The organism is Rubinisphaera margarita, assembly GCF_022267515.1.
Classification (GTDB): domain Bacteria; phylum Planctomycetota; class Planctomycetia; order Planctomycetales; family Planctomycetaceae; genus Rubinisphaera; species Rubinisphaera margarita.
Genome location: NZ_JAKFGB010000021.1, coordinates 230687 through 288357, shown reverse-complemented (window position 1 = coordinate 288357; position 57671 = coordinate 230687). Strand labels below are relative to the sequence as shown.

Annotated in this window: 41 protein-coding genes (2 of these 41 running past the window's edge); 13 read left to right on the top strand and 28 right to left on the bottom strand. The window is 57.9% G+C overall.

Translation table 11 applies throughout. The features are described from left to right. From L1A08_RS20885 to L1A08_RS20875, 3 genes are all read left to right on the top strand, one after another. Positions 1–371, top strand: partial view of a DUF1501 domain-containing protein gene (locus L1A08_RS20885; RefSeq protein WP_238758493.1) — the final stretch only. The gene continues 979 nt to the left of window position 1, outside the view; 371 of the gene's 1350 nt are visible here — the last part of the coding sequence; its start codon lies beyond the left edge, outside the window; it ends in the stop codon at positions 369–371. 307 nt (positions 372–678) lie between these two features. Next, positions 679–1722, top strand: a complete 1044-nt coding sequence (locus tag L1A08_RS20880; protein WP_261362996.1) for a DUF1559 domain-containing protein — start codon at positions 679–681, stop codon at positions 1720–1722. A gap of 97 nt (positions 1723–1819) precedes the next feature. Further along, entirely contained in the window at positions 1820–2563 is a 744-nt protein-coding gene (locus tag L1A08_RS20875; protein ID WP_238758491.1) for a hypothetical protein, read from the top strand. A gap of 89 nt (positions 2564–2652) precedes the next feature. On the opposite strand, the gene L1A08_RS20870 is transcribed toward L1A08_RS20875, so the two are convergent. Beyond that, positions 2653–4371, bottom strand: a complete 1719-nt coding sequence (locus L1A08_RS20870; protein ID WP_238758490.1) for a hypothetical protein — start codon at positions 4369–4371, stop codon at positions 2653–2655. A 152-nt stretch (positions 4372–4523) separates the two neighbouring features. Next, a complete protein-coding gene (locus L1A08_RS20865; protein WP_238758489.1) occupies positions 4524–6815 on the bottom strand; it encodes a serine/threonine-protein kinase in 2292 nt (763 codons plus the stop codon). A 114-nt stretch (positions 6816–6929) separates the two neighbouring features. Here L1A08_RS20865 and L1A08_RS20860 point away from each other — a divergent pair, with 114 nt between their 5' ends. Then, positions 6930–7544, top strand: a complete 615-nt coding sequence (locus tag L1A08_RS20860; protein ID WP_238758488.1) for an RNA polymerase sigma factor — start codon at positions 6930–6932, stop codon at positions 7542–7544. 480 nt (positions 7545–8024) lie between these two features. On the opposite strand, the gene L1A08_RS20855 is transcribed toward L1A08_RS20860, so the two are convergent. From L1A08_RS20855 to L1A08_RS20845, 3 genes are read right to left on the bottom strand one after another with little or no spacing between them, the layout of a single operon-like run. Next, complete coding sequence (locus tag L1A08_RS20855) at positions 8025–11291, bottom strand: efflux RND transporter permease subunit (RefSeq protein WP_238758487.1); 3267 nt, start codon at positions 11289–11291, stop codon at positions 8025–8027. Beyond that, on the bottom strand, positions 11291–12694 hold the full coding sequence (locus L1A08_RS20850) for an efflux RND transporter periplasmic adaptor subunit (RefSeq protein WP_238758486.1): 1404 nt from the start codon (positions 12692–12694) through the stop codon (positions 11291–11293). The genes L1A08_RS20855 and L1A08_RS20850 overlap by 1 nt, the downstream gene beginning before the upstream one ends. Next, positions 12691–13359 carry a TetR/AcrR family transcriptional regulator gene (locus L1A08_RS20845; RefSeq protein WP_238758485.1) on the bottom strand — a complete coding sequence of 223 codons (669 nt, stop codon included), beginning with the start codon at positions 13357–13359 and terminating at the stop codon, positions 12691–12693. Before L1A08_RS20845 ends, L1A08_RS20850 begins: the two co-directional genes overlap by 4 nt. Positions 13360–13627: 268 nt before the next feature. Here L1A08_RS20845 and L1A08_RS20840 point away from each other — a divergent pair, with 268 nt between their 5' ends. Continuing rightward, entirely contained in the window at positions 13628–17095 is a 3468-nt protein-coding gene (locus tag L1A08_RS20840; RefSeq protein ID WP_238758484.1) for a DUF7133 domain-containing protein, read from the top strand. Between the two features lie 264 nt (positions 17096–17359). Continuing rightward, positions 17360–19903: a calcium-binding protein gene (locus L1A08_RS20835; RefSeq protein WP_238758482.1), complete on the top strand. Its 2544-nt coding sequence runs from the start codon at positions 17360–17362 to the stop codon at positions 19901–19903. Here L1A08_RS20835 and L1A08_RS20830 read toward each other — a convergent pair whose 3' ends face one another. Further along, the gene (locus L1A08_RS20830) at positions 19904–20752 is read right to left on the bottom strand and encodes a hypothetical protein (RefSeq protein ID WP_238758480.1); all 849 of its coding nucleotides are present in this window, start codon (positions 20750–20752) and stop codon (positions 19904–19906) included. It abuts the gene before it with no gap. Positions 20753–21026: 274 nt separating this feature from the next. On the opposite strand from L1A08_RS20830, the gene L1A08_RS20825 reads away from it, so the two are divergent. Then, positions 21027–21866: a hypothetical protein gene (locus L1A08_RS20825; protein ID WP_238758479.1), complete on the top strand. Its 840-nt coding sequence runs from the start codon at positions 21027–21029 to the stop codon at positions 21864–21866. Here L1A08_RS20825 and L1A08_RS20820 read toward each other — a convergent pair. Then, on the bottom strand, positions 21833–25438 hold the full coding sequence (locus L1A08_RS20820) for an FG-GAP-like repeat-containing protein (RefSeq protein WP_238758477.1): 3606 nt from the start codon (positions 25436–25438) through the stop codon (positions 21833–21835). The two genes, L1A08_RS20825 and L1A08_RS20820, sit on opposite strands and share 34 nt — an antisense overlap. Positions 25439–25638: 200 nt before the next feature. Between L1A08_RS20820 and L1A08_RS20815 the strand changes: the two genes are divergently transcribed. Both L1A08_RS20815 and L1A08_RS20810 read left to right on the top strand, forming a co-directional pair. Continuing rightward, positions 25639–28458, top strand: coding sequence for a tetratricopeptide repeat protein (locus L1A08_RS20815; protein WP_238758476.1), 2820 nt, complete (start codon positions 25639–25641; stop codon positions 28456–28458). A 10-nt stretch (positions 28459–28468) separates the two neighbouring features. Further along, entirely contained in the window at positions 28469–30280 is a 1812-nt protein-coding gene (locus L1A08_RS20810) for a CRTAC1 family protein (protein WP_238758475.1), read from the top strand. Between the two features lie 188 nt (positions 30281–30468). Here L1A08_RS20810 and L1A08_RS20805 read toward each other — a convergent pair whose 3' ends face one another. The 3 genes from L1A08_RS20805 to L1A08_RS20795 form a co-directional block, all read right to left on the bottom strand. Further along, the gene (locus L1A08_RS20805; RefSeq protein WP_238758473.1) at positions 30469–31500 is read right to left on the bottom strand and encodes a DUF1559 domain-containing protein; all 1032 of its coding nucleotides are present in this window, start codon (positions 31498–31500) and stop codon (positions 30469–30471) included. Positions 31501–31816: 316 nt separating this feature from the next. Continuing rightward, positions 31817–32206: a hypothetical protein gene (locus L1A08_RS20800; RefSeq protein ID WP_238758471.1), complete on the bottom strand. Its 390-nt coding sequence runs from the start codon at positions 32204–32206 to the stop codon at positions 31817–31819. A 95-nt stretch (positions 32207–32301) separates the two neighbouring features. After that, a complete protein-coding gene (locus tag L1A08_RS20795; RefSeq protein ID WP_238758470.1) occupies positions 32302–33306 on the bottom strand; it encodes a DUF1559 domain-containing protein in 1005 nt (334 codons plus the stop codon). Positions 33307–33597: 291 nt separating this feature from the next. Here L1A08_RS20795 and L1A08_RS20790 point away from each other — a divergent pair, with 291 nt between their 5' ends. Together L1A08_RS20790 and L1A08_RS20785 are read left to right on the top strand one after the other, a co-directional pair. After that, positions 33598–34899 carry a tetratricopeptide repeat protein gene (locus L1A08_RS20790; protein ID WP_238758469.1) on the top strand — a complete coding sequence of 434 codons (1302 nt, stop codon included), beginning with the start codon at positions 33598–33600 and terminating at the stop codon, positions 34897–34899. Positions 34900–34925: 26 nt separating this feature from the next. After that, entirely contained in the window at positions 34926–36689 is a 1764-nt protein-coding gene (locus tag L1A08_RS20785; RefSeq protein WP_238758468.1) for an FG-GAP repeat domain-containing protein, read from the top strand. On the opposite strand, the gene L1A08_RS20780 is transcribed toward L1A08_RS20785, so the two are convergent. From L1A08_RS20780 to L1A08_RS20735, 10 genes are all read right to left on the bottom strand, one after another. Then, on the bottom strand, positions 36668–37288 hold the full coding sequence (locus L1A08_RS20780) for a cation diffusion facilitator family transporter (protein ID WP_238758467.1): 621 nt from the start codon (positions 37286–37288) through the stop codon (positions 36668–36670). The two genes, L1A08_RS20785 and L1A08_RS20780, sit on opposite strands and share 22 nt — an antisense overlap. A gap of 84 nt (positions 37289–37372) precedes the next feature. After that, the gene (locus L1A08_RS20775; RefSeq protein WP_238758466.1) at positions 37373–38515 is read right to left on the bottom strand and encodes an ABC transporter permease; all 1143 of its coding nucleotides are present in this window, start codon (positions 38513–38515) and stop codon (positions 37373–37375) included. Next, the gene (locus L1A08_RS20770; protein WP_238758465.1) at positions 38515–39243 is read right to left on the bottom strand and encodes an ABC transporter ATP-binding protein; all 729 of its coding nucleotides are present in this window, start codon (positions 39241–39243) and stop codon (positions 38515–38517) included. The genes L1A08_RS20775 and L1A08_RS20770 overlap by 1 nt, the downstream gene beginning before the upstream one ends. 35 nt (positions 39244–39278) lie before the next feature. Next, a complete protein-coding gene (locus tag L1A08_RS20765) occupies positions 39279–40841 on the bottom strand; it encodes an efflux RND transporter periplasmic adaptor subunit (protein ID WP_238758464.1) in 1563 nt (520 codons plus the stop codon). Between the two features lie 71 nt (positions 40842–40912). After that, positions 40913–41431 carry a hypothetical protein gene (locus tag L1A08_RS20760; RefSeq protein ID WP_238758463.1) on the bottom strand — a complete coding sequence of 173 codons (519 nt, stop codon included), beginning with the start codon at positions 41429–41431 and terminating at the stop codon, positions 40913–40915. Positions 41432–41493: 62 nt separating this feature from the next. Further along, positions 41494–42663: an ABC transporter permease gene (locus L1A08_RS20755; RefSeq protein WP_238758462.1), complete on the bottom strand. Its 1170-nt coding sequence runs from the start codon at positions 42661–42663 to the stop codon at positions 41494–41496. A gap of 9 nt (positions 42664–42672) precedes the next feature. After that, positions 42673–43035: a hypothetical protein gene (locus L1A08_RS20750; protein WP_238758461.1), complete on the bottom strand. Its 363-nt coding sequence runs from the start codon at positions 43033–43035 to the stop codon at positions 42673–42675. A 193-nt stretch (positions 43036–43228) separates the two neighbouring features. Next, on the bottom strand, positions 43229–43618 hold the full coding sequence (locus tag L1A08_RS20745; RefSeq protein WP_238758460.1) for a hypothetical protein: 390 nt from the start codon (positions 43616–43618) through the stop codon (positions 43229–43231). A 69-nt stretch (positions 43619–43687) separates the two neighbouring features. Then, positions 43688–44230 carry a cysteine hydrolase family protein gene (locus L1A08_RS20740; RefSeq protein ID WP_238758459.1) on the bottom strand — a complete coding sequence of 181 codons (543 nt, stop codon included), beginning with the start codon at positions 44228–44230 and terminating at the stop codon, positions 43688–43690. A gap of 55 nt (positions 44231–44285) precedes the next feature. After that, a complete protein-coding gene (locus L1A08_RS20735) occupies positions 44286–45080 on the bottom strand; it encodes an endonuclease/exonuclease/phosphatase family protein (RefSeq protein WP_238758458.1) in 795 nt (264 codons plus the stop codon). A gap of 198 nt (positions 45081–45278) precedes the next feature. On the opposite strand from L1A08_RS20735, the gene L1A08_RS20730 reads away from it, so the two are divergent. After that, the gene (locus L1A08_RS20730) at positions 45279–45863 is read left to right on the top strand and encodes a DUF488 domain-containing protein (protein ID WP_238758457.1); all 585 of its coding nucleotides are present in this window, start codon (positions 45279–45281) and stop codon (positions 45861–45863) included. A gap of 186 nt (positions 45864–46049) precedes the next feature. Next, positions 46050–48644: a GH3 family domain-containing protein gene (locus L1A08_RS20725; protein WP_238758456.1), complete on the top strand. Its 2595-nt coding sequence runs from the start codon at positions 46050–46052 to the stop codon at positions 48642–48644. Here L1A08_RS20725 and L1A08_RS20720 read toward each other — a convergent pair. From L1A08_RS20720 to L1A08_RS20685, 8 genes are all read right to left on the bottom strand, one after another. Further along, positions 48629–50899 (bottom strand): CocE/NonD family hydrolase, encoded by a 2271-nt coding sequence (locus L1A08_RS20720; RefSeq protein WP_238758455.1) that lies wholly within the window; start codon positions 50897–50899, stop codon positions 48629–48631. The genes L1A08_RS20725 and L1A08_RS20720 overlap by 16 nt on opposite strands. Then, the gene (locus L1A08_RS22890; RefSeq protein WP_238758454.1) at positions 50896–52032 is read right to left on the bottom strand and encodes an enolase C-terminal domain-like protein; all 1137 of its coding nucleotides are present in this window, start codon (positions 52030–52032) and stop codon (positions 50896–50898) included. The genes L1A08_RS20720 and L1A08_RS22890 overlap by 4 nt, the downstream gene beginning before the upstream one ends. Positions 52033–52128: 96 nt before the next feature. After that, on the bottom strand, positions 52129–52824 hold the full coding sequence (locus L1A08_RS20710) for an ABC transporter ATP-binding protein (RefSeq protein WP_238758453.1): 696 nt from the start codon (positions 52822–52824) through the stop codon (positions 52129–52131). Between the two features lie 15 nt (positions 52825–52839). Then, positions 52840–54090: an ABC transporter permease gene (locus tag L1A08_RS20705; protein ID WP_238758452.1), complete on the bottom strand. Its 1251-nt coding sequence runs from the start codon at positions 54088–54090 to the stop codon at positions 52840–52842. Positions 54091–54127: 37 nt separating this feature from the next. Beyond that, positions 54128–54889 carry a hypothetical protein gene (locus L1A08_RS20700; protein ID WP_238758451.1) on the bottom strand — a complete coding sequence of 254 codons (762 nt, stop codon included), beginning with the start codon at positions 54887–54889 and terminating at the stop codon, positions 54128–54130. Positions 54890–55067: 178 nt separating this feature from the next. Continuing rightward, entirely contained in the window at positions 55068–56486 is a 1419-nt protein-coding gene (locus L1A08_RS20695; RefSeq protein WP_238758450.1) for a hypothetical protein, read from the bottom strand. Between the two features lie 56 nt (positions 56487–56542). After that, on the bottom strand, positions 56543–56938 hold the full coding sequence (locus tag L1A08_RS20690) for a hypothetical protein (RefSeq protein WP_238758449.1): 396 nt from the start codon (positions 56936–56938) through the stop codon (positions 56543–56545). Beyond that, positions 56928–57671 carry the 3' portion of a DUF1559 domain-containing protein gene (locus tag L1A08_RS20685; protein WP_238758448.1) on the bottom strand. It continues 231 nt past the right edge of the window, so only the last 744 of its 975 coding nucleotides appear in the window; the start codon falls outside the window, past its right edge; it ends in the stop codon at positions 56928–56930. Before L1A08_RS20685 ends, L1A08_RS20690 begins: the two co-directional genes overlap by 11 nt.

Below are 57671 nucleotides of genomic sequence, written 5' to 3'. Positions count from 1 at the left end.
CCCCGATCGCGGCTCTGCTCGACGATCTGAAGCTTCGAGGCATGCTCGACGATACGCTGGTCGTCTGGGGCGGAGAGTTCGGTCGCCCTGGCATCAAGCCGGAAGACAAGAGCGACGCCACAGGCCATAACTCGCGTGGTTTCACGTTCTGGCTTGCCGGTGCGGGCGTCAAAGGAGGCTACGTTCACGGCAAGACCGACGATACCGGTTCCCGAGCCGTCGAAGGAAAAGTCCACTTCCGCGATCTTCACGCCACCATCCTCCATGCACTTGGACTTCCGCCGAACGAGCTCAAATACTGGCACGCCGGCCGCGATCATCGCCTGACCGGCCCCGAAGGAGGTCAGGTGGTGTCAGATCTCTTCGCATAGGACTGCTCTTCGCGAACATTTCCAGGACCGTTCAGCGCGAACGCTCCCGTTCCGGGCCGACTTCCCTGCCCGGACTCGCCAGGAATCAACTCAACTGGTCAGACAAGTAAGCATTTCAAGATGCGATAGCACCGATATCAGAACCCACCCAAGTGGACACCTGAACCGAACTATCAGTAGCTGACCGCCGTTCCGGTGTTTTTTCCCCAGAAGTGGTAATTTGCACATTGCAAATTGCGTGTACAATTGGCATAGTCACCCCGATCAGTATTTTCCCTAATCCAAAAATATAAACCGCGGGCAGACGATGAGCAGAGCTATCACCAGAAACGATCGAACAGCCTTTACTCTCATCGAACTCCTGGTGGTAATTGCGATTATCGCATTACTCGTTGCCCTGTTACTGCCGGCGGTTCAGCAGGCTCGTGAATCCGCTCGACGGGCGAGCTGCAAGAATAACATCAGGCAGATCGGCCTGGCGCTGCACAATTATCACGATACTTATGGCTGCTTTCCGATTGGCGCTCGGCGTCCGCATAGCGGAGCAAGTGCGGGCCCCAGCTGGTACGTTGGACTGCTTCCAGCCTTGGAACAATCCGCTTTATATGACGCAATCGATGTCGGACTGGCGAACTACAGTTCGGCCCCGGCTGTCGCAAACGCCTCTCGCAACGCGAGTCTGCCGTTCCTCTACTGCCCGTCCAGTCCGTTGCCGCAGAAGGACTCGAACATCATCTTTGTTCCTGTTCCGATGGCCCATTTTGTGGGAGTCTCTGGCGCTGTTGCCTCGGCCCATGCAGCTTACTACGACGCCAACTACGACAATCAGGAGGTCGACAGTTGTTGTCTGCCGGTCATGAACGGGTATGTGGCGGCGAATGGAATGTTAGTCCCGAACTCAGTCACCAGAATGCGTGACGCCGAAGATGGAACTTCAAACACGCTGATCGTGGTGGAGTGTGGGGACTACGGCCTCAGCGGGACCAATAAGGTCCGCATTGATGGCAGCTATCGCGGGGGATGGTTTATAGGTACCGCCAATCAGGGGACGCCTCCTAACATGAGCGCCCCTTCCGGTGGTCCGCCACCTCCTCCGGGGATTACGCCGAACTTGGGAGTTTATAATCTGACGACGATCCGCTATCCCGTCGGCACACGCCGTGCGACGCTTCCGGGCATCAACTCGTTCGGCTCCGGAAATCCCAATCTCTCGCCATTCTCGGCACACGCAGGAGGAGCCAACGTTCTTTTGACAGATGGTTCCGTTAAATTCCTGGGCGAGAACATGGATCTTCACACGCTCAAACTTCTCGCCGACCGCAAAGACGGCGTTCCCATTGGGGAATATTAGCCGCACACTTCATGTTGGTCACATTCGATCTGCAAGACCGTTTTGCGCCCCGAATGCGATCCCATGCGTGAGAACCTCTTTTGAAGGAGAGCTGCTGATGAAAACGTTGCTTCCGACACTATTCACTGTCTGCGGATTCTTTGCCGCCTGCTCCCCTGCCCTGGCCCAGAATGGTCTCGTCTGCAATTACTGGCCCACGCAGGAATGTACTACACTGGGAGGCGCATCCGGCTGGGAATGGTGGGCGATCCATCATCCGAACGCACCGGATGACTGCGATACCAATTCCTCCACCATTCTCCACTGTAATTTAAATAGCTACGGCGACTGCACGAACAGTCCGACCGCATGCGGCCCGCTGGCGGACAGCGGCGAAGAATCCGGCGACAAGAAAGCTGCCCCCCCCAGGAAAAAGACAACAAACGCGACCGATCCGGGGTCAGTTTTCAATCACGAATTGACACTCCCGGCCGAAGCTGACAATCCAAAACTATTCAGCACACTGGGGCTTCCACCCGGCTTCGATCAAGCGCGCATGGTCGGATCGCCAACGACCTACCAAGTTCAAATTGGCAATGACACAAAGTATGTCACCCTCGGCATTTTCGAACACCCGCACGCACGCAATCAGAAAACGGGGATCGGCTGCGAAGTGAAGCGGCCTGAGGAAGCCCCCCGGGACATTCCCTCCCACACTCGTTGTATCGTCAATAAGCGCTCTTTCGAGGGAGGGAAGATCGTCAATGAAAAGTCCAACTATCTCAAGGTCGACATCGACGAACAGGTCTACATGGTCCGCGTCGCGAATTCCGCGGAGTGGGAAGCTCAGGACTGTAAATGACCGGCCGTTGATTGATGGAGTTTCGTGAGAGCAAGGAAGGCGGCAAAGCTGACGATCAGCGATGCCGCCTTTTTTCGACTCGTGAATTGCTATTCTTCAACCAGCAGTCCCAGTTCTTTGAGCACGCCGGCCCACTTCGTTTCGCGGAGGAAGGCCAGATTCGTGCGGTCATTCGTTGAATACGACTCGGTCATCGTCATCGGCACGTTGGGCAGAACAATCGCCAGTCCCCGTGCATTGCACTGTTGAGTCCCCCACCAGGGAGCATAGATATCGTCGCATTGGATGAGGCGGCGGTACAGGAACAGCGCTCGATAAAGGTTACCGATTTGACGATCTGCCTCCTGTTTCTGTTCTCCGCTGCGCATCGACTCATCGTTGAGAAGATGCTCAAGCAGGAACGCGAAGTCGACGGTCCTTCTTTCGCAGTTTCCTCTCAGGTTACAGTTGTCCGAGAGAGTCGTCAGCAGATCTCGCAGACCGTGATTCCCCTGTCTGAGCTCCTTTAAAACCCACGAACAGATCTTCCGAAAGAGCTCGACGATCTCCGGCAATACTCCATTGCTCGCGACGAACACCAGGGGGATATGATGAGCCGGCAGCGAACGCATGTGTAAGGAGCTGTCCTGCTTGCTGCTTGTCTGTGGGGCGACCCTCCACAAGCCAGCCTCGCTGGCGGGATGATGATACGGAGCATCCAGAGCATCGCCCCGCCAGACTCGTTCAATTCTGATCAACGATTTTCCAAGCATGTAGGGAATCGCTTCGGTTCGCGGTCGGTCTCCCCAGACGGATAGATCAATCGAGGAAACAAGTTGTGCCAGATCAACGGCTCCGCTGAGCTGAGTGGGAGATCCGATAACTGCTCCGGCGACCGGTCGCAGTTCATAGGCAGCCTCGATTGTTCCCAGTGCGCAGGCCTGCAGGACGATGAGATCGAACCCCGCCGGATTGCCGTCCTGAATTTCGCGCCGCATCGCCGGGATACCCAGCCGCGCCCGTTGACCGGATGTTGCCCCATACACCTTCTGTGACGAAGAAAACGACGAGAACGTGGCCTTGTCCAGGCTGAAGACGATGTCCTCCTGATCGAAATGCACCCCATCTATTCCTCCGGCTGAGGTCTCCTCCAGCGCGGATAACTGCCCGGCCACGTCTTTTGAAACGATCTGCTTCTGACTGTTCCGTGCGGCCGATGCGACGAGATCAACCAGATTCCCCTGCTCCAGTTCGACGAAGCCATCAACCTCGTCCACATACAGTTCGGCGTCCGGAACGGCCGCATCAGCGGCCAGCTGTCGAAGACTTTGCTTCTCCATCCAAATGCGACTGCCGCTGGAACCATGTGCCGAAATGATCAGAAGCCTCGCATCGCAGTCCGTGAGATTACTGCCGGATGTTTCGACAAATCTGTGACCGTCCTTGCCGGCGGCGTCTGCCACGAATGCCCCGAAAACCTCCTCAGGCGTTTCGCGTTCCGAACAAGCGATATAAGGCAACTGACCCGAAGGAGACCAGGTGGCTACGTCGATCGGCTCTCCGTTGCAGGACCAGGTTCTTGTCGCACCGTTCGGAGGCGGAATCGTGCAGACCAGCCGCTTACGGCGTTGTGAGATCGGGTCCTTCGTACTGAAGCTCTGGAAGAAGAAGGAAATCCCGATCTGCGGAAACGAATTGTGCTGTCGGTCGATCGTAAAGTCGACAACGACCCTTCTCAGCGACTCTTCAAGCTCACGGGCATGCGCGATCGCCGGACCGTCGTTCTTGATCAGTAAGACAGCAACGCCGAGACGAAACTCTTCTGCCACTCTGCAAATCCTCGGTCAATTCTGAACACAACGAAATCGCTCACCGTCTGCCAGCCTCGTTCATTCCCTGGGAGGTAGCGACCGCCGGACCTATGGCGTCTCCGAAAGAGCTCCGCTGAGGCGGAGACTCTGGCTTCATTCGGTAAGCTGCCCTACTCCGGCTGCCGCCCCGAACTTCTTAGCACATCGGCAAATACCGCGGGGAAGACCGTTTTGGCGACTCGGAAATGCGCGTGATGAAGGACCTCAGCATGAAACTGTCGGTCGGGGAAGTCACCTGTCGTGGGACAGTCCCGAACCACTCGGAGATTATCCGCTCCCAGCTGGTCTCTGGGGGTACTCCTGGGAGCGTACCAGGGCCTGCCGCTGACCCATTCCGGGCTTTCGTCCCCGAACTGCTCCAGTTTCATAGCGGCCTGTACCTGGATTTGGTCAAACTCGTACGGCGATTCTTCGGGATTCTCCGCATATTCACGTAGTGCCTTCAGATACTCCCATTCCCATTCATTCAGCAGCCGTCCTCCAGACTCCTCAGCCCAGTGCATCGCCTCCTGATGCGTGACGGGCAACTCGCGTTCCGGTCGAGGATCTTTGCGAACGCTATGAGGCAATAAGTCGCGGATCAACTGATAGTCTCGGATCTGGTACTCCTTCTTGAGCACGTAGAACGGCAAGATCAGTTTCTTCGCCGACGTCGGTTTCCCCGTATCTCGGCTACGGAGACAGAATTGGGAATCTCCGGGAATAAAAACCAGCTCGTTTGCAGTCGTCACATCCATGACATCGATTGGTGCGATCGCGACCGACTGATTGCCCGTCAGCCGCCAGAACTGTGAGTCGAACGGGCTTGTCGCCGTCGTCAATTCAAGGTCCGGGATCTGACGGAACACCTCGGCAATCTGAGACGTCTTGTTGTCACGTGCAAGAAACTGATAAGGCCCCGGCTTGAGCCTGATCTTCGTAGGCGTTTCTCGAACCGAAATCGCCTGATCGGCCCGCCAGGCTCCGGAGTCTCTGTCCAGAGGAATGGCCACGATGTGTGCATCTACGGCCGTGTTATCCCTCACATTAACAGGACGTTCCGCCTTGATCTCGACCTCCCACTTCCCCACATCGTGAGGCCGTGGTTCCTCGATGGCCGCGAAGACCGCATAAGAGATGGGGAGCATCGCAATCGCACCGGCGACCGTACTCACGGCCACGGCGGGACGACGTTTGAGTGTTCGCCATTTCCGCTCGACCCAGTTGACAGGCCGGGCCTTGACTGGCTGTCCCTCGGCCACAGCTTCAAGATCTTCAGCGAATTCCTTCGCGGTCTGATAGCGCTGTTCGGGTCTCTTCTCCAGAGCCTTCAGACAGACTGTGTTCAAATCGCGGCTCAAGGCGGGATTGACGCTGCGGGGAGGCACGGGATCGGTGTACTGTTGAGCGAGCAACACCTGCTTGGGATCGCCTTTGAATGGAAGCCGCCCGGTAATGGCTTCGTAAAGCAGGATTCCCAACGAATAGACATCGCTCGTCGGAAACACTTTAGAGCCGCGAGCCTGCTCGGGAGACATATAGTTTGCACTACCGACAACATCTTTCCGGATACGCAAGGTATGGCCCGCATCGGCCCAGTGGGCGACGCCGAAATCGGTCAGTTTGGCCATGCCGCTCTTATCGAGCATGATATTGGCCGGCTTGACATCCCTGTGGACGATCCCGTGGGTATGAGCTTCGTGCAAAGCCCGCGCGATCTGACCGCAGATCCGCGCTGCTTCGACCTGATTCATCCGACTCGGCTGCTGCTTCTCGTCCGTCCTGCCCGGATGCAGAATCTGGCGTAAATTCTCGCCATCGATAAACTCAGACACGGAATAAGCACAGTCGTCGGTTTCCTGAAACGCATACGTCCGTACGATATGCGGATGATCCAACTGGCCCGCAATCTTGGCTTCGTGGCGAGCCAGATCGATGTTTTCGTAGTTCGTCTTGTCGCTGTAGAGAATCTTCACCGCCACCATGCGACGCAACTCGGAATCCCAGGCTCGCCAGACTTCGCCAAATCCCCCCTTGCCGACCCGGGAGATGAGTTGATAGCCGCCTAGAGTTCTGCCCGGAGCGTGCAGAACAATGGTCTCCTCGGTCGCCTTCTGGACCTCTTCGCGGATCTTGCGATAGACCGGTTCCAAGTCGGCGATTCTCTCCCCATACTCGGGGAATCGCTTCGCATATTCCTCCAGCTCGGGCGTCTCGCCGGAAAGGAAGCGATAACGCAGTTCGATCAGGATCAATCGGCCCAGCAGAGTACTGCGATGAGGACCGGCCGTCTCCTGAAGATAGTCCTCGATCCGCGGACGTTCGTCCGCCGAACCCAATTTTAGTTCGAAATCGCTACAAAGTGTTTCGGACGGCAGGTCGCTCTGGTAAGATTGTGTGGGGAGTTGAGTTGGATCGTTCACTGCGGCTACTTTCCGTGGCGAAGGCGAATCAGAGGCCTCGGTCTCCGAGAATTCATCCGATCCCCGAATACCCTTCCAGCATAATAACCGTTCTCATCTGTCACAATATTCAGTATGGTCGATTACAAATCGCAGCCCGAGGGTGACAACGACGAAACATTCACAACATCTCTCTCCATGCTGGGAGATCTTGCTGAAGGAAGCGAGTCGGCCTGGAGCCGCTTTGAACGCCGATATCGTGCCTGGCTGATGACCCACTGCCAGCGTTCCGGCCTTTCGGAAGCGGATGCCGACGATGTCACCCAGGAGGTGATGTTCAAGATCTTCCAGGCGATCGGAGACTTCGATCGGCAACGGAACGGCTCATTCCGCAAATGGATGCTGATTGTCACGCGGTCGCGAATCGCGGATTTGTTCCGGAAGAGCAAACGGAACCGTGAAGAGCCGTGCTCCGAATCGTTCGTAGAGAACGCCGCCGCTGCGGCAAATCTTGAAGATCAGATCGACGAGCCGTCCGTGGAAGCACTCGAAGAGTTCGAGCGAAAAATGGCGCTGCTCCGCTCTCAGTTCTCCGATCGTGACATCGAGATTTTGATCGAGTATCTCGGCAAAGACCGCCTCGCCGACGACATCGCCGCCGAGCATGGCGTCAGCGCGAACGCCGTTTATCTGGTCAAATCGAGAGTGGTCAAACGGATCTATGGAATTCTTAATCCGGATGAGGAATAAGAGCCGACCCGGGAACCTCTGAGGGCATTTTCTGTTGAAGTAAAAGGCGGCGCCTTCCCTTGTGGTGTTATCCGCCATCACACATGCAGAATCCGCCTTGGAACGGTGCAGGATCTTTGCCCGGTTTTCTGACATCAGAAGAGTATTGGCAAATGATCCTCCCACTGCTGCCGAATTAGCCAAGATCCGCCAAAGCAGGACCCCCTCAAATTCCACTTCTTCGTGTGACCGTGGAACGTCGATGATAAGCCGACGTTGGTACCCGTGCGGCACAGCTACGCCGAGCCGATTCGAGAGCAGTACCGGTTCTATCACTATGGCGATGCGATGCTGAATGTTTAGGAGCGTCGACGACAAGCATGTCCACGCGAGGGTGGGCATAGAACCCAACATTGGGCCACCCCGGGTCATGATTGCGATTAACCTGGTAGCGCCGTTGCCCCACAGTAGCGGCATGAACGCTCGAGAGCCTCGTTCAGCTTATGAAGCCGTGACCACTTCGGGACGCGTTACCTGGGCGATGGCGTAGTAGAACGTCGGCACGAGCAACAGGATCAGCAGCGTCGAGACGATCAAGCCGAAACAGATGCTGACGGCCATCGGGATCAGAATCTGTGCCTGAAACGAGGTTTCCAGAATCAGTGGAAACAAACCGGCAACCGTCGTGACTGATGTGAGCAGGATTGGCCGTAAACGGCGGCGGCCCGCGTCGACCAGCGCTTCGCGAAGCGGCATCCCGTCATTCACGCGATGATTGATGAAGTCAATCAGCACGATCGAGTCATTAACCACAATTCCGGTGAGCGTGACCAGACCAAACAGGCTGAACAGCGTAATCGGCAGCCCCATGACGGCGTGCCCGACGACCGCTCCCACGACGCCGAACGGAATGATTCCCATGATCACGATCGGCTGCACGTAGGACGTGAACTGGAACGTCAGCAGGACGAACATGGCCAGCAGCGCCACGGCCAGTCCCAGCAGCAGGCTTTGGACCGATTCGGTTGTCTGCTGCTGTTGTCCTTCCCAGAGAACATCGACGTCCGGGTACTGCTCGAGAAGTCCGGGCATGAAATTCTGCCGGAGCACACCAACAATCTGACTGGCATTCGCTCGGGTCTCATCGAGATCGGCCGAGATGGTGATGGACCGCATCTGATCAACGCGGTTGATCTCCGAATAACTCCGGGAAACCTGCACCTCGGCCAGTTCTGTCAGTGGATACTCAACGCCGTCGTCGGTGCGAACGCGGATCTGATCAAACTCGGCCAGAGAATGACGATCCCCTTCCGGGAATCGGACCATCAGCTTGACCTCATGACGACCCCGCTGAAGACGCATCACTTCTTCACCGTAGTAAGATGCCCGCACTGTTTCGGCCAGTTGCTCCAGATTGATGCCAGTCGCCACGGCGGAGTCTTTGACCTGCAGTTGGAACTCCCACTTGCCGGCGGAGGAATCGTCCTGAATATCGAAGACGCCGGGAAACTCGGCCAGTCGAGCCTTGGTTTGCTCGACAGCCATCTGCAGATCATCAAAGTCTTCCCCCTGGGCCAGCAACTTGAACTCGATCGGGGTTCCAGCAGGCCCCATTTCTCCGTCTCCAAAGGAGAGGTTCTCGACGCCGGGGAATTCACCCGCCGCCTTCCGCCAGGCCGCCAGAATCTGTTGAGAGTTCAACTCCCGCTCCGAGACATCTTTCAGTTCAACGGTCACCAGTCCCAGATGGCTGCCTGAGTTCTCCGAGCTCATCGCAGGCCCATTCTGCATCGTGGCGAAGCCGACGGATCGACGAATCAGCTCCACGACGGGCTGCCCCTCCTGCTCCAGCTGTTCATTGACTTCTCGGATGCCCGCTTCGAGTTGAGCGGTTCCCTTGTGCGTCATCGACACCGGAGTTCCGTCCGGATAGGTGATCGTGGCTTCGATGGTGTTGCTGTCGGTCTTCGGAAACACAATAAACGGGACAAAGCCACCAGCGACCAGACCAGCTGTCAGCATCAGCAGCGTCACCGCGACGCAGGCCGTCGAAAGCGTATTGGAAAGGGACAGATTCAGCATCGGCAGATAAAAGCCATTCACGAACTTGTCCATGACGAACTGTGTGCCGCCGTTGAGGTAATTGACCACCCGGTTCAGTTGCCGCACGGGATAGGCAAACACTTCAGCAATGTATCCGGCAACAAGCAGGCAGGTTCCGACCGTCCATCGTGTGCCACGGGGAAGCTTCTCGCGGAAACGTCTCGCTTTGGCCGGGTAACTCTGCGGCAGCGTTTCATCCGCTTCATGAGCCAGGTGACAGGAGAGAATGAACAACGACTCAAAGAGCGAGAAGAGCAGGATCGCGATCATTCCGATCGGCATCACCGCCACGAACTTTCCCATCACTCCAGTCACAAACAACAGCGGTAGAAACGCAATGATGGTCGTGCTGACGGAAGCGGCGACCGAGGGCGCCACTTCGACCGTCCCGTCAATCGCTGCCTGCAGCGGCGACTTCCCCATCAGCCGGTGCGCATGCACGTTTTCGCCGACGACAATCGCATCATCGACGACAATTCCGAGAGCCATCACGAACGTGAAGCTCGACAACATGTTGAGTGTTTCTCCACCGAGGTAGAGTGCCCCGCATGCTCCGAGAATGGAGATCGGAATCCCCAGCGACACCCACCAGGCGAGGCGAAGATTCAGAAAGAGTGAGAGGAAGATCAGTACGAGCAGCAACCCCTGCATTCCGTTTTCGGCAAGAAGATCGAGACGATCGCGAACCTCGACCGATCGATCTCCCCAGTAGATCAGCCGATAGCCGGACGGCATCTGATGCGTCGTGAGATACTCGTGAACCGCATCGGTCATCTTGAGCAGGTCTTCTGTGGACGAGCGCGTGACTGAAATGGCGATGCCCGGCTGCCCGTCGATTACGGTCGAAACGGTCGAGTCCGCGAACTCATCTCGGACGTCGCCCAGATCGTCGATCGTCAGCACAGTTCCGTCCGGGAGTGTTACAAGCGGAATGCGGGCAATCTCTTCGCCGATGGTCCGCTTGTTCTTGCCCTTAACGAGAATCTCCTGAGATTCCGTCCGAATCGTACCAGCGGGAAGCTCGAGGTTCTCCTTCCGCACGATCTCCGCGACGCGCTTCAGCGATAACCCATAGCGGCGGAGTGTCTCTTCGCTGATCTCGATATCGATCTGATAATCTTTCGCCCCGGAAATATCGGCCTGAGAGACTGCCGGGAGTCGAATGAGATCGTTGCGAACCTGTTCGGCGACTTCGCGGAGCTGCAGTTCCGCCTCGACGCTGTCGAGGTCGGGTCCGATTACGCCGACCGTGATCGCCGGCTGACGGGTCACCACCTGCTTGACCTCAGCGTCCTCGGCGAGTTCGGGAAAGCTCGTGATTCGGTCGACTTCAGACCGAACCTCGTTCAGGATTTTCTGCGAATTGGTGCCGGTATTGAGTTCGAGTATCACCGAACCCGAACCTTCCTTGGCGACCGACGTGACCTTCTTGATGCCGTCGATGGACCGCACGGACTCTTCGATCTTCTCGCAGATTCCGGTCTCGACCTCGTCGGGACTGGCCCCCGGATAGGGGACAGAAATCAGGATCGTTTCCAGCTCAAATTCTGGAAAGACTTCGCGACGGAGATTGAACAGACTGAACAGTCCCGCCACGAGAATGGCGACCATTAGCGTATTCATCGCCGGCGTATTGTGAATTGCGCCGCGAATTAAGCCATTCATCAGTTCCGCGATCCTTCCTCGGAAGAACCGTTATCGGCCACAGACGATCCCGAGTCCCTGCTCTGAACCGACAACCCTTCGCGAGCCGCCAGCAGAGGGGAAACAACAACGGAATCGCCGGCGCGGAGATCGGTTTCTCCATCGGGGACAAGCAGTTTCCCCTCTTCGAAGTTGACCCGGGTCAGTTCGATCTCCTGCAGAAGCTGATTGCGAACCACCCAGACCTTGTTGCCCGGATGCACGGCTCGTTCGGGAATCTCAAGAAAGCCGACATTCGGCTGCACATGGAGTGTGACATCGACGAACATTCCGCGAACCAGAGCTCGGGGTCCGCCGACTCGAGCCGACGATACGCGTTGTACATTCTGAGGCTCGGGCACGAGGAGACGAACCGGCACGGTGCGGGTTTGTTCGTTCAGACCAATCCCTTCATACCGTGACAGAAAGCCCTGCCATTGATAGGTCTGCGTTCCCAGGCGATATGAGATCGTGGCCGGAACCTGAGGCAACTGATAATCATTCTGCTGTCCGCCTTCCTGCAGGTGACCCAGACTCGCGTCGTGCCGCAGAATCCAATTGAGCTCCTCCATGCGAAGCGTTGTTCGGACTTCGGCCGCCGAAGTATCGTCGATGGTGACGAGCTTTGTCCCCGCTGCGACGAAGTTTCCCTCTTCGACGTCTTCCGAAACAATGACGCCATCGATCGGTGCGACAATCTGAGCCTTCTCCAGATCAAGCTCCGCTTCCCGGAGTTTTGCCTGGGCGAGATCCCGGGCGTTACTCAGTCGTTCCCGGCTCGCTTCTGAAATCCGCTTCTCGTTCTGCATGGACACCAGCGTGTTCCGAGTCGCCAGTTCGTTGGCACGGAAATCATTAAGTTCGCTCTCATTCAAACCTCCACGAGAGTGGACCTGACGGGCACGTTGAAGTTCATCCTGCTTGAGCTGAACGTCTTCTTCCAACAGCGAAATCGAGGCATCGAAATTGGCGATTTTCACATCGAGCTCGACGAGCGAATTTTCTGCCTGAGCCAGTTCCTCCTGAAGCCGCTCGACCGCCAGTTGATAGCTCCGTTCATCGATCGTGAGCAGCGGCGTCCCGGCGTGGACGTAATGCCCTGCCCGACATTCTGGAGACTTCCGGGTGACGCGACCGGCCACTTCGGCTGACAGCTGAATTTCGCGGAACGGAACCACCATGCCGTTCAGATCGACGTCGAGCCCCTCACTGGCTACCTGCACGGGAACCGTGTCGACGAGCGGCCGCGATGTTTCGACGGGAACAGAAACCGGCTGTTCACGCTGACTCTGCAGAGCCGCGAATCCGACAACCCCGATTCCCAGAATCACGAATGGCAGCGCAAACCGGAGAACTTCCTGAAGTGATTTTCGCAACGATGTCATGCCGAGATCTCTTCCGAGAGAGTCTGAAGATAATTCTGAAAATGATCCGTCTGGCCGAGTGCCGCCAGCGAGAACGCCGTGATGTGCCGCGCCAGTATGGCCGGCCCAAAGTGCTCCGCGATCTCTTCTTCCGAAACGATTGCCTGCATCAGTGCGGAGTTCATCTTGTAGAACATGCACTGGCCGACAACGCTGAAAGCGATTTGAAACCGGCTGTACTGCGGCGTTTCCGCGGGGACCATTTCTCCAATGATGTCCATCAGCAACGTGTTGTGCGGCTCGATGTACGTCTCGACCAGTTCCCGACAGTCCGTCGTCGGCGCGACAAATTCCCGCATCATCAGGCGGGCCTGCCACGGAAGAGATCTGGCCAGCAACATCCGCTGGAGCATCGTTTCAATAAAGTCGGCCAGCTTCTTCTGAGGCGGCGTGTCTTCGACCCATTCGGGAAGGGGAACCTGATCGAACACCACCTCGTGAGCATGCAGGAGCGTCTCAACGTAGAGACGGGCTTTGTCACCAAAGTGATAGTTCACGGCGGCCAGATTCACATCGGCCCGGGTACAGATTTCGCGAACCGTGGCCTTGTCGAAGCCGCGGTCGGCAAAAACGGCTCCGGCGGCGTCGAGCAGTCGAACCCGGGTTGATTCATCGGAAGTCGGCATATGAGCGAGCTTTGCAAACAATACACGCGTTTCAAACAACTGTATGAAACAGATGATAGACTCTGTCCCGGATTGGATCAATAGCGATTTCTGCCTCCCACTCCAATCAGCACTCTCTGGACAAACGGAAGCCCGGAGACGATGGTAGATCGCGCCGTATTGGTCACTCCCCACAGACTTTGCCTGTGGTTCCTTCCGATCATCAGCCGCACTCGCCATGTCCAATCGCCGATGCCCACTGTTTCGCCCCCTGAGCGTCCTGCTTCTGATGCAGACGTCCGCTTTTGCACAGGCCGTCGTGCCCGGACCGGACCTCACGCCGGCGGAACAGCAGGCGAAGTTTCATCTGCCTCCCGGCTTCAAGATCCAGCTCGTTCTCAGCGACCCCGACATTGGCCAGCCGATGAATCTGGCATTCGATGCCCGCGGACGGCTCTGGGTAACGCATTCGATTGAATATCCCTACCCCGCCACCAGTGAAGGCGTGGAGCCCCGGACCCGATTCAAGGGACAGGGAGAGCATCCCCCTCGGGACCGGCTGACGGTGGTCACGGGCATCGATGAAAACGGCAAGGCCACCGGCATTACCCATTTTGCCACCGGGCTAAACATCCCGATTGGCCACACGCCATTAGGAGACGGTAGCGAAGCACTCGTGTACGGCATTCCCTCCATTTTTCGCGTCACCGATACCAATGGCGATGGACAGGCCGAAGAAACGCACACCCTCTACTCCCGCTTCGGCAACATTGACGTTCACGGCAACAGCAACGGCTACCGGCGCTGGATCGATGGCTGGATTTACGGTTGCCATGGTTTCGCCAATCACAGCGAGATCACCGATGGCGAAGGACGAACCACGATCCTCGACTCTGGAAACACCTACCGATTCCGCGAGGATGGTTCCCGATTCGAGCAGTTCACCTGGGGGCAGGTCAATCCGTTCGGACTCACGTTTGACCCCTGGGGCAATCTCTACAGCAGCGACTGTCATTCGATGCCGATCTATATGCTGCTCCGGGGCGCTCGTTATCCGCACTTCGGCAGTAAGCCCGATGCACTTGGCTTCGGACCAACGATGATCGATCACGGGCACGGCTCCACCGGTATTTGTGGTCCGGCGTACTACGCTGCGGATCACTTCCCGGCGGATTTTCGCGACAACATTTTCATCTGCAACCCGGTCACGTCGCGGATTCACCGCGATCGCCTCGTGCAGCGAGGGTCAACCTACCAGTGCGAGACTCAAGACGACTTCGTGACCTGCGACGATTTACTCTTCCGTCCGGTTGACCTCACGGTGGGGCCTGATGGTGCCCTCTACATCGCCGATTTCTACAATGCCGTGATCGGGCATTACGAAGCTCCACTCGATCATCCACGCAGAAATCGTCAACTCGGTCGTGTGTGGCGAGTCGTCTGGAAAGGCGAGGACGGCGCGGTCGAAGCCCCCAGGCTGCCGGACCTCGCAACGCTTCCTGTTGAAGAACTCGCCCAACAGTTAGGTAACGCGAATCTGCAGAGTCGCACGCTGGCGACCAACCTTCTTGTGGATCACTTCCCCGAAACCGCACCTGACGCAGTTCGAAGTCTCATGGAAGCGGCCGAACAATCGGAAGTTCGTGCCCATGGAATGTGGGTCCTCGAACGACTTGCTTCGCTCTCACCCGCTGACATCACGCGACTCGCACGCGACTCATCTCCGCTGGTGCGGACCCACGTCATGAAACTTCTCGCTGAACGATCTGAGCTTTCCGCCCCCTGCCGGCAGCTTCTCCACGAAGCGATGAGCGATCCGAATGCATTCGTCGTACGATCAGCAGCCGATGCACTGGGCCGGCATCCGCAGGCGGAAAACATTCGACCGCTTCTCGAGTGCTGGCAGACGACGCCGGAGTTCGACACGCATCTGATCCACACCTGTCGACTGTCGCTTCGAATCCATCTGCGGAACTCCGCCATCGTCACCAAGGTTCTGGCCGAGTCGTGGTCAGTCGATTTGCAGCCGAAGTTGATTGAAATCGCCGCATCTACGGAAGATGCGAATTCAATTCCCATTCTGCTAACCATGGTCGATCCCACTTCCACGCCTGCCGAGACGCTCAATCGTGCTGCCGAGCAGATTGCCCGCTCGGGATCAGCCGAGCAACTTCAGACATTTATCTCGCTGGCTCCCGACTGGTTCCCGGACGACGCAGATCGACAGCTTCAGCTGCTGTCGTCGATCTGCCTGGGACTCGAACAGAACGGAGTTGCACTTGCGACGCAGTCGGCTCTTAAACACTGGTATACCCGTCTGGCTCCCAGGCGACTCGAAGCAGTCATCGGCCACCCCGGCGACTGGACGGAACTTCCAATCGACGGCCAATCGAAATCATCGTCGCCATTCGGAGTCCGGTCTCGTCGCTCGACGGATGACAGGATGGCCCCGTTCTGGGACAGTATTTCCGGCGGAGAGCAACTCACCGGGGTTCTTCGCAGTCCGCGTTTCGCCCTGCCGGAGACGTTCTCATTCTGGCTGTGCGGTCATAACGGACGCCCCGGCACAAATCCCGATCCCGTCAATCACGTACGACTGGTGCTTGCCGAAACCGGGGAAGAGATCGCCCGCCAGCTGCCATTGAGGAACGACACTGCTCGACTCTACTCCTGGACGCTGCCTGAGCATGTCGGCCAACCCGTTTATTTCGAGATCGTCGACGGATTCGCAGCCCCGGCCTTTGCCTGGCTGGCAGCGGGCCGCTTCGATCCTCCGCTGATTAACGTTCCGCCGCCAGGGTTCCACGAAGAAGCACTCCGTCTGATCGAACTCTCAGGAGCCTTGCGGGTCACTTCAGTAAGCGGGCAGATCCTGGAGATTGCCTCGGCGAAGCAACAGGCCCTTGATGTGAGGTCGGCAGCCTTGAACGCAGCTGTCAGCATTCTTGAACCCGCTGATTCGCTCGCTTTGCTGCAGAAATTAACGAGTGATGCCAGCGAACCTGCAGAACTCCGCTCGATCGCCGCTGCCGAACTGGGAGCGATCGATCTACCAACCGCCCGGCAGTCTCTGGTTGCGGCTCTCACGGTCGCTCCGGCTCGACTGCAGGGCGAATTCGCTGCGTCACTTTGCCAGAACCCGGCCGGCATTCGAGCTTTGCTGGAGGTGATCGCCGCCGGAAAAGCCTCCGCTCAACTCCTGCGGACTCCGGCAATCGCGGACATCATCTCGTCCAGCGGCTCGGCGGTTGAGCGTGAGCGTGTCGCCGAGCTGACAATGAATCTTGTTCCCGCTGATGAGCAGATGGCCGAGGTCATCAACCGCCAGCGTGCTGAGTATCAGACGGCAACCGTATCGCTTCAGCACGGTCAGGAATTGTTCCGGAAGCACTGTGGGAATTGTCATCGCATTGGCCCGAGCGGGCCGATCGTCGGGCCGCAGCTCGACGGAGTCGGCAAGCGGGGACTCGATCGGCTGCTCGAAGATGTCCTCGATCCCAACAGAAACGTCGATGCGGCCTTCCGGACCAGCGTGATCGTGACCACCGAGGGGAAACTCTATACGGGCCTCGAGCGCCGCCGTGAGGGGCGGATCGTCATCATTTCGGATTCGCAGGGGAAGGAGATTCGCATCCCCGAAGACAATATCGACGATTCTCGCAAGACGGCTCTCTCACTGATGCCCGCGAACTTTGCTCAGACGTTGAAGGCCGAGGAGCTCAACGACCTGATCGCCTACCTGCTGTCACTGAAGTAACTTCCCCGCCGAATGATGCGTTTTTGCAACGGTGATGCCAGAACTCAACGTCTGTTCTTTTGAAGCAACCCCGGCGTTTGTTTGAGTCAACCAATCCGGAGAACTGCCTCTCCCTGCGGATTCGCTTCCGTAAAAACCCCTGCTCCGCTCAATCCGTCAGCCATTCTCGGCGACGACGTTCTAGTTTTGCTTCGACAATTCTGACCGATGCTCTCGCCTCGTCGAAAGCATCGGTCTTTGATCTTCCAGTCCAGCGGAGCAAGAATGCGGGCACACAAATCACTCTTTCACACCCTCTTCGCCAGCCCATCCAAACGAAGCCACCAGATCCGACTGGCACCGGGCCTTGCCGAGGTCCTCGAAGCCCGGGATCTGCTCTCTTCGACGGCGACGCTTTCGCACGGAGTTCTGAACATCACCGGGGATAATGACGCTGATCATGTCAACGTATCCCAGAAGAACGGCTCCATCGTTGTCACAGATCACATGACGAACCAGCAGAGCACGTTCCGGGCATCGAGCGTCTCGAAGATTCTGTTCCAGGGAAACGGTGGCGATGACGTTTTCTCCAACGACACGTCCAAACGGTCGGAAGCGCATGGGGGCGATGGAAACGATGAACTCCGCGGCGGATCGGATAACGATCTGTTTTATGGCGGAAGCGGTCACGATCGTCTCTACGGCTACGGCGGGCATGATCGTCTCGAAGGCGGCGATGGCAACGACCTGATCGACGGCGGAATCGCCGGCTTCCATAAGCTGAGCGATTACTTCACGCTACAGGTCCTGAAGGGAGGAAACGGCGATGACGTCATCCATAGCAACGCCATCTTAGATGCCGTCACACCAGGAGCCGGGGCCGATCTCCTGTTCGCCGACTCGTACTCCGTCCTCACAACGAAGCTCAAAAGTTCGGAGATGGAGACACTGGTCGGCGATGATGTGATCGCCCGCGAGTCGACCACGGCACTCTACGTGCGGCATGCGGGAGACACGCTCGATCTGATTGGCAGCTCCGGCATTATGAGCCTGAAAGCCTCCGAAGGTTGGACTCTTACCGGGAAGAAATATCAGGGGCACGGCGTCATCAGCATCGTCTCGCCTCGCGGCGGCGAGTTGCCGATCAGCGTTTCCGGAATGGAAGTCGACACCCTCATTCAGGGACAGGAACGCCTCACATTCACCTTCGCCGGACACAAATTCACATACACCACAAAGGGGAACCCGAACGCTCTCCGTCGGATCGCTACCGCGACAATTACTATGCCCTCCCTCTCTGGGCTGCCGTCAAATCTGATCGATCTGGCCCGCGACATGGGAATCTCTCTGCCTAGCGGATCTGATCCCGTTCAGTTCGCCATCAAGTCGGGAGCTGAGATCCGGAAGACGCACAGCAGCCTGCCTCTCGAAAGTGGCAAGCCATACCTCGTCCTGGAGATCGATCGCGGCAGCCATGTGAGCGTCGGCGGGATCACCGGCGGTGACAATGGTCAGGGTGTGACCATCGTCATGGAGCCGGGCGATGAGACGGTCTTCGTCAAATTCCCTGGAGAGAATGGTGAGACGTTCACCGTCGGAGCCTCACGCCTCGGCCGTATCCTATATACGCCTGCTGCACAGCCAGACAACTTCAGGGGCACACTTTCCGGTCACCTCTTTGCAGCCGTCGATGGGATCACGATCAAGCAGCTCGGCGTCACCGCCAGTGGATCGATCACGCTCGACCTGACTGAGGGAACCGATGTCTCGCCCGACTTCTCAACCGCTCTCTGGAACGCGGTGCTGATCGAGAAAGTTCTCGATCGCGACTTCTCCGATTTGAACATCGGCATCAACGGGCGACTCAACTTCAATGAGGGAATCGACCAGTACGTCAAAATCAACGGCCTCCCGTTGTCTGTGAATCTGCCGCTGGCGTCCGGTTCGATCATCTATAAAGGAGCAGCGGAGACTTTGTACTTCCGTGCCCAGACGGAGAATCCATTCTCCGGCACGGTTCTCAGCCACGTCCCCTTTGTTCGCGGAACCCAGGGAGACATCGATGGCGTGATTCGCCGGTTGACGTCCAGCCCGTCGGTGAACATCACCGGACTCGTCCACAACTCCATCTCGAAAACGCAGTTCGTCCTCACGAACTCGACGCTCGAGATTCGCAGCAACGTCAAAGTGCTGGGAACCGGCGTGACGATGTTCGCCCATGCCGACTTCGCCACGCAGACGGTGTCTGCCACCGGCGACTTCACCATCAAAGCTCCAGCGGGATTGTTTGGCTTCAAGCCCTCGGCGTCGGTCGCCGTGCGGGGAACGTCCAGCCTGTCCGCCGATTCACTGAGCGCAACGGTGAGTGCCCGGGCCATGGGAGTACACCTTGGTACGATTCATACGTCCCTGTCGGACATCGATTCAGCCGTAACCGACCTGCTGAAAAATATCGCAAGCCATAATATTCTCTTCAACACACTCGGCGACATCGCCCATTCCGCCATCAAGGGGATCGGCTATGTCGACTCGATCGGCTCGAAGGCCCTCGACTATGCGTGGGCGAATGCCACAAACATCGCGACGGGACGTTTCGTGGTCCGCTTCGGGAAAGACGGTGTGAACGAGGTCCTCCAAGCTCCGGCTGAAGTGCAGGACGTCGCCGAATGGCTTTCGGGCAAGGCGGGCGAGAATCTCAAGAAGGGTCTCTACTTCGCCTCCAATGCCGGTAAGCTCGGCTGGGCGGCGACCAAAGATGCCGCCGACAAAGCCGTGGGGCTCGCCGAAGATGTCGCCGGCGAGATCACATCGCTCGGCGGACTGCTTTAATCAGTCGTTGCTCGCAGCAAGTTTGGTCCGGACCTGTTCGAGTCCTTCAAGATTTTCCTGCAGCGACTCCCGGGCATCGAGTTCGGAGCGGTGATCGAGGATTCCAATGGGACCGTCGTAGCCGGCTTCGACAACAACACGGATCATTTCAAACTCGTGCTGTCCCTTGCCGATTCCCAGAATTTTGGGATCGGCTCCCGGGTTCATGCCATTGAGGTTCAAACAGAGCAGCCAGGGCTGCAGAACTTCGAATGAGGACTTCCAGTCGTTGATCTGCTCGTGTCCGTGATGGAAGTTGTAAACGATCCCCACATGATCCTGTTCAAGTTCGTGCAATCGCTGACAGACGGCGACGAGATTCTCCGGCTTCCCACCCCAGCCGCCATGGTTGTAGAGACCAAGCTTGCAGTGCAGCTCGGCCGTCCGTTTCGCCAGCGGTAGAAGTCCCTGCGCCGCCTTCTCAACCTTTTCAGGCTGGCTTCCCTCGCCGGGGTCTCGCAACGTCTGCCAGATCTGCGGATGAAGGTCGTACTGCTCAAAGAGGCGAAATGCTTCGTCGTGAACGGACCAGAAGGCGAAAAACTCGATCCCCTGTTTCTGATAGGCCTTAATCTCCTGCTCGAAGGTCGGAACGTGATCAGCTCGCCAGTCGTAAGCACAGCGAGTCAGCCCAAGTTCTTTCAGCATCTTCGCCCGCTCGACTGGTCCCCGCTGAGTTGCATCAAAGGGAACGATACACCACGCGACCAGATTGTCCTTCCGCAGAACATCGACCGGCTCCGCAGCGGGAAGCACTGCAGGAACGAACACGATGATTGCGATGGCCATTCCCCAGACAGAACGTTTCATTCCTGATCTCCGTTGCTCGTGTGTCGTCTTCGGAACTACTTTTTCGGTCCAAGTGGCGGCCTGGGCTGATTCTTTTGAAGCTTCTTCTGCAGATTGGGCAGCTTCGTAGCCGGTCTCCTCGGAGCACGGCGTTCATTCTTTCCCATCATTCGATCCTCCTGAACAGATTCTAACGAGTCCGCGAGCAGAGTTAACCGACAGGCTCGTAAACACTACACTCTTCCCCGGCAGTCGCCATCTCGCTCCTTTGCGCATCTCTGGAAGAAGCCCGGCCATGAAGAGTCTGTTGTTCTCCTGTCTGTTCTGTAGTCTACTGGCGTGCAGCGCCAGCTTGACCGCTGCCCAGGAACTTCTCTACCCAATCGATGTCGCGGTTTCGAAGGACAGCACCGTCTACATCGCCGATCTCAGACTGCCGGGCCTCTGGAAGTATTCGGAGGGCAAACTCTCCGTCGTCTTCCAGGCCGAGAATAAACTGAAAAGCCCCCTGTCTGCCGTCCGCTGCGTAGCCGTCGATGATGAAGGACGCCTCTTCGCCGGCGATTCCGCCACGCGCGAGATTTATCGCATCGACGGGCCAGAGTCACTCTCGCCACTGACGAACGGAAGAATCGGTGTGCCAATCGACCTCGTGATCAGAGGCGACGACCTCTATGCTTCCGATCTTGAATACCGACAGATTGTTCGTGTGCCTGCCCAAGGCGGAGAGCCTGAAACTCTCGCGAAGAATCTCATCGCCCGCGGCCTGGCACCCGCTGATGACGAGACGCTGTTCTTTCTCGGCAACACCGAACAACCGCTCGGACGCCTGAACGCTGCTGGAGAAGTGACACTTCTTGTCGAAGGTCAACCGTTCCAGTTCGCCCACCAGCTGGCGGTGCTCGACAGCGCACTCTACGTGACCGACAACTACGCCGCGACAATCTGGAAATGCGGTACCGAAGCGGGCGGCACCCCCGAAGCGTTCGTCTCCGGCGATCCTCTGGTGCGGCCAGTCGGCATCTGCACCAATGGCGAAAAGCTCTTCGTCGCCGATCCGCGCGCCCAGGATGTCTTCGTCATTTCACCTGACGGAACCATTCAGTCTCTGACTGCCGGTTCGTCGGCCGAGTAATGCAGGATTTCTGACCAGAATCTTCGTTGCGGGAAAACGCGATTCTGCATTACGTCCTTCCTCTGAGTCGCCGGAGTCGTGCTCTCGGTTAAGGGATTGATTGGGTTGTCCCGCGTCGGGAATGGCTCGCTGGTGCGGCCGTAGATCGTATTCAGATCGGCGTCTTTATCGTAGCCGACATTATGCAGCATGAAATCGCGCTTCCACCCGACGGGGAGCGGTTCTGCTGGAGCCGCGAAGATCACCGTCATTTCGTCCCCTGCCCCCATCACTACGGAGACATCGTCTTCACGTCGCACCAACTCGGCGACATCTCCGTACGTTGTGAAAGGTCCGGACATCGCCGGCCAGAGCGAAGTGGTAATGACGTCCTGGTAGTCGAACCGCTCGGGTCCATTCCCCGGATGCCGGATCATTCGGGAAGAGCCTCGATAGTGGAGATCTGCCGAGAGCAGCTCCAGCGACTGCAACTGGAGCGATTCTTCATCTCCGGCTTCACCGGTCGTAAAGAAGATGTGATCCCAGTAAACCTCCATGCTGGTGACAATCCGCACTTTGGAGGATGAGCTCTGAAAAGCGTCTGTCAGATCGACCACGATGGTTTTCGTTTTTCCTCCTGGGAATCCCATGCTCGGGTTGGTCGTCACCCATTCGCCGGTTTCATTCTGAACCTGCAGAAACGGAGGCCGCCCGGAAGGAGCAGCGGGATTCTGGCTGAGTGCCACATTGATCGACGTGTCTGACGGATAGACCCAGCCAGTCAGATACAACTTGATCGGCTGGTCGTGAGCCACGTCCCCGAGATCAAGTTCCAGGAAGTGCTCGTTCGTGACGCCCTGATAGTGCTTGAAATCGAACAGCTTCGTGTAGATGTCGTCGCGAGCCGCAATTTGGGAAAGCACGTCTCGCCCTTGAGAGTCGACGGCCGCTTTCACGTGATGCGGCGTCCGCACGGTGTGGACTTTGAACTCGGGAATCTCACTCGAAGCGACTTTCTCGTTCGAGTAGACCGTGATGTCTGCGGGATGATCGACGGCGATGAGCTCAACCTGATCGAAGTAAGCGGCTTCCCACAACTCTTCCGTAATCTGCAAGCGGTACCGGCCGTTCACGTCTTTCAACCGGTCGCCTTCGATCAGCAGATACTCCCAGGGCCGCGTTGGAGCGAGCACACCTTCGGCGAACTGTAATCCCACCGGAGCGGCCCAGAGAAGATCGGTATAGAACTCGAATTCTGTTCCATTCCAAGTGTAGAGATACGGGCACGAACCCTTCAGCTTAAGCTCTTCGCAAAGCACGCTGTTGCGTTGAGGCTCGATGACATTCTGCGGAATTCCATTAGTCCAGACGACGCGCAGCACGTCCGCATCCTGCAGATCCCCGAGGCCGAAATGACTGGTCGGACGGCTCGCCACCTGAGCCTGGTACACGGTTCCGGCCTTCAACTCCAGCAAACTTCCCCAACCGTACTGGTTCACCCGGCCAGAGGCAGCGGCCTGTTCTCCTTTCACCTGCTGACCGAGCAGTGTGATCTTCAGATAACCGTTCTTATTTCCGTGCAGGTTATCGTGCCAGGAGACGGCATCGTTTGCCCATGTCACCAGATCCAGATCGCCATCGAGGTCGACATCCTCGATGAGCATTTCCTGAGGCATCGATCCGTTCTTCAAGAGAGTCTTCTCACCGGTGAACTCGACATTGCCCGTACGGCGCAGGAACTCCAACATCTCCGAATCGTTCGCCAGGACGGAGAGATCCTGCCAGCCGTCGTTGTCGGCATCCCAAAGCTCAAACTGGTCTGCAGCCTGTCCTGTTCTGACTGCGGCTTTCATCGCCACGCGGCCCGGCATCGCGTACTCGCTGAGAGAGATCATGATTTCTCCATTCGAAGCAACGAGCAAATCCCAGTGGGCGTCGGCATTCAGTTCGGCCACCGCCACATCGGTGAATCGGGGTTCGCCTTCGATTCCGAGATCCAGGGGGCGCCATCGCAGTTCGCCATGGCGGAGGTTCTCGAGGTAGCCAATCCGATCGGCCGAAATCACCACGGCGTCGAGATCGACATCACGATCAAGATCGACCGCGATTGCATTCGTCCACTCGGCTCCCTCCGGGAATGCGGAACGGCTCGAGATATCCTGAAAGTTGAACTGCTGGTAGTTCGCCAAGAGTCGCAGTTCCTCTCCGGTCCCGACGAGAAGATCGAGATCGCCATCGAGATCGAAGTCGCCGGGCGTGACAAATTCGACCTCCCTGGAAATCGGCAACACGTGGGTGACCAGTTCTCCGGATTCGCGGATCTGATTCTCCAGAACTCCCGCGCCACCGGAGCCGAAAAGAATCACGTCGAGATCGGCCATTCCGCACGGAGCTCCTTCGACCGTGGGAGTGTCTGCGGCGTCGGCATCCTGATCGAGATCAGCCAGGAGGAAGCGGCTGTATCCTTCGGCAACACCTTCTTCGAAAAGCACGGTCCACTCTTCGCCGCTCTTCTGAAAGACCACGAACGTTCCCGCAGCCAGCACGATCAGCTCATGGCGACCGTTCAGATTCATGTCCGCGACTTCGCAATGAAGAATCTCTCCGCTCAGTTCCGGCAGCTCGAATCGGCGCGGCGTGAACTCCAGCTGGAGCGGCGATTCTGTGCGGAGATGGGCATGGAGCGCAGCCGCGAAATCATCGGGCATGGCGGTACTCACGAATTCCAGCGTATTCGGAACGAGCACGGCTCGGTCACTCTGAGCAATATCCTCCGGCCTGAGCACGTTGGTCAGTAGTCGCGAGTTCCTCGTCACCAGAGCCCAATCTTCCTCCCGTGCCGCGTTCTCCGTTTCCGTCAGCGTCTGCACCACATCCACACGGGACCGCTGCTGCATGGCGGGTGCGAACGGAGCAAGGACGGCCTGCAACTGCTGAACAACTTCGACGACGCGGGAATCCTTCGCCAGGCTCAGCTCGGTCAGAAACTCCGACAACGCCCAAACGTTCTCAGGAGCCGCCTCACAACAGCGGGCCAGAGCGGCAATCGCTTCGGCATCGCTTCCAGAGGGAACCTGTTTGAGGGCGAGATAGAGTTCGTACCACATTGCCGGGGACTCGGGAGCCTGCTCCGCCGCGGTTCGGGCTGCCTTCACGAACGTCTCTCGATCTCCTTCGAGGCGCGCAATTCGACTGCGAAGCACGGCGATCTCGGCTCCGTCCATGCCTTTGGATGCCTCGCTCTCCAGAACCGAGTCTGCTTTCTCGAAGAGTTCCTGAAATGGTTGCGGATCGGCTTCTGCGTTCTCCAGTTCCAACGCCAGAGCTATTGCAACGAGAAGGTTCTGCCGCGCAAAGGATTCCTGTCCCGGAGCGCGGTCCAGCAGCTCTTCGAGAATCGGGATCGACTCTCGTGGCGTCTGGTTCTCCATCAACGCCAGGCTTCGATTCCTGTGGGTCGCGACTTCTTCCGTACTCAGCGGAGCGGACGGTTCCCCGGGAGCATGGCCGTCCTGGCGGCCGCGGAGAAACAGGAGCAGTGCGATGATCAGGGCGATCAGAATCAGAGCGACGGGGACGAGCGTTTTCTGCATTTCGGTCGAACGATACTTCCGGCGAATTGTGTTTAATTTCTATGAGACAGAGGCCCCCTGAAAAAAGAGAGTGGGCCAGGCTGAAAGGTAGACGATTCGTGGCCAAACAGCCAGAATGTGAACAGATCCCGGTCTCTTCCTCCGGATGCCATTCACAACTCGATGAGATTTTCGCAGCTCCAGATCAACAGGTGCTTTGAGTGAGATACAGCCCGGTCATCAGTAGCAGACTGCGTCCCATCTATTTCGCGATCGGTCTTCTCACGTTATTTCTGATCGCAAATTCCGCTTATCTCTGGACGGTCACGTCGGTGGAGTACTGGACCGGGGAGGCGCTGCAGTCGTGGTTCTACTATGTCATGTTCCTGCTGCACATCGTGGTCGGCGTAGTCTTCGCCGCTGCGATGGCGGTATTCATCGCGTGGCATTATCGACTTTCGTTCCGCTTTCCGAATCCCGCGGCCCGGCAACTCGGTCTGGGCCTCGGAGCCGTTCTCGCCGTTTTGACGGTAACGGGCATTCTGCTCGTGCGACTGGTCGGGATTGCCGAATTGAATCACCCACAGGCGAGACAGATCACGTACTGGGTTCACGTTGTCATGCCATTCGTGGCGGTCTGGATCTTCTGGCTGCATCGCGTTGCCGGACGACCGATCAACTGGAGAAAGGCGGGGCAGTTCTGGGGAGCGACCGCGGCGGTCTTCGCCGCTTTCCTGGGAGCCCATCAGGTCAAATCGCCCCAGCCGAAATCGGTCCAGCTCGCCGCCACCCGAGTGAATCTGGAAGAAGCGGAGCGGCAGTTCGGTCCTTCCCTGGCGAAGTCGGCAACCGGGGACCACATCGCTCCCGAAGTGCTGATGAACGACAAGTTCTGCGTGGAATGCCACCCGGATGTGCACGCTCGCTGGTCCGACAGCGTCCATAAATTCAGTTCGTTCAATAACCCCGCTTACCTCGCCTCGATCTCGGAAACGAAGGATGTTCTGATCGCTCGTGACGGTCACGCTCAAGCGATGAACTGGTGTGCCGGCTGTCACGATCCGGTGCCGCTGTTCTCCGGTCGATTGGCCGATCCCGCGTTCGATATGGCCCACGATGAAACCGGCCAGGCGGGAATCACCTGCACGGTGTGTCATGCCATCAGTCATATCGATTCGACCGAAGGAAACGGCGACTATACGCTCCACGAGCCCGAGCAGTACCCCTTCACCGACAGCAGTTTCGCGACGCTCCGCTGGATCAGCCGACAGTTGATTAAAGCCAAGCCGGCGCTTCACAAGCAGACGTATCTCAAGCCGTTCCATAAGACGGCCGAGTTCTGCTCGACCTGCCATAAGGTCTCGCTGCCCAAAGAGCTGAACAACTACAAGGATTTCCTCCGCGGGCAAAACCACTACGACAGCTATCTGCTGAGCGGCGTTTCCGGACACGGGTCGCGCAGTTTCTACTATCCGCCGTTTGCACAGAAGAACTGCAACGGCTGCCACATGCCGTCCCAGACATCAAACGATGTCGCTGCCCGTCAGCTTGAGCCGGATGGACCGCTGGCCGTTCACGATCATCTCTTCCCGGCGGCGAATACCGCGATCGCCTGGTTGCGGAACGATGAGAAAACAATCCAGGCCCATCAGGACTTTCTGAAAGAAACCGTGCGTGTCGACCTGTTCGGCCTTCGGGAAGGTCATCAGGTCGACGGAACGTTGCACGCCCCCCTGCGTCCCAAGATTCCGGTTGTGGTTCCGGGTGAAGATTATCTCCTCGAAGTGGTCGTTCGCACGCTCACGCTGGGACACCATCTGACGCAGGGCACGACCGACTCGAACGAACTCTGGCTGGAAATCGAGGTCCAGCACGAGAACGAAGTGATCGTCCACAGCGGTGCAATCTCCGAGGATGGCCAGGTCGATCCGGAATCGCATTTCATCAACGCATTCGTGATCGATCGCCACGGCAATCGCATTGCCCGACGGAACACGCAGGATATCTTCGTGAAGGTCTACGATCACCAGATTCCGCCCGGAGCGGGCCAGTCGGTGCACTACGCGTTAACGGTCCCGACGGAACTCACGGGTGACCTTCAGATTCGGGCGCGTGTGCTTTATCGGAAGTTCGATTCGGAATACATGGAGTTCGTCGCTGATCACGCCCGTAAGCTGGGACAACCTTTGCGAGGAGATGATGGCGAAGGGCCGTATCGTAATCCACTGCCAATTACTGTGATGGCGGAAGATTCACTCACGCTCCCGCTCGGCTCCGAGGAAGAAGCGGCCGAGGCTGATCCGCGAGAGGTTCCCTCGCCCTACCCGCTGTGGCAGCGCTGGAACGACTATGGCATCGGGGGGTTCCTCAAAGGAAAGGCCGAACTCCGACAGGCCGAACAGGCGTTTCTGGAAGTCGAGAAGCTCGGCTACACCGATGGACCCGTCAATCTGGCGCGTGTGTATTACCGTGAGGGGCGTCTCGACGAAGCGGGCGAAGCGCTCCAGCGGGCTATCGCTCAAAGCAGCGAACAGTCGAAGCCGAATCCGTGGACGGTGAACTATCTGGCCGGGATCATCAGCCAGGAACAGGGAGAACTCGACGAAGCCGAGGCGGCTTTCCGTTCCGTGCTCGAGGACGTCACCCAGGAGACACAGCGGCGCGGCTTCGACTTCTCCCGCGATTATCTGGTCCGAGCGGACCTGGGCTCGGTCCTCTTCGACCAGTCTCGACGGGCGAAATCGCGGGGAGATGCACAGAACGCTCAGGCAGCCCTCGAACAGGCCCGGGATGAGTTTCTGAAAGTTCTGAAAGAAGACTCGGAACATCTGCAGGCTCATTACAATCTGTCCCTGATTTATCGGGCTCTTGATGAGAACGAGCTCAGCGAGCACCATCAGCAATTGCATCAGCGATACCTGCCCGACTACAACGCCGAAGATCGAGCGGTCCGCCTTGCCCGCGAGAAGTACCCGCTGGCCGATCTGGCCGCCGATCCGGTCACCATTTATCCGCTCCGCGCTCCCGCCGAATCTGATTGACATCCTCTTCATGAATAGACCAACTCCTCTTCGTCAGGCGTTCGGCTGGTCAGCCGTCGGCCTGCTCGTTCTCGCGTCCGTGGCGATTCTCGCCGTCGCCGGCGCGTATCTCTTTCGCTCTCAACCCACCGTGGTCGAACAAACGATTCGGACCGCGGCAACGCGAGAACGAAGCGATGTCGAGTTGCCACGCATCCCGTTGAATGAGATCTCCCGGACGGCCGGCATCGACTTCCGTCATGTGAGTGGAGCGACCGGCGACAAGCTTCTTCCCGAAACGATGGGAGGCGGGGGCGGTTTCTTCGATTTCGACAACGACGGAGATCAGGACCTGCTGCTCGTCAACTCGAGTTACTGGCCGGGTGAAGAAACGGACTCGGCTCCTGTCACATCGGCTCTTTATCGAAACGACGGAACCGGACAGTTCACCGATATCTCGGCCGGTTCAGGACTGGAGGTCACAACCTACGGCATGGGCTGCGCCTTTGGCGATTACGATGGCGACGGTTTGACCGATGTCTACCTCACGTCGGTCGGTTCAAACTTCCTGTTCAGGAATCTGGGCAATGGCAACTTTGAAGACGTCACCGCATCGGCTGGTGTTGCCGGGGATGAAGACGACTGGAGCACGAGTTGCGGCTGGTTTGACTACGACCAGGACGGCGACCTGGACCTGTTCGTCTGCAACTACGTCGTCTGGTCTCGAGAATATGACGTGTCCCAGAGCTTCAAACTGGTCGGCAACGAACGAGCCTACGGAAGGCCGCAGTCGTTCAGTGGAACGTTCCCGCTCTTCTTCCAGAATCAGGGAGACGGCAGCTTCCGCGAGATCGCCGAAGAGGCGGGGCTTCATGTCCGAAATCCGTCGACGGGAGAACCGGTGGCGAAGTCGCTCGGCGTGACCTTCTTCGACTTCGACGACGATCATGATCTCGATATTATTGTCGCCAACGATACCGTGCCGAACTTCCTGTTCGAGAACCGGTTCCCTGAACCGTTCCGCGAGATCGGAATGTCGACGGGTGTGGCATTTGATATCGACGGGAACGCGCGGGGAGCGATGGGTGTCGACATCGCCGCGATCCGCAATTCAGAAGCCACAGCCATCGCCATCGGCAACTTCTCGAACGAGATGACAGCCTTCTACGTGTCTCCGGAAGGCGATCTGTTCTTTACCGATGAAGCGGTTTCGAACGGACTGGGGCCGCAGACACGACTTTCGCTCACCTTCGGCGTCGCGTTTTTGGATCTCGATCTGGATGGCCGTCTCGATCTGCTCACTGCGAACGGGCATCTGGAGAACGAAATTAACCGCGTTCTGCCCAGCCAGCATTACGAGCAGGAACCGCAGCTCTTTTGGAACGCGGGACAGCAGGGAGTCACCGAGTATCTGCTGTTGACCCAGGAGGAGTTGGGAGATGAGTTCTTTCACCCCATCGTCGGCCGCGGCTGCATGTATGCCGACATCGACACCGATGGCGATATCGACTTTCTCCTCACGAACCTGAACGGCCAGCCGGAACTGTTTCGCAACGAGCAGAATGTCGGGCATCACTGGTTGCGGGTTCGCCTCCGGGGCAGCAACTCGGCCCGGGAAGCGATCGGAGCCCGTGTCGAGATCAAAAGCAATGGCCGGATTCAGGAGCGAACCGTGATGCCAACACGAGGGTATCTGACGCAGTCGGAACTTCCCCTGACCTTTGGAACCGGCGAAACAACGACGATCGAACGGCTGACGGTGCAATGGCCATCGGGCAAGATAACGGAACTGGCCGACGTCGCTGTCGATCGGCAACTGGAAATCTCAGAGCCGGCTGAATAGAGCATTTTCATGCTTCGCCCGCAGTCGCCTCGGCGCCAATTCCCTGCCATGCTGAGTCTGCTCCAGCCAGGCGCTTCGATTCGCGGAGGGTGCAAAAAAAATCCGGACTCGCTCGCAGATCGAGCGGTCCGGATTCTGTGATTGGGGACTCGTTCGCAGAGTCTGAAGTCTACGAACTAATCTCTCGCTTACGGGAACGACACGGTTTCACCACTGCCTCGAGTTCCGAGGGCGTGGTAGCTTCCCATGTCGATGTTGTCCGAGATGAAGTGGACCGAACCATCGGCAAACAGGTGCTGAGCCCCGCCGGTATGACGGCTGCGAGCAGCGAACAAGCCATGGCTGTCCATCCAGCCACAACCGGTGCATTCCTGTCCGTTGGGTGTCTTGAAGTTCGGCGGCACCAGCGTGTTGAACAGACCATGGCCGGACTGACACAACGCCCACAGACGCGCGGTATGATGGTGCGTGTTCGTCGGCGTTGCAGCATAAGCTGCATCGATCGCGGCCGCGTAAGCTCTCACGGAAGCTTCACCGGGATTCTCGCGGGTACCGCCGGTCCAGGCCACGCCGCGGACGACGCTGCTGTGAACATCGTAGGATCCGCGTCCGACGCAAATTTCACCCATCATAATCGTGTTCGACGTTCCATCGAGCACGTCGCGGAACTTGATCCGGCTGTACCGGTAGAACATGCCCACGCCGTTATTGGTCGTTGTCCAGTCGAACGTCGGACCGCGCGACAGAGCGTAATTGTTACCGGGCCAGGGCTTTCCGTACCAGGTTCCCGGAGGATCGACATCCGATGGACAGCGAAATCCAGCCACCCGCTGGGTGGTGTTGGCGGAGTTGATCGCCTCGGTGGGACCGTCGCCGATGATTCCGTAGTCGAAATTGCAGTTGTCGTAGAGGGCTCCCTGATCCATGTAAGGCAGGATCATGGCCAGACCGCTCCAGCCACGCCAGGTGTGGAGCGAACCATCCAGCATACGGCCGTCCATATGCCCGTATGGCAGAACGCTGTGGGTGTCGTGATAGTTGTGCATCGCCACGCCGAGCTGCTTCAGGTTGTTCTTGCACGACGTTCGGCGAGCGGCTTCACGTGCCTGCTGAACCGCTGGCAGCAGCAGTGCTACCAGAATGGCGATGATCGCGATGACAACGAGGAGTTCAATCAGAGTGAACGCCAGTCGCATCGATCGATCGAGTGGTTTTACCATCGAAGCTTCCTTGAATCTGTAGAATGGGTAAAAGGGTGAAGGTGAATACTCATTATATAATCGCGTTTGCATGGGTTGCAAGTTGATCTGCATCCACAAGATACAGGAAATATCGGTCAATCGGTCGTCTCACTTGCGTCTCGATATCAACGCCTCCTTCCCTGGCTTGAAGCTGCTGATTCCGGCTACCTCGGCGAGAAGACGACCGGTCAAGGGTTCGTGAAGCGATTGCAGCAATGGCCTTTAGTTCTCCGAAGCGATTTTGCTGAAACAACCTGCAATCTCGCAGCTCGTTGGCAGTCCGGTGAAAATTGGTCTACAGCTTGTCAGCCATCTGTCTGGCGGTCGATTTGACCTGACTCTCGCTGTTGGCCGCTTCCAGTTGCGCCAGCAGCGTCGTCAGTTCATCCGCCAGCGCCGGGTCGGACGCTCTCAGCCGTTCGATACTCTCTCCCATTCCCGCCATGCCACTGCCCTTGACGCCGCTCTCGGCCATTTCCTCAAGTCGGGCTTTCAGATCCGCTTTATCCGTCGTCACATTCAACTCAGCAGCAGTTTTGCCGGCATTCTCCGGCGGCGGATCTCCGCTACACCCCGATGCCACAGCAACAATCAATGCAAGAATAGCGAAGGAGCCCCACAAGCGTTTCATCATGTTCTCCGAGTTCGGAACGCGAATCAGTTGCAGAAAATGTATTTTCTTCACTGTCAGGAAATCCAGACGATACGAAACGAAAACAGGGCGACTCGATCATGCTCGAGTTCGCCCTGTTGGGATTCGCTTAAGTGAAGGTCAAATTCCTAGAATTCACCAATCACTTCCCCATCGCTGATATGTCCGAGATTCTGCCAGGTCGTGAAGTCGATGTTCTCGCTGATAAAGCGAATCGCACCATCGCCCAGCAGCACCTGAACTCCGCCCTGATGGCGGCTGCGGGCTGTCCAGACACCTCGGCTGTCGTACCAGCCACAGCCACCACATTCGTGACAGTCCGGATTGGGTGAGTTCGGCGTGTTCAAGGTATTGAACACAGTCTGTCCTCCAATTCCGTTGGCCCACTCACGTCGGGTATGAGAGTGGTGGTTGGTCGACCCTGACAGACACTGTGTGCCGTACGCATCCAGTTGAGCACGCGTGGCGTTGACGTTCGGGAACCCGCCGGGAAACGCCTGTGCCCGCACCAGGTCCTGATCGTGATTGAACGCTCCGGTGTTGTCCCCATGGAGTGCTTCGGAGGCAGCGATCACATTGGACGATCCGTCCAGAATGTCTCGGAACTTGATCGTGTTCTCGTTCTGGAACATCCCGACGGAGTCAGCAATACTTCGCTGCCAGAACAGGGAGGGCCCCCCACTGACGACATAGTTCACACCGGGCTCTGCTCCCGGGTAAGGAACGTCGGACGGGCACTGGAATGTGGTCACCTTGGTGTTGTTCAAGGCATCATTGGGTGCCATATCGTAGCGAAGATCGAAGTCGAACTGATCGTACAGGGGTCCCTGGTCCATGAACGGCAAAAGCATCGCATGCACGCTGAACCCACGCCAGGCGTAAGTTCCAGTTCCACTGTCGTGAATTGAGCCGAAGGCAGCCTGCGGGAACACACTGTGGGTGTCGTGGTAATTGTGCAGAGCCAGCCCGAACTGTTTCAGGTTGTTCTTGCACGAACTCCGACGAGCGGCTTCTCGAGCCTGCTGAACGGCCGGCAGCAGCAGTGCTACCAGAATGGCGATGATCGCGATGACGACGAGAAGTTCAATCAGCGTGAACGCCAGACGCATCGGTCGGTCGAGTGGTCTTACCATCGAGTGTTCCCTTGTTTCGTAAAATGGTTAGATAAATAAAGACGGGCCTGCAATCATATCATCGTATTGACATGCGTTGCAAGTTGAATCGCAGTGCGAACATAAGGAAATATCAGATAATACTCTGACAGGAACGTTTGTATCTGAACTGTCGGCAGAACTGCGAATTCGCTCTCCTTGTTCCCAACTGTCGATTGTGCTATCAACGAATAAGCAGCTGATGGTCGGAAATCGACGACACGCCTCCAGACTCCATATCGATAAGCCTTTTCGCAGGCATTACTTACGAAAATGAAACGTCGCCTGCTCAGAATCGGACTCCTCGTCGCCACGCTGGTGGTGATCGGGGTTGTGAGTTGGGGCCCCTGGTGTCTGCAGCAGGCTCGAGAGTCAATTCGGATGCACGATCTGGTGGCGGCGGAGAGCTGGTTGCAGCGGAGCAGCGTCATCCCGTGGACGTCTGCGGAGCGAACCTTCCTCAGAGCTCGCATTGCCCGGAAGCTGGGGAAAAATCGTGAATTTGGGCGATATATCGAAGCCGCCAGGCTTCAGGGAATTGACGAAGAACGGCTCGATCTCGAACGCATGCTCCAGCGAGCCCAACTCGGCGATCTGGAGCCGCTCGACGAACAGTTTCCTCAGTTACTGCAGCGCGGAGAAGACCTGTCCGCTATCTGTGAGGCGTACGTTCTCGGGCTGATGATGCAGTTTCGGATCGACCAGGCGATTCAGGTCATCGAACTCTGGAAAGCCGACTTTCCCGACGATCCCCAGCCCCACTTTCTGGAAGGTCGACTTCTGGAGTACCAGACCTATCTGGACGGAGCGTCGATCGCTCTGAAACGGGCAGTCGATCGGGCCCCTCACCACGTGCCCGCCCTGGTTGGCCTGGCCCGCGTGGAAGCCGACCAGCAAAACTACGAAGCTGCGATCGGCTGGTACCAGCAGGCAGCCGGGCTGATGGAGGAACCGCAGCCGGCTCTCGTTGGCATGGCTCGCTGTTACCGGGACCAGGGGGAACTGGCAGAAGCCAGAAAAGTTCTCGAACGGGCGTTAGCCCGACCAAAAGACGATCTCGTTGACGCCTATCGATTCGTGGGAGCTCGCGGGGAAACCGCCCTGTCTCAGGCTCCCATCGAGATGGCGAAGCTCGAACTGGCCGAGAATCATCCCGAGGACGCCCTCGCCTGGTTCGAACAGGCGCTGGTGGCGGATCCCCGGGACTGGAAGACTCGATTCCTCTACGGTCAAACCCTGCAGCGAACCGGAAAGGTGGATCAGGCCGCCGGACATCTTGCTCAAGCCGAAGCCGCTCGAAATGCGTTCGAACGGGGAGACGTATTGATCGACGCCGTCCGGGAAGATCCTTCGAATGTCGAGGCCCGTTATGAGATGGGGCTGATCCTGATGGAACACATGTCGGAGAACAACGGACTGGTCTGGTTGAAAAGCGTATTGCAGTACGATCCGCATCACGTCAAGACGCACCAGAAGTTGGCCGAGTACTTCACGACGCATATGGGTGAGAATTCCGAGTATGCCCGTCTGGCGGCTTTTCACGCTGAACAGGCACGACAGGGAGAAGCGAAATGAGAGTAGGGACGCCGAGGAGTTTCTGGATGCTGCGGGGATGCCTGCTGGTCCTTGCGTTAGCCGGTTGTTCCGGAAATGAATCAAATCCGGTCGAAACTGCGGATGAACCGACACCTGGCCCCGTCCGCCCTTCCCCAATTCAGTTCACGCAGTCCGCAGCCCTGGCAGACGCTGATGTTCGCTATCAGAACAGTGTCGAGACGGGACACGATTCCATTCTGGAGTCGCTGGGCGGGGGCGTGGGCATCTGCGATTTCGATCTCGATGGTCACCTCGATCTCTGCTTCCCCGGCGGAGGAGTGCTCAAAGACCGAACCGTTTCCGGACTTCCGAGCCGCCTGCTTCAACAGCGTGGAGAGGATCAGTTCGTCGATATCAGTGTCGCGGCGTTGATCGACAAGCCGCTCCACTACTCGCACGGATGTTCCGTTGCCGACTTCAACGCGGATGGATTTCCCGACATGCTGATCACCGGCTACGGCGGCCTGACGTTGTGGGTGAATATGGGTGATGGAACCTTCATTAATGGGACCGAAGAAGCCGGTCTCGACGACACGTCGTGGAGCACGAGTGCCGCCTGGACCGATTTCAATGGAGACGGTGCCCTCGATCTGTACGTGACTCATTACGTCGACTGGTCCTTCGACAACGATCCGGAATGCAACGGTCCGAGCGGGGTGCGTGATGTCTGCCCGCCGCGTCGATTCGAAGGACTCGATGACATCCTTTACCTCTCCAACGGCGATGGCACCTTTCGCGACGGAACATCTTCGGCCAATCTGGTGTCTTCCGGTAAAGGGCTGGGCGTCGTCTCGGCCGACTTGGATATCGATGGCGACATGGACTGTTATGTTGCCAACGATACGACGCCCAACTTCTTCTATGTGAACGATGGCAATGGCACGTTCCGCGAAGAAGGTCTCGCCAGTGGACTGGCTCTGGACGACATGGGAACGCCGAACGGCAGCATGGGGCTGGCGATTCTCGACTACGATGGCGACGGTCGTCCTGACATCGGCGTAAGCAACTATGAGCGGGAACTGTTTGCCCTCTATCAGAATCTCGGGTCAGCAACGTTTCAGCATACTTCGCGGATGACGGGGCTGAATCGCATCGGCAACCTGTTCGTCGGATTTGGCTGCGTGACTGGAGACTTCGACGCCGACGGCGACGAAGAGATCACCGTCGCCAACGGCCATGTTGTTCATCGTCCGTTGAATGCCCCCGTGCGGCAAAAGCCGCTGATGCTCGTCAACGAGGGGGCAGGAGTCTTCGAGCGAATCGAACCGGAGCGACTCGGCGGCTACTTTAACGAGAATTCTCTGGGGCGGGGACTGGCCACCGGCGATATCGACCGAGATGGCCTGCTCGATCTTGTCTTCGTAAATACAAACGACCCTGCCGTGCTGCTCCATAATCGCAGCCAGGCGACCAATGAAACGGGCCAGACTCGGGGACTTCATCTGCAGCTGTCCGGGACCATTGCTCCCAGAGATGCGATTGGTACGTGGGCCGAGTTGGAGACTGACGCCGGAGTTCAGGTGCGGCATCTCTGCGGCGGAGGCAGTTATCTTTCGACGAACGAAATCGCCCTGCACTGGCACTGGAAAGCGGACGTCGTCCCGAAGGAACTTCGCGTGCACTGGCCGGGAGGAACGGTTTCGACGATCCCGTGGAGTTCGCTCGAACAGGGCGAGCAAGCGATTGTGAGTTGCCTGATTGTCGAGTCGACAACGCCAGATGAAACTCCGCAACTGCATTTCCGGAATCAGTCCTCATCGGCACAGTGATCACAGCCGGTCAGCATCTCGCGACCTTCCCGCAGCACGAGCACAGCGATCACGATCGCGGCAACCGGATCAAGCCACCACAATCCCCACAGGTAGTTCGCCGTCAGCCCGATCAGGAGCGCGACGGTCAGCGACGTGCAGGCAAGTGTTTCCTTCGCATCCGCAATCAGACTTCGGCTGTTAATTCGCTTGCCGAGTCGGTATTTGAGCAGATAAAGGATCGGCATAATAATCAGCGAAGCGACCGCCAGAATCAGTCCGATTCCACTCGACTCCGGCGAGGACTGCTGCCAGAGCGCGAGCCCGGCATCGATACAGACATAGGTGCCGAGGATGAGGAAGGTGATGCCGACTAGTTGCTCGGCGCGTCGTTCGATCCGTTCCACTTCCGGATTCAGCGCATCGACTCCATGCCGACCGAATCGCCAGAGGATGACACCGCCGGAAAGGGATTCGATGAAGCTGTCGAGCCCGAATCCCCACAGCGCGGTACTGCCCGATAGTGAAGAAGCCAGAATCGCGATTCCGCCTTCCGCGATATTATAGATGACCGTAAAAGCCGCGAGGGCAAGGGCCTTCTTTCGATCGGAAATCTGCATGGCTGGTTCAGTTCCTTCCAGATATGTCGCGCCAGGTGTGCCGAACGATCGACGCATGCGGACATATCCGACATTCGATCCGCTTTACGGTTGCCTCAATGCCATCACGATGGGAGTCCGGGCGGCCTGAATGGCCGGGACGATCCCCGCGAGGACGCCCACTCCGGCAGACACCATCAAGCCGGCGGCTGCCAGTTGGATCGACGGCCGAAATGCTATCGTGACACCTTCCGCACCAATCGCAAGCCCTCCCCAGCCGAGAATCGCCAGCGCGACCGCGGTTCCCAGAATCCCGCCCGCAAAACAGAGCAGCAGACTTTCAGCGATCACAATCCGGAACACACGAGCCGGTCGCACACCCAGCGTCTGCAGCACGGCGTGCTCCTTGATGCGATCCTGAACCGCCATCACCGTCGTGGTGGCCACGAGAGCCAGTACGAGACCGACGCAGGCATAGCCGAGGTAATGGGCGAAGCCAATCAGGTCTACGAGATCGGACAGGGTACTCGTCTGAAAGGCCCCCTTGCGGCGTGTCGTCGTGGCGACTGGTCCGGCTCGCAGGGCTTCATCGATCGCGGAGGCGACTTCATCCGGATCGGCGTTTTCGGTTAAATGCACTTCGTGCTGCGTCACCAGACCAGCCGAATCGAGCCCCCGTGTGTACTGGAGAAACTCCAGTCCGGTGTAAATGAGATTCTCTTCCGCGGGAACGGGAGAAGAGAAGACGCCTGCTACCTGAACATCGAGATCGCCGATCGAGAACTGGTCTCCCTTCTTCAGATTCCTGCGAGTTGCGACATTCCGGCCGACGATCGCGGCGTCGCGTCGGCTCTCAAATTCGCTCCAGTTGCCGGAGTTGAGTTCAAGCTTGCGAGCCGTCTGGAGCTGTTTCGGGGGAGCGCCGTTGAACACGACAATATCGAGGCTGGCCCGGCAGTTGTTGGTCCACACCTGCACCGGCATCACATCTCTCACGCCGGGGATCTCCGCGATCCGACGTGCATAGTCTTCCGGCAGACGGCTGCTTGTCGGACAGAAACGGTTCTCCTGAAAGACGATCAGCGTTCGCTGCGCATCTTCATCAGAGGTCAACCGCTCCAGCCCTTCCTGCACCGACCCTACGAAGCAGAAGACGAACATGGCGACGGCTGCCCCGCTGACGGTCAGCATGGTCCGCGCCCGATGCCGCCAGATCCCTTTTATCACATACGAGCTCAGACGAAACATCACTCCCCCCTCACCAGTTGGGCCGGCTGCCCGGGATTGGTTCCATTCGAATGCGTGATCTCGACAATCTTTCCCTCATCGAGAATCATCTGTCTCGAAGCAATCGTCGCGGCCTCACTGTCGTGCGTCACCATCACGAGCGTGATATCAAGTTCTTCGTTCAGTCGCTGCAGTAGAGTCTGAATCTGATCGCTGGTCTTCGTGTCCAGACTTCCGGTTGGTTCATCGGCCACCACAACTTTGGGATGAGCCACGATGGCTCGGGCAATACCAACGCGCTGTTCCTGCCCCCCGGACATCTGCCGCGGGTAGTGATCGGCCCGATCGCTCAGTCCGACGGCTTCGAGGGCGATTTCAACCCGGCGGCGCCGCTCGGCTGCAGTCAACGGCAGTAACAGAATCGGCAGCTCGACGTTTTCATAAGCGGTTAACACCGGAATCAGGTTGTGCGTCTGAAAGATGTAACCGAGGTTGGCGGCACGCCAGTCGGCGAGTTTGCTGCGGGACAGCTTCGTCACTTCCACGCCATCAACGGTGATCGTCCCCTCGTCCGGTTGGTCGATACCGCTGATCAGATTGAGCAGCGTACTTTTTCCAGTCCCGCTGGGGCCCATCAGCGAGACAAAGTCGCCCTGCTGGATGTCGAGATCGACCTCGATGAGCGGCGAGATGACTTCATCCCCTTTGCTGAACGACTTCGACAGATTTCGGATTTCCACAAGTGCCATTTGTTTGCTCCTGATGTGCGTTTCCTGCCCCGGACTCAGTTTCCCGAGGAGGCTTCACCGATGATCTCAACGGCAGTGCCCGCTTCGAGCCCCTGCCGTCCGGTCGCGATGACTTTTGACGTGGGATCCAGTCCGGAAGCAACTTCCACCAGTTCTTCCGTGCCGGCTTTACCGAGCGTGACGGGCTGCAGCACTGCCGTTCCCTCCGCCGTGACGATCCAGACTGAAGTTCCCTGTTCGGCCGTCGTGACCAGATCTCGCGGAATTAACAGCCGCTCGGCTTCCTGAACTTCGTCGAGCTGAGACTCCGGGGTCGGCGGCGCCAGAAACGTGGCGGTGACCAGCATCTCCGGACGAATGGTCGCGGGGGGATCTTCGACTTCAACCTTCACTTCCAGTGTGTTCTTCTGGATGTTTGCGGTGGATGTCGGCAGCAGCACGCGGCCTTTGATTGGCTCTGAAGAGGATGCCGTTTCGATTTCAACCGGCTGCCCCGGCTGCACCAGAGGGACATCTTCGAGTCGCACATCGGCGCGCACCTGCAGCCGTGCTGGATCGTACATCGTGACGACCGTGCTTGAACTCAAGGCTCCAGAGGACTCCAGGCCCATCACGCGCGAGCCCGGACTCGTCACGAGAGTGAGCACGCGGCCCGCGATCGGAGCCCGCACGATGGTTCGGTCAACATTCAACTGGGCCATTTCGACCGCCAGCTCAGCTTCCGCCACGCGACTTTCAGCAACCTGCCGCTTTGCATGTGCGTCCTTCAACTGTCGTGATTCTTCAATCAGGAGTTCCAATTGCGAGTTGAACGCAGTCACCTTCTCCTCGAGGGTCGACACTTCTTTTTCCAGATACGGCTTCCGCTCCCGCAACTCGGTGAGCTGAGCCTCGGCGTCGGTGAATTCTGACAACGCCTGTTGAATCAGCCGGCCGGCGATAGCGCCTTCAGCGGCCTGTTTGCCTTCGTAATTCTGTTCCGCATACACTGCCCGCGCTTCGGCAGCCTTGATTAGATGAGGCAGCCTCGCCAGATTGGTCCTTGCCTGGGCCAGTGACGACTCGGCGTCGGCCAGAGTCGCTTGAAGATGCACGGGAAATTCCACACGCAGTTCAGCGGCATCGACTTCCGCCTTCGCACTCTCCAGTTCCGCCTTACGAAGTTGCAGGGTGTTCTGTGCCTGTCGCAACGCAAGTCGGGCATCGATATTGATCAGGCGAGCCACCGGTTCGTCTATCTCGACGGGCTGACCTTCCACCACCAGTAGTTCCTCAACCACGCCTTCGGTCAACGCGGCAACGCTGATCGGCGTCGGACGGGGTTCCACCCAGCCTGCGGCCTGAAACAGCGGCGTACCCTGTTGCTGAATCTCCGCGCGACGGACAAGAACCGGCACCACCGAGACTTCGTGGCGGGGCAGCAGTTGATCGCTGACCGCAGCGGCGAGCAATCCGAGGAATCCCAGGACGATGCCGCCGGGAATCAGATACCGTGTCAGCAGCGGCTTCCGCCGCACCTTCGGCTCTGTCGTCGCCTTACTGGGGCGATCGATCGCAAGCTCACGAAGATCAAGTTGAGGTCGGGTTGCGGATGTCATGATTGAATTCCAACGAGTAGGGAAGGAGAAGCCGCCCGCTGATCCGGGCGACTTCCTCAACCGAAGTTCATTTACTCCTTGACGTAAATCTGGTCGGCAAGAACGGACAGGTTCCCATCGCCGTCGCGCTGAGCTGTCCCTTTCACGACCACCATGTTGAGTTCCTTGACGCCGAGTAGTTCCCGGGCGTCTTGAGAAACCGGTTGTCCCTGCTCGTTAACGACCTTCACCGTCGCGATGTTGGTCTTCACCTGATTCTGCTCGCAGCAGTAATCCCAGGGTGTGGGACAGCCTTCCTCATCAGCACAATAAGGCACTTTCGGGTCGACAATCGTGAACGCGGCGAGGCCGTCGATGAACGGCTTGGCCGATCCGCCGATCCGTCCCATTAAAACGACTTCTTCCTTGTCTCCACTCGCCTCACGAGCTTCGCCGACGGGCAAGGCTCCAACTGGTTCCGTATTGGTCAGGTAGGGCGTATCGGGGATCCCCGTTGATGCACTCGGAGCCGCCTGTTGATCAGCACAGCCAACGAGCAGCAGAGCTGACAGAGCAGCAACACCGAACAGAGCGAACAATTCCTTTTTCATGGTCTTCCTTTCAATCCTTCTTGAGAGATCTCCCTGCGGAGATCGTAAGTACAACGTTACGTTCAAATGGCTTTGAGACTTTCTGCGACGGGCAATCGCAACGCCTTGATGGCGGGAGGTAACGCGCCCAGAACTCCAAGAAGCAGTCCCACTCCGCAGCCGACAAGGAGACAGATGCCGTCGACCCGCAACGCGAATGCTCCCATCGTAAAACGGACTGCCAGCCCATTCAGAAAGAGCAACGCGATCGCAGCTGCCAGAAGCGAACCGGCTGCCGCCATTAGCGCTCCTTCCTGCAGAATGCTGACCAGAATGGCACGGCGACGATATCCGACCGCCTGGAGTGTGGCGATCTCCCGGATTCTTCCGGCAATGGCTCCGTACATCATGTTGAGTCCGGCAAAGACGCCGGCACCGGAAACGAGCAGCACCACCAACCAGGCGAGAATTCGCATCGGCTTGTAGTGCTGCTGTAACGAGGCGTAGTACTCAACTTCGCCGACGGCCTGCAGCTCGAGATCGGTTCGTTCTTTGCAGAACAGCGAGACGGTCGCGGCTGACGACTCAGGCGTCAGTGCGATTGCGACGACGCTGAGATCCTGTCGCTTCAACACCTGTTGAAAATCGGGGAGACGACACCAGATCTCTGATTCATAAGCCGCCCCCCCAGCGGAAAAGCGACCGCTGATTGTCCACGATTTCTTCTCGATCGTGATCTGCTGACCAATCGCCAGATCTTCCGGCGAGCAGCCGAGCTTGGCCGCAACGAGCTTCCCGACAAGCACTTCTCCTGGTCCGGGCCAGCTTCCTTCGACAAGTTGAACATTCCGGCGAACCAGTGGAGCGGTGTGGGTGACGCCGCGAATTAAACCGAGACCGGTTCTCTCGCTGGTCGCCGTCTGCACTCGGGTTCCGAGATAGAGCTCCGGCGAGATGTAGTCGACACCCGACCGCTGCTGAATTCCGTCCAGACTCGCTTTGAGAAGCGAAGGCGTTCTTGCGGGCACGGCGGAGTTCTCGATGTTCTCTTCAGCTCCCAGCGAATAGACGAGCACCACGGAGGGATCGCCGCTCACGGCCAGCGAGCGTTCCAGTCCACGGATGAATCCAACGACCACGAAGATCAGCAGAATTACCGTCGACAATGCTCCCAGCGTCAGCAGGGTTCGCGTTGGCCGCCGCAGCAGATTGCGGACGCCATATTCCCAGGGAAGAGCTCGTTTCCGAAACATCACGGCGTCCTACCTTTTTGGCTTTGAACGGTAGATCCCGTTGGGACTGACGAGCTTGATCGGCGTCTTCCCGATCTCGTCCATCTCAACCCACAGGTAACGGGCCGAAAGGGATTCGCCCTTCGGTGGATGGAAGGTCACGGTCTTGTCATCGACGTCGCATTCAAAACGGCCGACCTTCTCGTCATCGTCAAAGCGACGATGCACTTTCTTGACGCAACCGCCGCACATTTCATCAACGTGCACTACGGTCGGCATTGTCTTCAACATCGTCTTCGGCATCGTCTTTTCGTGGGCTTCAGTCGTGGCGGGGGTTCTTGGAACCAGACCGAAGACAAGCGCTATACCGGCGCAGCAAAGGAGGCGAATCATGGAAAGTTTCCTTGAATCGAGATCGAAAGGCGGATGCACAACAGCATCCGCTCAGAAGCAGGAAGAATCGGCCGAACCGTTTGACTGAACGCGCATCGCGAAGAAAAGCAGCATGCCAATCCCGGAACGTCGAGACGGATCGCGATACTCGCGGAAGCGCAGAATAGAGGGCAAAAGCAGAGCCCTCAGCAGATTAGATCAACAGCAGTTGATGCTGAATGCAGATGGAATATCCGCTCAACGAGCGGGCAGGCGGAAATTCGTCCCAGCTCTCGAGGGAATCGCCAGCGATCTGTTGCAAGCAGACCATCAGCTCCAGCGACGCGAGAAAGTCGATGAACTCGTCCAGGTCCAGATCGATCTCTTCCCCGCCCACGACTGCTCCGTGGCAGAGACAGTTGGGGCATGATTCTTCATCCTGCGGAGCATTGGGAGTTTCGTCAGGATTCTTCTGACCACAGCAGCTGCAGCTCTGTCGCGCTTCAGACTCTGCGGAATTCCCCTGACTGGCCATCGCCGACATGCAGCGGAACGGGCAGGCGAGAATCGAGAAAATCAAAAGTGGCAGGAGGCAGAATCTCATACCTTCAGTATCGAAGGGATGTTCTCGACTGTCAACCGCGGTTCTTCGCCAGTTGCTCCGGCTTCATCTCTACAGACGCTTTCTCCAGGTTTCGACATCAAGCACTTCACTGAGAAGCATCTGTTGGGCACAAAGAATCGAGCGATGCAGTTCTTCCGCCGTTACTTCTCCCGCCTGGTTCGACAGATCAAGGGTCCCGGTCGCATCGTTGAGGAATTCGACGTTGATTCCCCGGTGCACCGCCTGGCGGGCTGTCGTGTCGCAGCACATGTGCGTCATATACCCGGCTACGGTCACTGTGTCGATCTTCTGCTCACTCAGCCAGTCTTCGAGATTCGTTCCCGTGAAACTGCCGGGCATCGTTTTCTCGACCAGCAGATCCCGCTTCCTCTTCGCGATCTCCGGATGCAGTTCCCAACCCGGCGTTCCCTTCTGAAAGAACGGCTTGTCAGCGTCGGCGAAATGATGCTGAACGACAACGACGGGAATCCGCCCGGTCGCGGCGTCGACCGCTTCGAGAATTTGTTCGAGATGGCCGACCGGATGCGTGATCGGCAGCGCTCCCGTGAAGTACTCGTTCTGAACGTCGATGACCAGTAGAGCGCGATTCATGTTCATTCTCCCTCTCCGCCTGAAGCGGAGTTGTTCGATCCTGATGTGGCAGGACTCAGTGTAGTCGCTTCTCCGGCAGAAGTTCGAGGACGGCGAAAATTGCCCGATGATCCGAAGCGATCGCCTCGGGCAACACCTCAACGTTCACGACACGCCAGCGTTCCTGCGGTTGGAAGAGTACGTAGTCAATCTGACGCCGTGGACGGTCGACCGGCACCGTTGCCAGCGGATCACTATTCGCTGAAGTCCAGGCCTGTTTGAAGATCGCGAGCGTCTCGCTGTCTGGTGTCGCGTTCAAATCGCCCGCGAGAATCGCCGGCCCCTCTGCCTGAGATGCCAGATCGTTAATCTTCTCTGCAGAGGCGAGTCGTTCACGTTCGTCGGCACGATAATCGAGATGTGTGGCGAAGAACCGCAGGGATCCGAGTCCGTCGGACAGACGAATCTCCGCTTCGATGATCCCCCGTTGTTCGCCAGCATCCACATTGGGCAACTTGTGATTCTCATAGTCGACAATTGGCAGTCGAGAAAGCACGGCGTTGCCGTAATGACCGCCCTGCAGTTCGATGTTGGCCCCGAAGACGACGTTCAGATCCGTCAGCCGGGCCAGTTCAGCCGGCTGGTCGATCCCTTCCGTGCGGTCCACATTCTGATCGACTTCCTGCAGCGCCACGAGATCAGGTTTTACAGAACGGATGACTTCCGCGATCCGTTCGAGATCAAGTTTGCGATCCACGCCCTCGGCGTGATGGATGTTGTAGCTCAGGACTCGCAGTCGAACGGGGTCGGCGGCCTCAGTACCCACAGCGGAGAGGAACACCGAAATCACGACGAGAAACAAAGGCTTCATTAATCGACCTTTCTACAGGCCCATCTGACGTTTATTACGGACACAACCGATTCGGGATCTTTGAAGTCTAGAGAGACCGACGTCACTTCACAAACTGGCCACGACCGCCGGTCATGATTCCGAGACATCGATTCACGGTATGATGTTTGCAGGTCATTGTATTGACTGCCGAACGACTTTCCATAAGGTTGACCTACCATGTGCGCGCGCAAATCTTCGGCTTCCGCAGAAGCGTCATCGGCTGCGGAACACGAAAAATCGATCTGGACGATCGGTCATTCCAATCGGGAGTTCAACGAGTTTCTGGGCATGCTGCAGGGTTTCTCAATCGAGACCCTGGTCGACGTCCGCCGCTTTCCGGGATCCCGACGCCATCCTCAATTTCAACAGGACTCGCTAATCGCGACTCTGGGCGATGCGGGGATCGAATATTCGCATTGGGTCGGCCTCGGTGGCCGACGTAATGGCCGGCTTCCCGACTCGCCAAATGGGGCCTGGCGGGTCGAGTCTTTCAATGCCTACGCAGACTACGCCCTGAGCGACGAATTTCAGCAGACCTTATCGGAACTCGAGTCTCTGGCCACTCAACGGCGGTGTGCTCTGATGTGCTCCGAAGCCGTCCCCTGGCGTTGCCACCGTCGCCTGATCGCCGATGCTTTGATTGCTCGCGGCTGGACCGTGTGGGACATTTTCTCGGCGACTCGAGCCCAGGAACATCAACTCCCGGACTTCGCGGTCCAGCAGAAGGACCGCGTCATCTACCCGGCCGAAGCCACCGAATGATCCATTGCCGACAAATCCCCCGGCGCGAGCGTGGGCTCCGGTCTCTGGATCAGGAGTCCCTCACTGATGGTTCACGTTTCGTATTCTACGGACTGCCAAAATGGTTCGAGACTTCACGACACGTTGGCGGTATCCTGATGGGCGAACATCCAATACCCTACCGTTTTGAGAACCGAGCCGATCTGTATGAATTCCTCGCGTGTCGATCGCCCACTGCAGGCTTCGGACGGAATCGCTCCGTGGCTGGTATATCCGGTCACGATGACGCTCTGTCTCGGGTTGTTCTTTGCGTTCGAACAGATGGGATGGCCGACCTTCTGGGCTTCGTTCGTCCCGGCTCTCCTGGGAGCCGGCCTCGTGCAACTGGCCGAGCGTAAGATGCCGGCGCGGATCGAATGGATCCCGGATCGCCAGACTGTCTCGGCCGATGTGGCCTACATGATCCTCGTGCAGATCCTGTTGCCTCAGGGGCTGGCCCTGATCGCTGCACTGGCTCTGCAGAGATGGCTGACTGCACAGCAGTGGACCGCCGGGCTCTGGGTGCATCACTGGCCGATTCTGGTGCAGGTCGTCCTGATGATCCTGCTGGCCGACTTCCTCCGCTACTGGCTCCATGTCGCCTGCCACCGAATCCCTTTTCTGTGGCGCTTTCATGCGGTCCATCATTCGCCGCATCGGCTTTACTGGCTGAATGTGGGACGCTTTCACCCGCTCGAGAAGTCGACCCAGTTTCTGTTCGATGCATTCCCTTTCATTCTGCTGGGCGTTAGCGACCGCGTGCTGGCTCTGTACTTCGTCTTCTATGCCGTCAACGGGTTCTTTCAGCACTGCAATATCCACCTGCGTTTTGGCTGGCTGAACTATGTGATCAGCAGTGCGGAACTTCATCGCTGGCATCACTCTCACGTTCCGAAAGAAGCCAATGCCAATTATGGCAACAATGTAATCGTCTGGGACGTTCTCTTCGGGACTCGTTTTCTGCCGAAGGATCGGCTTGTGGCGAAGCTCGGACTCAAGAATCGCGAGTACCCCTCACGGTTTTGGACTCAGATGAGGACGCCATTCGTTCCCGGTCTGGATCAGAAATCGACAGAGACATTCTCATCGGCACGGCCCGACCTGCTGCTGCGTCTCCGGATGGCCTGGATTGAACGGCGAAACTGGAAGCCGATTCAACGCAAGACAGACGATCCAGAAGAGGCACAACGGAATGTGCTGCGAGCAATCATGAACTCGCATCGCGAGACAGAATTCGGCCGAATACATCAGTTTGACAGGGTCGACTCGCTCGACGACTTCCGCCGAAATGTTCCATTCAACGACTACGACAGCCTGCTTCCTTACATCGACACTCAGGAACGCACCGGGCAACCCGCGCTCAATCCGGATCGGCCCGAGCTCTACAATGTGACCAGCGGAACGACCGGGGCGGCTAAATACATCCCTATTCGTTCGCAAACGCTGCAGGATCTGCGACGGACTCAACAACTCTTCGCGCTGTTTCAGCACCGAGCCGATGAACGAGCATTTGCCGGCAGGATCATCGCCATCGCCGGGGCAGGAATTGAGGGACATCGGTCATCCGGCATTCCCTTTGGTTCAGCCTCCGGAGTGCTCTACGCTTCGATGCCGCGGCTCATCCGTAATCGTTACGTGCTCCCGCCCGAGGTGTTCGAGATCGACAATTACGAACTCAAGTACTACGTCATTCTGCGGCTGGCCCTTGCCGAACGCGACGTGACCTATCTTGGCACGGCGAATCCTTCGACGATTCTCCGCCTGCTCGATCTTCTCGAGGAGCATCGCGATCGTCTGCTGGAAGACATTGAGCGCGGAGTCGTCTCGGCAGCAAACGGCGATCTCCTCAGGTTGGACCGCGCCATCATAGCCCGCTGCCGGCCAGACCCTGAGCGGGCCGAGACGCTGCGTCGCATTATGGATGAGAATCCGCCTCAGTTATTGACGCGGATCTGGCCGCGACTGGCCATGCTGTCGACCTGGACGGGAGGCAGTTGCGGCATCGCCCTGGGAGCGGTTCGCAAGCGGCTCGATCCGCAGGTGTCCGTGATGGGACTCGGCCTGATGGCCAGCGAGCTGACGGTGACGGTTCCCATGAACGCCGATGAGGAATCAGGGCTACCGACCTTCTGGAGCAACGTTTTCGAGTTCGTCGAACGCGAAACCTTTGACCAGGGCAACCAGTCCTGTCTCGGCCTGCACGAACTGGAACTCGGTGAGCAATACTATTTGTTTGTCACCACGCCCTCGGGATTGTTCCGCTACGCGATGAACGACATTATCGAAGTCACCGGATTCTACGGCCGCACTCCGCTGCTGCGGTTCGTGCAAAAAGGAGCCGGCATCACGAATATCACCGGAGAGAAGCTGCACGAGTGCCAACTGATTGAATCCGTCCACCGTCTCGAATCGGACTGTCGGGCCGAGGCAAGTTTCTTTCTCGCGGTCGCCGATGAAGAAACAGCCCGCTACCGACTGTTCATCGAATGGCAGACCCCGCCGGCTGACGGATCGAGCGAAAAGCAGTATGCGGACGTTCTGGATCGCTTGCTGGGAGAGGCCAATCTCGAATACGCCGCGAAGCGAGACAGTGGACGCCTCAAGCCAGTTGTCGTGGTCTCTCTGCAACCGGGCTCCGGCGAACGTTTCAAGCAATTCGAACTGAGCCGGGGCCGTCGGGAAGCACAGTTCAAGACCGTCGCCCTGCTCTACGCCCGAGAGCTGAACTTCGACTTTGCGGCCTGCTCCTACTCGGAAGTTTGACCGGCCTGCGCGGGAATGACGGGAAGTTCGATACGCGACGCCGTCTGTCCACAGCAGTAGAGCGTCTGTCTTGCGACCACACTTTCCACCTGGCCCGGATCAAATTGGCCGGTATTCAGATTCCGTTCATACCGTGGAAAATTGCTGCTGCTGACTTCGATCCGGATGCGGTGCCCAGGTAGAAACACATTACTCGTGGGCCAAAGTTCGACGGCGACTTCCATGGGTTCACCTTCGGCGTTTTCCGCGAGAGCTTCCGGTTTGATGCGGACGAGTCCGTCGCAGATGTTCCATGCCGAGCCGTCAGGATAAACGTCTACCAGTTTGACCGTGAAATCTGTCGAGGCGGCCGACGTTCGCACATAGAGGGTGGCTCGCGGTACGCCGGTGACTTCAACTGGCTCTTCGAGAACGTCGGTGGAGAAGACGAGGACGTCAGTCCGCGTCTCGAGGTCATTCTGCTGGCGGATTCCGGCCCGGGTGCCGAGCATCGGTCCGCCCTGCGTCGGAACGGGATCGTCTGGATCATACGTGTAGGGAAACGCCGTCGTTTCGGTTCCCGGGTCATTAGTTCGAAGCGTTCCTCCGCGATGTGTCTCTCCTTCTGGAGTCAGAAAATATTCGACCCGCTTCTCGCGTTCGAGTGGCCATTCCTGTTCATCCCGCCATTCATTGCGGCCCATAACGAATATTCGGACCGGCGCCATCTCTGGAGTGGGCTTCCCTTTCAAGTGCCGGTCGAACCACGAAATCGTCGGGGCGAGGCTTTCGATGCGGAAATGAGTTCCCTGAAACCCATTCGGGAACTCGATCGTCTCGGCATGGATCCACGGACCGATGATCAATCGTGTCTCTTCGGCGACTTCACGCTTCGCTTCGGTTTGGATCGTCCGATAGTCGTTCAACTGGGTCGGCAGATAGGGATCGTACCATCCGCCCATTAGCAGCACGGGAGCCTGCAGCGTTCTTACCCGGTCGAGGCCATCAACCTTCTTCCAATATTCGTCACGCGTTCGATGTGTCACCCAGTTGTTGAAGAACCCGATATCAGCTGACGCCCGGTCATCTGCTTCAATGACCGGCAAGGTGCGAGTTCCGCGTTCGAGCATTTCATCCGGCACGGTATAGTTGACCGGTCCATACGAGGTGAGTGCCCAGTACAAAGCACTCTCGAGAGCGAACACCCCCTGCGGATAAAGCATTCCGTAGTGATCGGTGCTCGACTCCATCACAATCATCGCATCCAGCCCGGGATCGCTTTGATCGGCGATCACCCACTGCGTGTAGGCAAAGTACGATCCGCCCCACATTCCCACCTGACCGTTGTACCACGACTGCTCGCTCACCCAGTTCAGAGTATCCAGACTGTCCTCTCGCTCGTGCTCGAACGGAACGTGTTCTCCACGTGAATCTCCCCGTCCACGTACGCCCTGAATGATGGCTGTGTAGCCGCGCTCGGCCCACAGACGCCCGACAATTGAGGCAAACAGATCGACTCTCCAGTTATGAGAAAACGGCAGCCGAACGAGGATGGTTGGCGTCTTCTCCAGCCGATAGGGTCGGTAGACATCGGCTTTCAGCTCAACGCCATCCCGCGTCGTCAGCGGCACCGCTTTCTCGATGATGACCGCATATTCCGAGCGCCTCGCTCCTAACTCACTGGCCAGATAGGAAGGCAACAGCAGATACGCTGTCCAGACGAGCGTCGCGGTGAACGTCAGGAGAATGATTCCGACCCACGTCACCGCCAAGCAGACGCGTCGAAACATCGAAGAGCCCGATTGCTCACTCGCCGGGACTTTCGCCCGTCGTCGAAAGTATCCACCTAGTGTCAGAACATAACACGCCAGCACCCAGTGAAAGAAAATCGGGATGGAACGACCGGTCCAGCGTTCGGCGGGATAAAGACTCATCCGCACGGAATAGCGGATGGCCATCACACTCAGATAGACGATCCCCAGAAACAGGAGAATCTGAGCGAGTGCCCGATGCGGTCTGGCGTACCAGGTCCACTGCCGTGTAATCCCCAGATTAATCCGTACCATCAGCCCGATGATGAGCACCTGACTGGACAGCAGCCAGGGATACGGAATCAGACCTGAAAACCATTCCGGGGAGGGGGGAAGGAATGGCGTCAGCCCGGTTTCGACAAGAAACTGTCCGAGGACTCGCATGCAAAACAACGCCAGCAGCCCCCAAAGCGCGATCCGCGTACTCCGTCCCACTTCCAGAGCAAGGTCGTTCTTCGCGTTCATACTTCCTCTGTTCCGGCGAGCGGACGAAGGAATTCACTCGGGCGGCTCACTGGAAGGGGGCCTCGGCCATACGGAACATCATGCAGATTCAGCCGGCCACCCGGTCCGAACATCAGGGGAGGTTCCACCACATCGTGCTGCAGCAGATGAGTTCCGAAAGCTCCTTCGTGCCCCACGAGAAGGTCTCTGGCAGCACTGGCCGCCGTGATCCCCAGACGGGTCAACAGACTCGTCTCACCCACCTGAGCTCCGACGATCACGCGAATTCCTCTGCTGCGAGCCTCTTCGATGATCTGCAGCGTGCGAACGATTCCCCCCAGCTTCGAGACCCGCAAATTCACGATCCAGCGATCGGGATCTCCCTGAAGATGCGAAAAGTCGTTGCGACAAAGGAAGCTCTCGTCGAGAATCACCGACCGGTCCAGTTCCCGGGCCAGCTGTTCGAGCCCTGCGTACTCGCGAGCCACAATAGGTTCTTCGATCGCTCGAAACTGATCCTTCCAGGGACCAAGGTATCCCACGGCTTCTACGCAACTTTGCCAGAGGTTATTGGCATCGACTCGGATCCGCTCAGCATCAATGCCTGCGTCGTTTAGCAGATTCCACTTCGTCCTGTCGCGCTCGGCGTCTCTGGACAGCTTGATCTTAAACTGCTCGAAGCCGAACCCGACGTACTGCCGCAATTGCTTCTCGAACGACTCGGCAGACTGATCGCCAATCACTGCGGTGTATCGAAACGAACCTTCAACTGCCGGCAGCCCCAGCAGGTCTTCGACGGCCAATTGTGATCGGCGACACAACAGATCAAGCACCGCGGATTCGATTGCACACCAGCACGATGGCGAGTGATCGATTTCGGCCTCTCGCTCCGTTCCCAACTGTCGGAGATCGTCCAGGTCGTTGACACTCTCGACGACGGCTGCGTGGATTCGATCGAAAAACGTTCGGCAAGTTGTCAGATCCTCGCCAGTCACGTAGGAACGCGGGCACCCCTCGCCGTAGCCGATGTTCCCCTGTTCGTCTTCCGCTTCCGTCCAGATACTCAGTGTCTCGGAACGCTCTGCTCCGGCATGCCGGAACGTCACCGCGAACGGGACCCTTAAAGCGATTAACTCGAGACGAACGATCTTCACGAACAGACTCCTTGGCTCCGCTTCCGAAAGGGAGAACCTGTTCGTCAATTCTCACGAAATCACCGCCGCATCACAATGGTGCGAAGATCGTTGCCTTCAGGCCGAAGCGACATTCAGGCGAGGACGTTCGTCCGTGAGCACTCCAGCGGTGATACGAAGTTTACGTTCAGCCGTATCGGCGATCGAGTTGTCGTGGGTCACCAGGATGATGGTCTGATCGAACTGCCTCTGACAATCCCGCAACGACTCCATCACCATCGCCCGCGATTCCGGATCAAGGTTGCCGGTGGGCTCATCGGCGAGAATGAGTCGGGGAGTAGCAATCAGAGTTCGGGCCAGCGCTACTCGCTGCTGCTGTCCGGCGCTTAGTTCCGACGGTTTGTGATCGGCTCGATCCGAAAGTCCAAAACGCTCCAACAACTCCAGAGCTCGATTCCGCTGGACGGACGCCTCCGCCCGGCCGATCGTCAACGGGAGTTGAACGTTCTCCAGTGCGGTCAGCCAGGGAACCAGGTTGAAATTCTGAAAGACAAAGCCGATCTTCTCATTCCGAAACCGCGAGCGAGCCGCGACACCGAGCTGATAGAGATTCTCGCCCAGAATCTGCACCGTCCCCGACGTCGGAGCAAGCATTCCGCCGAGCATCGAGAGCAAAGTTGTCTTCCCACTGCCGCTCGGCCCGACAATGGCGATGAACTCGCCCTGCTCTACCGACAGTGTCGTGGCGTGAAGCGCAGTCACTGTCTGTCCACGCCGCTGGTACTGTTTGAAGACGCTATCGATTTGAATCATGATTCACCCTGTGGCTTACAGATCCTGAAAGCAGACGGAAGGATCGAGATGGCCGGCCTTTCGAGCAGGAAAATAGCTGAACAGCATAGCGACGACGAGAGCCGAAGCGAGCCCCCAGCCGATCGCCTGCAGGGAAAGGTCAAGCGGAACGTCGACGACCATCGGGCCGCAAACAAAGGCCAGAACGGCTCCAAACAGCAGCCCGACCGCGCCGCCGACAATACCGATCAGCGACGCCTTCATGAGGACGAGTCGCTGCAACAGTCCTGGAGTCGCCCCCAGTGCCAGCAGCGTTCCGAACTCGCGGCGGCGTTCGGAAACGTTGGCGAACATGACACTGGCGATACTTGCTCCGCCGACGAGCATCAGAATGGCGAACAGCAGATACGACAGTCGGCTCATCAATCGATTCATACTCACCTGGGCTTCGACGAGTTGCGAGATCGTGATCACGCGAGCATCCGGCAGCAGTTCTTCGAGTTCCGCCACGAGTCCATCGGTCACGTCTTCACAGCAGCCCATGACCTCAATCACATTGACGACCGGTCCCATCCCCGAAAGATCCTGCACGGTATGTAGATGCGCGAACACCCGCTGATCATCCACCGTTCCTGAAGCCGGCAGGACCGCTGCCACGGTGAAGGTCTCGCCAAGAATCTCGACCTCGTCTTCTTCTTTGAGTTCAAGCTCGCGTGCCGCGTCAGCTCCGACCAGGATCGAGAACGGAGCAAGGTCGTGCACAACGCGAGTCTTCGCGTACGACTTCAGATCCCGCATATCTCCGCTGGTTAACTGACACGTCCGCCCCGTGCAGTTCTGGTGCTTACTTCCCAGTTCGGTTTGCTCCATCTCCTGGAACATCAGGTCGACACTCTGCCAGGACGACTTCTGAAAGAACTCGGTCCGCGGCAGAATACCGGTGAGTGTCACTTCCTGATCATCAATCGACGTCGGTAGACAGAGCTTGGGCGCCATTTCTTCGACGCCGACTGCCTGAGCTAGAATGATGGTCGTCACGTACTCTTCGGGCAGAGTCTCGTTGTGGAGATCAGCCGCGTAATAGTCCTGCAAATCCGCCGACTTCGGAAGAACGAGGAGATTAGCCCCCAGTTCGTTCATCTGCCGAGCCACCTGGGCTTCCGACGAACTCGCAATGCTCTGAACGGAGACCAGAGCGGCGACGCCCAGCGCCACGGCGAGCAGAGCCGCAATTGTGGGCGCGGGCCGTTGCAGGATCTCTTTCCAGACCAGAGATCGGAATGTCATGATCGCCTCACTCAGCTAAAAAGGAAGGTCGAATCTCTTAGCGACCGTGTGACTTCTTGCACTTCTCGCAGTTGCAACTGCCTGACGCATGGACCTTTTCGGCCAGGACGTCGAAAGTCGCATCGTCATCGAACGTGCCAAGATGCCGGCCCGGAGGAGCGAACAGAATCGTCTTCGGCTGCTCCAGATCCGTGCTCACCTTGACTCGGGAGAAGAAGTCCTGTTCAGCCGGGTCCTTCGCCGAGACGCGAATGTCCTCGGAACGGTCGGAGAAGTCTTCGCTGTCCAGGAATCGCTCGGCAGCCGAACTCGGCCTGGCGCCATCACTCGGCAGCAGGCTCACGACTGCGATCTTTCCATTCTGCAGGGCCAGGACCACATCGGCGTATCGCGGCGAAAGAATCGACCGGCTCAGCTGTGTGGACGAGACGCTCCGATGGTAGATGCACGTCACGGCTCCGTTTGGTGCCACACCGATCACGGACGGCAGTGGAAGCCGACGGGCATCGAACTTTTCCACAACAGCCGACTCGCTTTTGCTGTAGACATGCACTTTCTGCCAGGCTGCTCGATCAGCATGGTCTTTCACATGCGATTCCACCGCCGATTCCATACGGCGAGTCAGCGAGTCGTCGTTCCGGTAGAAGACGAGATAGGTGTACCGCCCGCTTGCGGCATTCTGTTCGAGCAGGTTCGCCCCGCTTAATTCTGCACCGAAGCCAACGGAGCCTGAGCCGGCCAGCAACGTCATCGCTCCGGTCCACACAAGAAACTCGCGTCTGTCGATGATGTGATTCATTGAACTCCTCCTGCAGAAGTATCGGTAGAATGGGAATGTAAGCATTCTTCAGATTCATCGAAACATCACTCGGCTGTTCGCCAGCCAAGATCGGAAACTCCCGCGGCTTGTCGAACTCGCCGAAGCTCGCCCGGCTTGATGTAAATGTGACAAAACCGCGGTCGCTCGTTTTTTGAACTCAATGCCGGTTCCTGGCTCCGATGGCGAGGACACTCCCGGGGCAGCCCTCGACATTGAATTCGGCCAGCACTTCGAAGCTGATCAGAGAGATCAGCCAGAGAGTCCCGTCGCCCGAGTTACTGAGACAGGCATAGGCTCCGTCGCTATCAAAAGCGATCGAATGATGCCCGTAGTGACCATCGATCTCTGTCGGCCCAACGACGATCGTCCGGGCGACTTCGGCATCGCTGAAATCGCGGTCTCCATTGGGATCGAGATCCACAATCGTCAGCAGTTCCTCACCGTCTCCCACTTTCCGGTCCTGAAATAGGATGGCCAGCCGCTTGCCAGCTGCGGTGAGAATCGGTTGCGGGGTCGTCAGCGAAAGCCCGTCGGCCACCTCAATCGGCAACTTCATGACTTCAGGATCATCGGCTTTCGAATCAACCAGGCAGAGAGCAGAAGACTCCCCTGCTCCAGTACTGAACAGGACATAATTGCGATGCGTGGAAAACGCCCCCGTGCGTAACGGCTTCTGCGTTTCCGGATCGGCTCCCAGATCGAGATGGTGAATCTCCACCCCCTCGGGACTCTGCTGCGCTTTCGAATCGGTCTCGACCCAACAGACTCCTTCCGCCGGAGCAAAGAAGACGCGCCCGGAATTGGCCGTTGCTCCATGAATCGTCCCCGACGGGAGCGTGAAGGAATAGCCACTCTTCCGATTCCCCGATTTCCGCAGGTTCACAACATCGACCCGTCCGGCATTCGGGCCTCCGCCGTCAATCCAGGTTGAATATGCGACCCGGTTCTTCACCGCGGCCAGAGTAATGTGATTCCCTCCCCCCGAAAAGAACCGGCCGGCTTTCTTCGAGCGGCTGGCGAGATCATTGGGAAAGAACTGCGTGAAACCATCGTTGGTGTCATTGGCCAGGTAGAATGCCCCGTCGTACGTGTAAAGGTGAGCGGGATTTCCCTGATTGGTATCCAACTTTTGTGTCAGGACTTCCGGGGGATGCTCGAACTGCCAGTCGTAATGGTCTCCGTGTGAGTGACCGACCACTCCAGTGGAGACCGCAACCCAACCACTTTCATAGCCCCCACCATCATCGTCGCGAATACCGACGAGGAGCTTCCCGTCGAGAATGTCCATCTGGACGAGGTTCTGTCGTTCAGGATCAAGTTCCGGAAATCCTTCGATCTCAGCGGGCGCCAGCGACCATTCTTCCCCTTTGGTCACGTCCGCCCATTTGAGACTCGCTGTCTCGCGATCCTGCCAGAAGACTCGCACCACGGGATCCGGGCGTTCTCCCAGATCGTACTGACTCAGCGGAACAGGAGGAGCCGCGATGACCAGAGATGGCAGGAGCAATCCGCCCCAGCACGCCAGCGCAAACGAGGTTCGCCGCTTCAGACTCAGCAGACAATTGTTGAATGTCATTGAATATTGCTTTCAAAAGAATCCATTTTCTACGGACGGGTTAGGAACAGAAACTGTTAAAACGGGCCTCCCTGCCCTTCTTCGTAGCGACCTTTTCGCGATCCGATCTCGACCAGACTCCATTCGACGGGCGAACGTGAACGGTCGATCCAATAGAAGCGAGCCGTGCCACTCGAACTCCGGTACACCAGCGGATTCCCTGAGATGCGAGGGTTCTCTGTCAGCGAAGGATTGTCCGCAAAGAACTCCTCCAGCCGTTTCTCGTCAGACGACTGCAACTTCAGATCCCGCGTCCAGACCTTCTCCCCAGCGGAAAAGCTCTCCGGAAGGGCTGGCCCGATGGACTCGGCCGTTTTCGCCGCTTCGTGGCCGCAGCCCGCCAGGGGACTCGCGAAAATCATCCCCATCGCAAGCAGCCGGATCCGCAGGTGGTGTGATCCTCTAGAACTCACCGAGGACCTCCCCGTCGTTGCGACTGAAAAGATTCCTCAATGTCTCGCCGTGAACGTTCTCGCTGATGAATCGCACACTGCCATCACACAATGAGAACTGCGCTCCTCCCTGATGAAGACTGCGGGGACCGGAAAGAACTTCGCCGTGATGGGTCACGTCGGGCACTCGTGAGTTCGGCGTGAGATAGCCGTGAATGAGCGTGTGATATCCCGTACTGCTGATCCAGGCTCCTGCACGACGTCCTTCGAAGACGGTTGAGCTCGCTGCGCTGGTGAGCATCGCATCAGCATCGACAGTGCAGGCTCCGCCGCCGCTGATACGGGCCATTTGACGCTGAGAATCGACCAGCGACGTGGTATCGGACTGACGGAGTCCGAACAGCGTCTCCGCGATCAGAGCCGTGTTGCTCGTCCCGTCGGTCAGATCCCGGAAGCGGGTGCGGGAACCACGCCAGAAGAGCCCGTCGTTCTCGCTGCTGCAATAGTTCATCTGTCGGCCGGATCCGCCGTTGAGCAGGTAATTGCTGCCCGCCCAGACATCGGAATTGTTATCCACCCAGATCGGATTACCGGCGTCACTCGGGCAGAGCAGCACCTGCAGTGGCTGTCGGGCAACGAATTCGATCGCTGTGTTCTGAACCGGAGCCCACGGGAGCCCCGTATTCACCGGTTCGTCGAAATCAATCAAGTCCTGCAGGTTGCCCTGTTCCACAAACGGCAGCAGCTGAGCGAG

Coding starts and splice junctions, on each gene's coding strand:
- L1A08_RS20775 (WP_238758466.1), bottom strand. CDS start 38,515: ATGTTTCGTCTGAGCTCGTATGTGATAAAAGGGATCTGGCGGCATCGG.
- L1A08_RS20880 (WP_261362996.1), top strand. CDS start 679: ATGAGCAGAGCTATCACCAGAAACGATCGAACAGCCTTTACTCTCATC.
- L1A08_RS20785 (WP_238758468.1), top strand. CDS start 34,926: ATGCTGCGGGGATGCCTGCTGGTCCTTGCGTTAGCCGGTTGTTCCGGA.
- L1A08_RS20735 (WP_238758458.1), bottom strand. CDS start 45,080: ATGAAGCCTTTGTTTCTCGTCGTGATTTCGGTGTTCCTCTCCGCTGTG.
- L1A08_RS20795 (WP_238758470.1), bottom strand. CDS start 33,306: ATGGTAAGACCACTCGACCGACCGATGCGTCTGGCGTTCACGCTGATT.
- L1A08_RS20705 (WP_238758452.1), bottom strand. CDS start 54,090: ATGACATTCCGATCTCTGGTCTGGAAAGAGATCCTGCAACGGCCCGCG.
- L1A08_RS20700 (WP_238758451.1), bottom strand. CDS start 54,889: ATGAATCACATCATCGACAGACGCGAGTTTCTTGTGTGGACCGGAGCG.
- L1A08_RS20835 (WP_238758482.1), top strand. CDS start 17,360: ATGCGGGCACACAAATCACTCTTTCACACCCTCTTCGCCAGCCCATCC.
- L1A08_RS20765 (WP_238758464.1), bottom strand. CDS start 40,841: ATGACATCCGCAACCCGACCTCAACTTGATCTTCGTGAGCTTGCGATC.
- L1A08_RS20805 (WP_238758473.1), bottom strand. CDS start 31,500: ATGGTAAAACCACTCGATCGATCGATGCGACTGGCGTTCACTCTGATT.
- L1A08_RS20855 (WP_238758487.1), bottom strand. CDS start 11,291: ATGAATGGCTTAATTCGCGGCGCAATTCACAATACGCCGGCGATGAAT.
- L1A08_RS20755 (WP_238758462.1), bottom strand. CDS start 42,663: ATGTTTCGGAAACGAGCTCTTCCCTGGGAATATGGCGTCCGCAATCTG.
- L1A08_RS20860 (WP_238758488.1), top strand. CDS start 6,930: ATGGTCGATTACAAATCGCAGCCCGAGGGTGACAACGACGAAACATTC.
- L1A08_RS20745 (WP_238758460.1), bottom strand. CDS start 43,618: ATGAGATTCTGCCTCCTGCCACTTTTGATTTTCTCGATTCTCGCCTGC.
- L1A08_RS20810 (WP_238758475.1), top strand. CDS start 28,469: ATGAATAGACCAACTCCTCTTCGTCAGGCGTTCGGCTGGTCAGCCGTC.
- L1A08_RS20710 (WP_238758453.1), bottom strand. CDS start 52,824: ATGATTCAAATCGATAGCGTCTTCAAACAGTACCAGCGGCGTGGACAG.
- L1A08_RS20830 (WP_238758480.1), bottom strand. CDS start 20,752: ATGAAACGTTCTGTCTGGGGAATGGCCATCGCAATCATCGTGTTCGTT.
- L1A08_RS20845 (WP_238758485.1), bottom strand. CDS start 13,359: ATGCCGACTTCCGATGAATCAACCCGGGTTCGACTGCTCGACGCCGCC.
- L1A08_RS20850 (WP_238758486.1), bottom strand. CDS start 12,694: ATGACATCGTTGCGAAAATCACTTCAGGAAGTTCTCCGGTTTGCGCTG.
- L1A08_RS20760 (WP_238758463.1), bottom strand. CDS start 41,431: ATGAAAAAGGAATTGTTCGCTCTGTTCGGTGTTGCTGCTCTGTCAGCT.
- L1A08_RS20875 (WP_238758491.1), top strand. CDS start 1,820: ATGAAAACGTTGCTTCCGACACTATTCACTGTCTGCGGATTCTTTGCC.
- L1A08_RS20780 (WP_238758467.1), bottom strand. CDS start 37,288: ATGCAGATTTCCGATCGAAAGAAGGCCCTTGCCCTCGCGGCTTTTACG.
- L1A08_RS20750 (WP_238758461.1), bottom strand. CDS start 43,035: ATGATTCGCCTCCTTTGCTGCGCCGGTATAGCGCTTGTCTTCGGTCTG.
- L1A08_RS20820 (WP_238758477.1), bottom strand. CDS start 25,438: ATGCAGAAAACGCTCGTCCCCGTCGCTCTGATTCTGATCGCCCTGATC.
- L1A08_RS20840 (WP_238758484.1), top strand. CDS start 13,628: ATGCAGACGTCCGCTTTTGCACAGGCCGTCGTGCCCGGACCGGACCTC.
- L1A08_RS20740 (WP_238758459.1), bottom strand. CDS start 44,230: ATGAATCGCGCTCTACTGGTCATCGACGTTCAGAACGAGTACTTCACG.
- L1A08_RS20730 (WP_238758457.1), top strand. CDS start 45,279: ATGTGCGCGCGCAAATCTTCGGCTTCCGCAGAAGCGTCATCGGCTGCG.
- L1A08_RS20790 (WP_238758469.1), top strand. CDS start 33,598: ATGAAACGTCGCCTGCTCAGAATCGGACTCCTCGTCGCCACGCTGGTG.
- L1A08_RS20695 (WP_238758450.1), bottom strand. CDS start 56,486: ATGACATTCAACAATTGTCTGCTGAGTCTGAAGCGGCGAACCTCGTTT.
- L1A08_RS20720 (WP_238758455.1), bottom strand. CDS start 50,899: ATGAACGCGAAGAACGACCTTGCTCTGGAAGTGGGACGGAGTACGCGG.
- L1A08_RS20770 (WP_238758465.1), bottom strand. CDS start 39,243: ATGGCACTTGTGGAAATCCGAAATCTGTCGAAGTCGTTCAGCAAAGGG.
- L1A08_RS20825 (WP_238758479.1), top strand. CDS start 21,027: ATGAAGAGTCTGTTGTTCTCCTGTCTGTTCTGTAGTCTACTGGCGTGC.
- L1A08_RS20725 (WP_238758456.1), top strand. CDS start 46,050: ATGAATTCCTCGCGTGTCGATCGCCCACTGCAGGCTTCGGACGGAATC.